Genomic DNA, 56584 nt, shown 5'->3' with positions numbered 1-56584 from the left:
GTTGCGCCGATCAGCACGATGTGGCCGGCGACCAGAGTCGGATCGAAATCGCCGGCGAGCACGGCGGCGGCGGACAGGAAGCGCTCGCGCCGCGGGCCGGTGGACCACAGCCAGACCGCCGACGCCGGGTCGGTATCCACTTCGGCCGCGCCGATCTTGACGGCGGCCACGCCGCTGTCGGCGCCAAGGCTCTCGACGCCGCTTGCGCCCGCCGACTTGACCACATAGGTCCCTGCGCCCTGTGCGACGCGCAGCGCCTCGGCAGCCAGCGCGGGCACGATGCGGTCGCCCAGGCGGAACAGCAGCGGCAGGCGGCGGACGACGCCGTCGCTGTCCGGAACGGCGTTCATCGCGCCTTCGCCGCTGGCCGACGCCTGTAGCGCGCCCAGTGCGGTGACGGCTCCGGCGAAGCCGTGCAGCCGGGGCGTCGGGTCGCTGCCGGCAAAGGCGAAGGACCAGCGCTCTGGCAACGTCGCCGCCGACGGACCGCGGCCCAGCGCGAAGCCCAGCACCACCGGCACCGCGCCGATCGCCTCGGCGAAGCGCCGGTCGTGGTCCGGCAGCACGGCGGCGGCCAGGGCCGGGTGCAGCGTTTCCGGCAGCGCCTGCGCGATCTCGTCGGCCATCAGCGCCGGCGATGTGCGGTCGGGTTCGGCGAACACCATGTCGAAGACGACCGTCGCGGCGCCGGCTTGCGCCAGCGTCTCGACCAGCACAGCGAGCCGGTCGCGCGGCCACGGCCACTGGCCCTCGGCGGCCAGGCTGGCATCGTCGATCGCCACGATGCGAACCGGCGCCGCCGTGTAGGGCCGCGGTCGCAGCCGCTGGTAACCGTCGAACACCGCCAGCCGCAGGCTGGCCAGCGGCCCGGGGTCCAGGGCCTTCAACGCCAGCACCCCGACCAGTAGCGCGAGCGGGATCAGCAGGGCGGCGCGTGCGGCGCCGCGTCGGCGCCGCCCGCCTGGGTCGGCCGACGCCGGGCGCGGCATCGGCTACTCGCCGCCGTCCCCGCCGTCGCCGCCGCCATCATCGCCGCCGCCGGAATCGTCGCCGGAATCGTCGTCGCCGGAATCGTCGTCGTCATCGTCGTCGTCGTCGTCATCCTCGGCGTCGTCGTCCTCGGCGTCGAGCGCATCGTCGTCGGCGTCCGAAGGCGTGTCGGTCCCGAACCGCTCGCCGGCTTCCGCCACGAATTCGTCGGTGGTGAACCAGTCGGCCAGCGCTGCCTCGTCGTCGGGACCGAACGGGGCCTGCAGGGCTTCGACCGACTCCGTCGACTCGTCGACGATGGCCAGGAAACCCGGGCCGATGTCGGCGCCGGCGCCGCCGTTGCGCGGGGTCACCCTGACCAGTCCGTCGACGGTGCCGACGACGGTCGCGCCGTCGCGGCGCACGCTGACGATCAGGTCGGTGCCGCGGATGCCGATCGTCGCCGTCGGCGTCTCGATGCTGAGGTTGGAATCCTGGCCGACCGTGCCGGAAATGAACCGCATCGTCCCGGCGCCGAGCGCGAGCACGCCGCCGCTGGCGCCGTTCGGGTCGTAGACGAAGCGGTCGAGGGCGACGCGCGCCCCGCTGCCGAGGCTGAGCTCGGAGGCGTCGGCGAAACGCAGGCGCAGCCCGCCGCCGTCTACCGTCTCGACCAGCTGGTCGGCGAAGACGTCGTCGGCCGAGCGCAATTGGGTGCGGTCGCGGTTCGGGATCTGCCCGTAGGCATCGACCTGCACCTCGACCACGCCGCCGATCTGGGTCTGGGCCCAGGCTGCCTCCGCCGCCATTGCAAAGACGGCCGCAACGACCGCCACGCGCGCCGCATGCCTGCCGCGCCTCCCCAGTGCCGACACCACGACCGCTTCCCTCCGCCGCCCGTCGCCACCGCGAGGTGCGGTGGGCGGCGGCGACTGTAGCAGAACGCCTATTCCGCCGCTTGCGCCGTTTGCGGCTCCGGCTGCCAGCGCAGCACCGGCTTGCGGGCGGCGGCGGTCTCGTCCAGCCGGCGGCGCGGCGCCCGGCGCGGGGCCGCATGGAACGAGGCGGCGTCGCCGGCCTTCGCCCGCTCCGCCAGGCCGCGTGCCGCCTTGATGAAGCGGTCCAGCGCGGCCTTGGTCTCGGTCTCGGTCGGCTCAACCAGCAGCGCGCCGTGCACCACCAGCGGGAAGTAGATGGTCGGCGGGTGGAAGCCCTCGTCGATCAGCGCCTTGGCGAAGTCCAGCGTCGAGACGTCGGTGCCCTTCAGGAAGCTGTCGTCGAACAGCGCCTCGTGCATGCAGGGGCCCTCGAACGACGGGCTCATCACGTCCTTCAGCCGCGCCATCACGTAGTTGGCGTTGAGTACCGCATCCGCCGAGGCCTGGGCCAGCCCGTCGCGGCCGTGGCTGAGCATGTAGGCGAGCGCGCGCACGAACATGCCCATCTGGCCGTGGAATGCCTTCAGCCGGCCCAGCGGCTGCGCGTCGCCTGCGTCGCCGGCCTGCTCGACCACGTCGAAGCCGTCGGCGCCGTGGGTCACCCACGGCACCGGCGCGAATGGCGCCAGCGCGGCCGACAGCGTCACCGGGCCGGCGCCCGGCCCGCCGCCGCCGTGCGGGGTGGAGAAGGTCTTGTGCAGGTTGATGTGCATGGCGTCGATGCCGAGATCGCCCGGCCGGACCCGGCCGACGATGGCGTTGAAATTGGCGCCGTCGCAGTAGAAATAGCCGCCGACGCCATGCACCGCCTCGGCGATCTCGATGATCTCGTTCTCGAACAGCCCGCAGGTGTTCGGGTTGGTGATCATGCAGCCGGCGACGTCGTCGCCCAGCCTGGCCTTGAAGGCGGCGAGGTCGACGCGGCCGCGGGCGTCGGCCGGCACGGCGTCCACCTCGTAGCCGCAGGCGACGGCGGTCGCCGGGTTGGTGCCGTGCGCCGATTCCGGCACCAGCACGCGGCGGCGCGGGTTGCCCCGGGCCTCGTGCGCGGCGCGGATCGCCATCAGCCCGCACAGCTCGCCATGGGCGCCGGCGGCCGGCGACAGCGCCACCGCCGGCATGCCGGTCAGCGTCTTCAGCCAGTGGGCGAGCTGGTCGATCAGCTCGAGCGCGCCCTGCACGGTGGAGACCGGCTGCAGCGGGTGCAGGTCGGCGAAGCCCGGCAGGCGGGCCACCCGCTCGTTCAGCCGCGGATTGTGCTTCATGGTGCACGAGCCGAGCGGGAAGAAGCCGGTGTCGATGCCGAAATTCCACTGGCTGAGGCGGGTGTAGTGGCGCACCACCTGCGGTTCCGACAGGCCGGGCAGGCCGACCGGCCCCTGGCGGCCGAGGCCGCCGAGCCGGTCGCCGGCGAGCGCCGGCTCGGGCCAGTCGACCGCGGTGCGGCCGGGCGCGTCCTGCTCGAAGATCAGCGGCTCGTCCTGGCGCAGGCCGTCGTGGCCGCTGAAGGTGGCGGGCAGCGGCGGTTCGCCTGGCGCGTCGTCCCTGGTCGTGCGGCCCTGGGAGCGGTCCATCACAGCACCTCCTTCAGCGCCGCGGCATAGGCGGCGATGTCCTCGTCGGCATTGGTCTCGGTGGCGGCGACCAGCAGCAGATCGGCCAGGTCGTCGCGGCCCGGCAGCAGGCGCGACACCGGCACGCCGCCGATCACGCCCTTGGCCGCCAGGTCCTCGACCACGGCGGCGGCGGGACGCGGCAGCGACACCGTGAACTCGTTGAAGAAGCTGTCGTTCAGCACCGCGACGCCGGGCACCGCCGCCAGCGCCTCGGCCAGGCGCATGGCGACGGCGTGGTTGGTCAGCGCCAGCCGGCGCAACCCGTCCTCGCCCAGCAGCGACATGTGGATGGTGAAGGCCAGCGCGCACAGCCCGGCATTGGTGCAGATGTTCGACGTCGCCTTCTCGCGGCGGATGTGCTGCTCGCGGGTCGACAGCGTCAGCACGAAGCCGCGGCGGCCGTCGGCGTCGACGGTCTGGCCGCACAGGCGGCCGGGCATGTGGCGGACGTATTTGTCGCGCGTGGCGAACAGGCCGACATAGGGCCCGCCGAAATTGAGCCCGTTGCCGATCGACTGGCCCTCGGCGACGACGATGTCGGCGCCCATCGCGCCGGGCGCCGTGACTGCGCCCAGCGACAGCGCCTCGGTGACCACGGCGACCAGCAGCGCGCCCTTGGCGTGGCAGGCCTCGGCCAGGGCGGCGAGGTCGTGCAGCCGCCCGAACAGGTCCGGCGTCTGCACCACCACGCAAGAGGTGGCGTCGTCGATCCGCGCCGCCAGGTCCTCGCTGCCGCGCGGGTCGGCGGCGACCGGGTCGAGCGCGAAGCCGTCGAAGCGGGCATAGGTCTCGACGATGGCGCGATAGTGCGGATGCAGGCCGCCGCTGAGCACCGCCTTGCCACGGCGGGTGACGCGGTTGGCCATCATCACCGCCTCGGCGCAGGCGGTCGAGCCGTCGTACATCGAGGCGTTGGCCACATCCATCGCGGTCAGCAGCGCGACCTGGCTCTGGAACTCGAACAGGTACTGCAGCGTGCCCTGGGCGATTTCCGGCTGGTAGGGCGTATAGGCGGTCAGGAACTCGCCGCGCTGGATCAGGTAGTCCACGGTCGCCGGCACATGGTGGCGATAGGCGCCGGCGCCGACGAAGAACGGTCCGGCCCCGGCGGCGCGGTTCTTTGCCGCCAGCCGCGACAGGTGGCGCTCGACCGCCAGCTCGGACTGGTGGTCGGGCAGGTCGAGCGGGGCCTTGAGCCGGCCGGCCCGGGGCACGTCGCGGAACAGTGCGTCGACATCGGCGACGCCGATCGCGGCCAGCATCTCGGCCCGGTCGGCATCGGTCAGCGGCAGGTAGCGCATCATTCGCCGTCCGCGACGAAGGCGTCGTAGGCGGCGCGGTCCATCAGCGCGTCGGCCTGCGCCGGCGCGCTCGGCGCGAGTTTCACGAACCAGCCGCCGGCCTCGGCGGATTCGTTGACCAGGCCCGGGTTGTCGGCGAGCGCGTCGTTGACCGCGACGACCTTGCCGTCGATCGGGGCATAGACCTCGCTGGCGGCCTTGACCGACTCGACCACCGCGAGCTCGTCGCCCTGGGCGACGACCTTGCCGACGTCCGGCAGCTCGACGAACACCACGTCGCCCAGTTGCTCCTGGGCGTGGCCGCTGATGCCGACGGTGGCGACGCCGTCGGCGATGGAAACCCACTCGTGATCCTTGGTGAAGCGCATGGCGCGATGCTCCTAGCCTCTGAAATAGCGATGGGGCGTGAACGGAAGGGCGACGACGGCGGCCGGCTGCGGCTTGTCGCGCACGACAAGCTCGACCGCGGTACCGGGTACGGCGTGGGCGGCGGCGACATAGCCCATGGCGACCGGTCCGCCGACCGTGGGGCCGAAGCCGCCGCTGGTGACCTCGCCGATGGCCGGCCCGCCGGGCAGGCGGATCTCGGTGTGCGCGCGGGCCGGCGCGCGGCCCTCCGGCTTGATGCCGACCCGCTTGCGCGGCGGGCCGTCGCGCAGCTGGGCCTGGATCACCGGGGCGCCGGGGAAGCCGCCCTCGGCACGGCGGCGCTTGGTGATCGCCCACACCAGGTCGGCCTCGACCGGCGTGGTGGTCTCGTCGATGTCTGAGCCGTGCAGGCACAGTCCCGCCTCGAGCCGCAGCGAATCGCGCGCGCCGAGGCCGGCCAGCCCGGCCTCGTCCTGCGACAGCAGCGCCTCGCAGAAGGCGACGGCCGTCGCGGCGGGCACCGAGATCTCGAAGCCGTCCTCGCCGGTATAGCCGCTGCGTGTGGCCAGGCAGGGGACGCCGGCGATGTCGACCGCCCGGAACGACATGAAGGTCATCGCCTCGATCCCGGGCGCCAGCCGTGCCAGCACGCTTGCCGCCTTCGGCCCCTGCAGCGCGACCAGGGCGCGGTCGTCGTGCATGGTGGCGCTGCCGACGCCGGCCAGCGCCTGCTGCAGGATGGCGAGATCGGCATGCTTGTTGGCGGCGTTGACCACCGCAAAGAAGCCGGCGTCGCGCCGGGTGATCATCAGGTCGTCGCGGATGCCGCCCTGTGCGTTGGTGAGCAGGGCATAGCGGGTGCGCCCGTCGGCCAGCGCCTGCAGGTCGGCGGTCATCACCCGCTCCAGCGCGGCGATCAGCGCGCCGCTGTCGGGCCCGGCGATGCTGACCTGGCCCATGTGCGAGACATCGAACAGCCCCGCGCTCTCGCGTACCTGGGCGTGTTCCCTGATGATCCCGCCGGCATATTGGATCGGCATCGCATAGCCGGCGAACGGCCCGATGCGGGCGCCGTGGGCGACGTGCAGATCGTGGAGCGGTGTGCGGTTCAGCGCATCGTCGGCCATCGGGTCCTCGCGTGGTCGAACAACGCACCGGGATGGTGCGTCGTCCCCGCTCTGTCCCGAAGACCTGAGAGATTGCCCCGTCGTGCGGCCGGCGGACCGGCCATCGCGTCGGGGTTACCCCGTCGGTGGAGCCGTAACCGGCCCGCTTTCCAGAGTCGCCTCAGCTTGCGGTCCTGGTGCCTGAGAGTTTCCCGGGTGGTTGCTCCTTCGGCGCCGGCCTCGCACGGGGATCCCGCACGGACCGGACTCTCCCGCAAGCCTCATCGGCTGCTGCGACGACCGTAGCCGAGCCGATGGCAAAGTCAATCGGCACGTGCCGCGCCGCGCTGGCGGTGCTGCGCCGGTATGAACCTGGCGCTGCGTTGCCGCGACCCAACGGTGGGGACGGCAACGCAAGGAGCCTGACAATGAGCAGACTGCTGACTTCCCTGGCCCTGGGCGCTGCGGCGCTGGCGGCCTCCGCGGCGGCGCACGCGGAAACGATCGTGCTGCGCGACATCACCACGCCGATCGTGCCGACCCAGGTCCTGGCCGGCGACCGCGAATTCGGCGGCAACGGCCCGCGCATGACCGTCGGCGTCGAGCTGAGCATCGGCCGCGGCGGGCGGGCGATCTTCGCCAACGTCCATTTCACCGCGACCGAGATGGGCGGCGACGGCAGCCGCACCGCGATCGACCCGGCGCCGATCCTGGTCTGGCGATTCGAGGACGACAGCTGCCGGCGGACGGTGGTGGCGATCGAGAGCCAGAGCTTCTCGCTGCTCAGCCACGACAGCGCGCCCGGCTGCGGCCCGTTCGGCTGCGGCCTGATCGCCGGGCCGGGCCAGTCGATCGAGGACGGCGGCCTGGTGCTGCCTGTCGTACCGCAGAATCCTGGCCCGGTCGCGACCGTCACCCTGCTGGGCGACACCACCGGCGACGACATCTCGACCGACTCCAACCCGAGTGGCGACACCTCGATCCGCGCGATCCGGTTCAACCCGATCGACGTCAGCTTCGCGCCGGGTCTCGGCTGCGGCTGAGGGGGCGACCCGGCCCGGGCGGGCCGCGCGGACCCGGCCTCGTGCCGGCCGCGCGGCCTGTCGGCCTATTCCCAGACCGTCAGGCGGTCGGCGGCTGGCACGAAGGACGCGGCATATTGCCTGGCCCGCGCCTCCAGCAGCCGCCGGCGGCCGTCGCGACCGCGGGTGGAGAGCACCGTGCAGACGCCGACCCGCCGCCGCCAACCCTTCGCGAACGCCTCGGTCGCGGCATCGCTGGCCGCGATCTCGGCCGGGACCGCATGGAAGTCGCGGCGCCGCGTCGGCCACAGCCGCGCATGCCGCACCAGGATCCGGCGCGGATTGCGCAGCGGGTCGAGCAGTTCGGCCAAGGCGTCGACGAAGGCCGCCTCGTCGTGGCGGGTACCGCCGTCGACCCGGCAGATCCGGCGCCGGCCGTCGGCGCCGACGACGACCGCGAGCCGTTCGCGCGGCGTGTGCAGGACGCCGGCAGCGGCCAGGCCGTCGAGCACGGCCTCGCCGATCTGGCGCAGGTGCCGGCCCGGCGAGCCGGCGGTGACCAGGCGGCCGATGCGCCGGCCGTTCCAGGCGATGCCGCCGGCGACGCAGACCAGTCCGAACAGTACCGCGTTGGTCTCGCCGACGATGTCGGCGACGTCCGGCGTGAACTGGACCACGTAGAGCAGCCATAGCAGCAGCGGCGCGAACAGCGCGGCGATCCCCTGGTTCCAGACCAGGCGCGGGCCGGTCGGCGGCCGCGTGCGCAGCGCCTCGGCCGGCCGCTGCATCCGCATCGCGCCGCCGACCGACTGGCGCCAGGCCGCGGCGATCGCCGGCCGGTCGGCCGCGCGGGCGAGCATCAGCCGGTTGACCCTGGCCACCGCCGCCGCATCCCACACGGTCTCGTCGATGCCGAGCCTGGCGATGCCGTTGCTGACCGCGAACGGCGGGGCGTGGCCGACGGCGGAGAACACCTTGAAGCGCTGCGCGATCGTCTGCGCATCGCGGCCCAGCCTGGAGGGCGCGGCGGCCAGCACGCCCTCGGCCTCGATCTCCTCGTGCGGGGTCTCGAAGCGGTCCCAGGCGCTGTCGGCGGTCCGCGCCAGGAGCAGGTCGGGCGGGATGATCGTCGCCAGATGCCAGATCGCGGCGGTCTTGTCGGGATTGCCCGGCTGGCGGCGGATCGCACGGCCGCGCATCTGGTTCGACAGCATGGAGCTGCGGACCGAGGTCGCCAGCACCAGGCTGTTGATCGACGGCGCGTCCCAGCCCTCGCCGAGCAGCGCGGCGGTGCCGACCAGGCAGCGCAGCGTGCCGGCCTCGAGCAGCCGGGTCATCGTCGCCAGCCGCGCGCCGCGGCGCCCGTCCTCGACCTCGACGCTCAGCCAGTCGGGCAGGGCGGGCAGCGGACGCAGCGCGATCTCGTCCGGGCGCATGCCGGCCCGCGCCGCCGCGGCCAGGACGGCGTCCGCGACCGCGGCACGGACCACGACCAGGCTGCCGGTGACCAGCGCCGTCTCGACCTTGTCGGTCAGCTCGGTCGCGATCATGCGGCGCAGGATCGGACCGGCGCCGATTCCGTCCGCGCTCTCGGCGTCCGGCCGGCGCAGCGCGTCGGCGCGGATCGAGTCGGTCAGTACGACCATGCGCAGCGCCGGGCCCAGCGCGTCATACTCCTCGTGCGCGATCTCGACCGTCGCCTCGATGCGGGCGGTGCTGCGGGTCAGCGCGCGCGCCAGCGGCTCGTCCCTGTTCAGCCGCACCTTGCGCCGCGACAGCCCGCCGATGGCGCGCAGATCCGCCGCCAGCGCCTTGTCGAGGCCGTCGGGCAGCGGCACGCCGAGGTCGCCGTCGAGCACCGCCTGCAGCAACGCCGTCAGGTTGCGCGGCGCGGGCGGCGGCACCGCGGCGGCATCGGCGCCGAGCAGGTCGGCGACGCCCGGCGGCACCGCCTGTCCGTTCGCCTGTGCGGCAATCGCGAGTGCACCCAGCAGTTCCGGCCGGCTCAGGGCGTCGTCCGCGACATCCTTCGCGGCGGAGAGCCACGGGTGGCCGGCGACCGCGGCGGCCAGCTCCGGCCGGGTCGCCCAGCGTTCGACCAGGGCCTGGCTTTCGCGGGCAAAGGTCTCGAAAGCGCCGATCTCGACCGGCTTCGGGAAGCTGAACCAGACGAAGTCCTGGTGCGGGCACAGGTCGCCCTGGCGAACCAGCTCCGGGATCGAGATCTCGGCGTCGATCGGCCCGCAGACCGCCTCGTAGCGCTCCCACTCGGCCGCGTCGACGTCGTAGGGCGGCGTCGCGGTCAGGCTGACGATGTGGAAGTCCTTGCGCGTCTTGCGCAGGTGGCGGACCAGCACCTGCAGGCTGTCCCACCAGGCCTTGCGCAGGTGATGCGCCTCGTCCAGCACCAGCGTGGCGACGCCTGCCCGGCTCAGCGCCCGCAGCAGCCCGCCGTCCACCGGTCCATCGCCGGCGCCGTCATCGCCGGCTTCCTCCGGTGCGGTCGCGAGTTCGCCGTCGTCTTCGTCCTCGGTCTCGTCAGCCTCTGCCGCCTCGTCCGTCTCCGCGACGGCGACGCCGGACAGGGCGGCGTGAACGGACTGGTAGGTGGACGAGGTCAGCCAGCCCGGCGCGGCGAGGTCGTGACCGACGCCGGCGAGCCAGTCTTCCCGCTCCGACCGGAACATGCCGGCCAGCCGCTGCAGCCACTGGTCGCGGATTGCCAGCGACGGCGACAGCACCAGCGCCGGCCGCTCAAGCCGGCGCACCACCTCCAGCCCGATCAGGGTCTTGCCGGCACCGGGCGCGGCGACCACGTGCAGCCGGCGGTCGTCCATGTGGCCGGCCAGCTCGTCGATCAGCCGTTGCTGGTAGCCGCGCCAGATGCCGCGGAAGCCGAATTCGGGGATCGCCGGCTTCGCCTTGTCCCCGTTCGCGGAGATGTCCGCGCCGTCGCTGTCGGCCGCGGTCTCGGTCAACGACGCTATTTCTTCAGCTTCGGGTCGAGTGCGTCGCGCAGGCCGTCGCCCAGCAGGTTGAAGGCCAGCACGGTGATCAGGATGGCGACGCCGGGGAAGGTGACGATCCACCAGTCGCCGGACAGTACGAATTCGCGCGCGTCGGCCAGCATCGCGCCCCATTCCGGCGTCGGCTTCTGCGCGCCGAGGCCGAGGAAGCCCAGCGCCGCGGCATCGAGGATGGCGGTGGAGAAGCCCAGCGTCGCCTGCACGATCAGCGGCGGCGCGCAGTTGGGCAGCAGCGTCACCAGCATCTGGCGCAGGTCGCCGGCGCCGGCGATGCGCGAGGCGGTGACGTAATCCTTCGACTTCTCGGTGATCACCGCGGCGCGGGTCAGGCGCACATAGTGGGGCAGCACGACGATGGCGACCGCGACGACGGCGTTGAACAGGCCCGGACCGAGGATGGCGACGATGGCGATCGCCAGCAGCAGCGACGGCAGTGCCAGCATGATGTCCATCAGCCGCATGATCGCGACGTCGGTGATGCCGCGGTAGTAGCCGGCGACCAGGCCGAGCACGATGCCGACCGTGGCCGACAGCCCGACCACGACGAAGCCGATCAGCAGCGAATAGCGCGCGCCGTGGATGACGCGCGAGAGGATGTCGCGCCCGGTGGCGTCGGCGCCGAGCAGGAACCGGCTGTCGCCGCCCTCCAGCCAGACCGGCGGCGCCTTGGCGAAATCGCGGAACTGGGTGTCGTAGTCGAACGGCGCGATCAGGTCGGCGAACACCGCGGCGAAGGCGACCAGCCCGATCACGATCAAGGCGCCGACCGCACCCTTGTTGCGGCTGAAGTCGTGCCAGAAGGCGCGCAGCGGGTGCGGCGGCGCCGAAGGCCCCCGGGCCGGGACCGCCGCTGGATCCGTGATGGTGGGCTCGCTCACCGCCATCGCGGCAACAGGCCACGCCCGGCGCAGAGCGTCAATCCTCAAGTCGGGTGGCACGAAGGCGGGTGGCGGAAATCCGGGCGGGTTTCCGGCTCACATCGCCGGCGGCGCGATCCTCCGCGCGCGGCAGGCGGCGGTGACGGTGTTGCGCAGCAGGCAGGCGATGGTCATCGGGCCGACCCCGCCGGGCACCGGCGTGATCGCGCCGGCCACCTCGGCTGCCTCGTCATAGGCGACGTCGCCGACCAGTCGGGTCTTGCCCTCGCCCTTGTCGGGCGCCGGCACCCGGTTGATGCCGACGTCGATCACGGTGGCGCCGGGCTTGATCCAGTCGCCGCGGATCATCTGCGGCCGGCCGACGGCGGCGACCAGGATGTCGGCGTTGCGGCATTCGCCGGGCAGGTCGACCGTCTTCGAGTGCGCGACGGTGACGGTGCAGCTTTCGCCCAGCAGCAGGGCCGCCATCGGCTTGCCGACGATGTTGGAGCGGCCGACGATCACCGCGCGCTTGCCGGCCATGGCGCCCAGCCGGTCGCGCAGCAGCAGCAGGCAGCCCAGCGGCGTGCACGGCACCAGCGCGTCGGCGCCGGACCACAGCCGGCCGGTGTTGATGGCGTGGAAGCCGTCGACGTCCTTGGCCGGGTCGATGGCGTCGAGCACCGCCTGGGCGTCGATCTGCTTCGGCAGCGGCAGCTGGACCAGGATGCCATGCACCGCCGGGTCGGCGTTGAGCTGGCGGACCAGCGCCAGCAGCGCGTCCTGGCCGGTGCTCTCGGGCAGCCGGTGCTCGAACGAGTGCATGCCGACCTCGACGGTCTGCTTCGCCTTGCTGCCGACATAGACCTGGCTGGCCGGGTCGTCGCCGACCAGCACGACGGCCAGTCCGGGGGTCAGTCCGTGATCGTCGCGCAGCCGGTCGACCGCGCCGGCGACCCGGGTGCGCAGGCCGGCCGCGAAGGCCTTGCCGTCGATTATCGCTGCGGTCATCGGTCCTCCCCCTCGGCGCGCCAGCGCGCGATCCGTTCCATCAGCTCGGCCGGGTCGCCGCGCACCAGCACCAGCTTGTTGCGGTCGTGCGCGCCGCCAACGATCTCCAGCGCCGACTTCGGCAACCGCCACGTCTTGGCCAGCAGCGCCAGCAGGGCGGCGTTGGCCGCACCCTCGACCGGCGGCGCGGCGACGCTCGCCTTCAGCGCCGGCCCGGACGGACCGTCGACGATCGCGCGGTGGATTGCCTGTGTTTTCGCCCGCGGCGTCAAGCGGACGGCGACAGTGACGCCGTCCTTGGCTGGTCCAATCGGGCCGGATCGGCCCATCGGATCGGCCGGCCGCGCGAACTCAGGTGACCCAGTCGATGTAGTTGTTGGCGATCAGCCGCTGGACCAAATAGAGGATCAGCACCAGCACCAGCGGCGACAGGTCGATGGCGCCCATATTGGGCAGGATCCTGCGGATCGGCCGCAGCACCGGCTCGGTCAGCGCATAGAGCGAGCGATAGACCGTCGCCACGAACTGGTTGCGCATGTTGACCACGCCGAAGGCGACCAGCCAGCTCAGCACCACCCAGACCAGCAGGATGATCCAGATCACGTTGATGGCGAACAGGACGACGTCGAGGATGGTCTTCATCGGGCGGTTTCGGCTCCGGGCACGCGGTGCTGCTGCAGGCGTGCCCCGCACCCGGAATGCGCCGGGCGGCACGCGGCACGAACCCTAGCGTCGCCCCGGTGACGGCGCAAGCGCCGCCGCCCGCCCCGGGTGTCGCGGTCCCACGGCCGGCGGTTGCCGGCCACATACGCTTGACAGCCAACCCCGCTTGCCCCATCTATCCGCCGCCGGACGTGCCCCACGGGCGCCTCCGCCGGTTGGGGCCGTAGCTCAGTTGGGAGAGCGCTACGTTCGCAATGTAGAGGTCAGGGGTTCGACTCCCCTCGGCTCCACCAATCAGATCAAGCACGTGTCGTCGGCGTAGCGGGCCCATCTGCGGCTCAGCAATCGAATGAGAGTCGCTGTCGCGCCGCGGATCGCGGTCATGGTCGTGTCGTGGCGGCCCCGGTGTTGCGCACCGCGTGCACGGCCGGCGGCCACATGCGAAGCGCCGATGCCGGGCTCGCCATCGGGAACGGATGCAACGGACGGCGTGGCCCGGGCTCCCGCCGGCCGTGCTAGCCGGGAAACAGGGTGATCCCGCCGTCGACGCGCAGGACCTGGCCGTTGATGAACCGGGCGCCGGGGCCGGCGAGGAAGGCGACGGCATCGGCGATCTCGTCCGGTTCGGCATAGCGGACCAGGGACTTGCCGACCTTCATCTTCTCGGGATCGACGGTGCGGGTGGCTTGGAACCGGGCCGACTTGGTCGGCCCCGGGCTGACCGCGTTGATCCGCACCCCCTCGGTCAACAGTTCCTTGGCCAGGCAGCGGGTGTAGTGGACGACGGCGGCCTTCAGCGTCGAGTACACCACCTCGGGCGAGCAGCCGAGGTGGGCGGCGGCCGAGGCGATGTTGATCACGCAACCGCGGCCGGCGGCGACCATCGGCGGGATGAAGGCCTGGCAGACCAACATGGTGCCGATCAGGTTGTTCTCGGTCAGCACCTTGATGTCCTCGAAGGCGATCCCGAGGCCGGTGTTGGGGTCGGGCTTGCCGCCCTTGGCGCCGATGTCGCCGCCGGCGCAGTTGACCAGGATCTCGACCTGACCGAGCGCGGCTTCGATCTCGGCCTTCATCCGCGCCACCGCCGCGGGGTCGCCGATGTTGCCGGTGACTGCGGTCGAGCGCACGCCCAGGGTCGCGAAGCGCGCGGCGACCTCGTCGAGGTCGCGGGCCTCGCCGTACTTGGCGGGCGCCAGCGGGTCGATGTCGTGCAGGGCGACGTCGGCGCCATGCTCGGCGAGCCGGCGGGCCATGACGTTGCCCAGGCCGCGGCCGGACCCGGTGACGAAGGCGATCTTGCCGGCAAGCGGCTTTGTCATGCGGCGTTCTCCATTGGCATCAGGCCGAGCGCGCGCATGTTGGCGGCACTGCGGCGGATCATGGCGAGCTCGTAGTCGACCAGGGCGCTATCCTCGCCCCGCTCCCACGGGGTGCGATAGTCGGCATCCTCGGGCAGCCGGTTGTGCCGGGCGGCGGCGAGACAGGCCGCGAGCGCGCGCGCATCCTTCGCCGGATAGCCGTTCCACCAGTCGGCGGTGAACAGGCGGACGTGGCGGGCCTCCAGTGCGCCCGGCTCCAACGCGGCGGGCAGCTCGTCGTGATGCGCGCCGAGGATGGCGACCATCTCGCCATACGGCACCGCGCCGTCGCCGATCGCACAGCGGATCAGGCGGAACCCCTGGTCGGTGAACTGGACCCGATAGTCCTTCAGGTGGCAGTAGCGCACCCACGGCGCCACCGCGCGGGTGAAGTCGATGGGCGCCTCGGCGACCGGGAAGGTGTTGCCCATGTCGAAGCACAGTCCGACGCTCGGGCCGGCCTCGGCACAGAAGGCGACCAGCTCGGCGCTGGTGAAGTCCTGGTGATTCTCGATCGCCAGGGTGATCCCGGCGTCGGCCGCCACCGGCGCCCAGCGGGCGAGACCGGCGCGGACGTCGGCGACGATCGCCGGCCATTTGTCGCCCTGGGCGTTGCGGTCGCCGCACAGGACGCGGCTCAGCGCGAAGCGCATCAGCGTGGCGTCGAGCAGGCGCGCCGCGCGGAACGCGTGCTCGACCGACCCCATGGTGAGGCCGGAGCTGACGATCGGACGGATGCCGAGACCGGCGAGCTCGTCGCGCAGCGCCCGCAGCTCGTCGTCGGTGAGTGCCGTCAGCCAGGGCTCGAAGATCTCGAGCACCTCGGCCTTCAGTTCGCGGGCGATGGCGATGAAGCCGCGCAGCCCGCGTCCGTCCGGGTTGGCCCGCGGCGTGCCGTGGCCCTGCAGGCCGAGATGATAGGTGAGCCCGTAGGGGTTCAGTCCGACGTGGAGGCGCATGGGCGAAGGTCCTTGGTCTTTCGTATCCGGGCCGCGGGACGGCGGTGCATCAGCGGATGCCGGCGTCGACGACGATCGACTGCTTGGTGATCATCCGGCTGTCGTCGGCAGCCAGGAACAGGGCGGCGCGGGCGATCTCGTCGCCGAGCAGCGTGCGCTTCAGGCACTGGCGGGCGACCATGGCGGCGACCGACTCCTCGGTCGGGTACCACAGCCGGCGCTGGCGCTCGGTCATCACCGCGCCGGGTTCGATGGCGTTGACCCGGATGTTGTCGTCGCCGAAGGCGCGCGCCAGGCTGCGGGTCAGCCCCAGCACAGCCGCCTTGGCAGTGGCGTAGGCCACCATCTCGTCGGCGCCGTGGCGCCAGGCGATCGACGACAGGTTCACGATCGAGCCGTAGCCGAGGCGGCGCATCTGGGCGTGCACTGCCTGGGCAGCGAAGAACTGCGGCCGCAGGTTCACGGCCATCGAGGCATCCCAGTAGTCGGGCGAGACCGCGTCGGCCTTGTGGCGCTCGTCGTTCGCGGCGTTGTTGATCAGGACCGAGATCGGGCCGAGGTCGGCGCCCGTCGTCTCGATGGTGCGCTGCAGCGCCGCGATGTCGGTGATGTCGCATGCGCGGAAGCAAGGCCGGTGGGCGGCGTCGGCGAGCGCGTCCGCCAGCGCCTGCCCGGCCTCGACCTGGATGTCGAGGAAGACGACGCGGGCCGCGTTGGCGGCGAAGGCGCGCACGATGTCGGCGCCGATGCCGCTGGCGCCGCCGGTGACCAGCACGACCCGGCCGGCGAGACTGGGATATCGGGCGAAGGTCATTGCGGCGGCCTCAGATCAATTGCCGCGTGTCGGGGTCGAAAAGGCAGGCATGGGCCATGTCGACGGCCAGCGCCACCGTCTCGCCCGTGGCCGGCGCATCGTCGGGCGGGAAGCGGCCGACGATCTCGCGGTCGGCGAGCCGCATCACGGCGATGGTCTCCGAGCCGGTGGGCTCGACCACTTCCACCGGCGCGTCGAGACGCGCCATGCCGGGCTTGCGCGCGCGGCCCTCGGCGTCGAAGCGGCTGAGGTGCTCGGGGCGGACGCCGAGAATCACCCGGCGCCCCGGCGCGATGTCGGCGCGCCGGTGCAGCGGCAACGCGATCCGCGTGCCGCCGGGGCCGGGGAAGGCGGCCGCGGCCACGCCGTCGGCGCCCTCGATCTCGGCCTCGATGAAGTTCATCGACGGCGAGCCCATGAAACCGGCGACGAACATGTTGGCCGGCCGGTTGTAGACGGCCTGGGGCACGTCGAACTGCTGCAGGCTGCCCTGATGCATCACCGCGATGCGCGACGCCAGCGTCATCGCCTCGACCTGGTCGTGGGTGACATAGATCGTGGTCTTGCCGATGCGCTGGTGCAGTTTCTTGATCTCGGTGCGCATCTCGACGCGCAGCTTGGCATCGAGGTTCGAAAGCGGCTCGTCGAACAGGAACAGCAGCGGGTCGCGGACCAGGGCGCGCCCCATGGCGACGCGCTGGCGCTGGCCGCCGGACAGCTGGCCCGGCTTGCGGCCGAGCAGCGCCTCGATCTGCAGAAGCTGGGCGACGCGGGCCAGCGCCGCCTGCTGCTCCGCCTTGCCGACGCCGCGGCACTGCATGCCGAACAGCATGTTCTCGCGCACGGTCATCGTCGGATAGAGCGCGTAGGACTGGAATACCATGGCGATGTCGCGGTCCTTCGGCGGCACCGAGTTGACCAGGCGGTCGCCGATCCGGATCTCGCCTGAGGTCACGCTCTCCAGGCCGGCGATCATGGCGAGCAGGGTCGACTTGCCGCAGCCCGACGGGCCGACCAGCGCGATGAACTCGCCGGTTTCGGCCTCAAGGTCGATGCCCTTCAGCACTTCGACCTGGCCGAAGCGCTTGCGCAACGCATGGACGGTCAGCGAGGACATGTCGCGCGCTCCGCGCCGGCGGTCGGTCCCGCCGCCGGTCCGGCGATACCCAGCCGCACAATTGCCATGGAGGGCAGCGCCGCGATGCTGCGCGCGGCGACGGCAGGGTGTGAGCCCGTCACTTGATCGCTCCCTGGGTCAGGCCGCGGACGAAATACTTGCCGCCGAAGAAGTAGATCAGCAGCGGCGGCAGCGCGCCGATCAGCACGGCGCCGCTCATCACATCGTAGTCGCGGACGTTGGTTCCGTTGGTCGACAGCGCGACCAGGGCGGCCGTGATCGGCTGCTCGGCGCCGGAGGTGAAGACGACGGCGTAGAGGAACTCGTTCCAGATGCCGGTGAACTGCCAGATCACGGTGACGATCAGGATCGGCGGCGACAGCGGCAGCACGATCCTGCGCAGGATGCGCCAGAAGCCGGCGCCGTCGATGCGCGCCGCCTTGATCAGGTCGTCCGGGATCGACAGGTAGTAGTTGCGGCAGAACAGCGTGGTGAACGAGATGCCCTGTACCACGTGGACCAGGATCAGCCCGTAGGTGGTGTTCGACAGCCCGAGGTTGCCCAGGATGAAGGCCCACGGCATCAGCGCGATCTGGCCGGGCATGAACACGCCGAGCAGCATGCAGGTGAACAGGATCTCCGAGCCGCGGAACCGCCACTTGCTGAGGATGTAGCCGTTGATCGCGCCGACCGCGGTCGAAAGCAGCGTCGCCGGCACGGTCATCTTCAGCGAGTTCCAGAAGTTGGCCTGCATGCCCTCGCACCGGCCGCCGATGCAGTAGCTCGACCACGCCCGGCCCCAGGCGTCGAAGTTGAAGCTGCGCGGCCAGGCGATCAGGCCGTTCGCGGCGATCTCGTCGAGGTCGCGGAACGAGTTGAGGACCACCACGACCAGCGGCAACAGGTAGTAGACGGCGAAGACGCCGAGGATGCCGTAGATGACGATGCGGGTGACCAGCCTGCGGCGTCGGGCGGCCGCAGCGTCCGGATCCCATTCGTCGGCCAGGGCGGCGTCGATGGTCGCGTCAGCCATGGCCGCTGTCCCGCCGGCGTCGCCAGACCAGCCAGATCGAATACGGCACCAGCACCACGGCCAGCGCGAGCAGGATCATGATCGCGGCGGCGGCGCCCTCGGCGATCTGGCCGCGCTGGAACATCAGGTCGTAGACGTAGATCGCCGGGAAGGTGGTGGCGATGCCGGGGCCGCCGCCGGTCAGCGCGACGACCAGGTCGAAGGTCTTGATCGCGAACTGCAGCAGCACCACGACGACGGCCAGGAAGATCGGGCCGATGCCCGGCAGGATGACCTTGCGGTAGAGCCGCCACGAACTGGCGCCGTCGATCCGCGCCGCCTTGACGATGTCGGGGTCGACCGCGCGCAGCCCGGCCAGGAACAAGGCCATCGCGAAGCCCGAGGCCTGCCACATGCCGGTGACCACGATGACGTAGAGCGCCCAGTCGCGGTCGGTGGCCGGCGCGAACTCGAACTCGGACCACCCCAGCGCGCGGACCAGGAACTGGATGCCGCTGTCCGGCGCGTAGAGCCAGCTCCACACCGTGCCGGTGACCACGAACGATACCGCCAGCGGATAGAGATAGATGGTGCGCCAGAAGGATTCGGCGCGGATGCGCTGGTCGATCAGGATGGCCAGCAGCAGGCCCAGCGCCAGCGACAGGATCACGTAGAAGCCGGAGAAGACGAACAGGTTGGTGTAGGCGATGTTCCAGCGCCGGTTCGCCCACAGCGACTCATAGTGCTCGAACCCGACCAGGTCGTAGGTCGGCAACAGCGACGAGTTGGACAGCGAGATGTAGGCGGTCCAGCCGGTGAAGCCGAAGACGTAGACGAAGCTCGCGACCAGCGACGGCGCCAGCACGAGGAACGGCACCCAGCCTGCCATGCGCGCGCCCAGCGCAGGCCGCGCGCCCGGCGTGCGGGCGCCGATGTCCGGAGCCGTTGCCGATACCGCCATGCCGCCGATCCCGCAGACGCGCCGTCCGCGCACGATGGTGCGCGGACGGCAGTCCCTCGGCGGATCCTACATCTGCGCCTCGACCGAGTCGGCCATGAGGTTGGCCGCTTCCTCGGCCGACATGTCGGTGTTCACGAACTCGGTGATCACCTCCATCATCGCGCCGCGGAATTTCTGCAGCACCGTCATGTTGTGCGCCATCGAGCGGACCAGGGTGCCGGCTTCGATCGAGCCCTGCAGTTCCTGCTGCGACAGCTGCTGGCACGGGTTGAAGCCCTCGGACAGGTCGACATCGAGCCGGGCCGGGATCGAACCCTTGGCCTGGTTGAAGATGGTCTGGAATTCCGGCGACAGGATGGTGCTGGCGAGCAGGCGCTGGCCCTCGACATAGTCGGGGTCCGACTGCTGGAAGAACACCACCGAATCCGAATTCAGGATGAAGCCGGCGCCGTCCCAGTCGGTCGGGGCCTGGGCGCAGGTGTAGTCGGTGCCGTACTCGAAGCCGGCGGCGGTCAGCACGCCGACCTCCCAGTCGCCCATGATGAAGAACACCGCGTCGCCGTTGCCCATCATGTTCGATGCGGTGTCGTAGTCGCGGCCGGCGATGCCCGGGTCCATGTACTCGGTGACCATCTTCCGCCACTGCTCGAACGCGGCGATCATGGCGTCGGAGCGCATGGCGTCGACGTCGGCCTCGACGAAGGCGGCGCGATAGAGATCGATGTCCATGCCGTAGACCACCACCTCGAAGCTGGTGGCGTCGGTCCAGTCCTCGCTGAGATGGGCCAGGCAGGTGATGCCGGCGGCGACCGCCTTGTCGCAGGCGGCGTTGAAATCGGCCCACGTCTGCGGCATCGCCTCGATGCCGGCGCGCTCCATCGCGCCGACGTTGGCCCACAGCCAGTTGATGCGGTGGATGTTCATCGGGGCGGCGACCCAGTGCCCGTCGGGCTTCATCACCGGGAACAACTCGGGCGCAACCACGTCCTCCCAATGCTCCGCGGCGGCGAGGTCGTCGAGATTGGCGGTCATGCCGGTCTCGTTCCACTCGGCGATCTCGGGGCCCTTGAGCTGGACCGCGGCCGGCGCGTTGCCGGCGATGACGTCGGCGCGCAGCTTGGCGAGCGTGTTGGCGGTGTGGCCGGCGATGGCGGTCTGTTCCCAGATGCCGCCCGCGGCCTCGAACATCTCGCCGAGCTTGGCGATGGCGGCGGCATCGGAACCGGTCGCCCACTGGTGCAGCATCAGCACCCGCGGCTCGGCATTGGCGGTGGCGGCGAGCAGGACGGCGGTCGCACAGCCCAGGCTGGCTGTCGGCAGAAGTCGCATGGGTTTCCCTCCCTCCATGGCCCGGATCCCGACCGTCGATCGACGGCCCGCGGCCCTGTTCTTGCTTGCCGCGCACATGTTGGGTTGGAACCCGGTTGGAATTTGTTCTATTATGAACTTATTCCCCTGTCAATTGCACCATGTCGGCCGATGAGCGTTCATGAATGAACTAAGTGGCTTGCTGACCGGCCGCGACGGCGACGGCCCGCCGGCGCGGATCGTGCGCGCGCTGAGCGAACGCGGCGCGCTGAGCGCCGGCCAGATCGTGCGCATCACCGGGCTGGCCAAATCGACCGTGTCGGTGGCGCTGGCCGAGCTGCGCCGGCAGGGCGTGATCGTCGACGCCGCCGCCAGGGGTGGCGGCCGCAGCCAGGTCGGACGGCCGGCAACCCGGGTCGTCCTCAATCCGGAGGCGGGCACCTGCATCGGCGTGCAGGTCGGCCTGGACTTCATCCAGGCCATCGTCGCCGATGTCAGCCATGCGATCCTGGCCAACGAGAAGATGTCGCTGCCGCACGACTTCACCACCGCCCAGGCGGTGGCGGCGACGGAGGCGCTGTGCGCGCGCGCCTATGCCGCCGCCGGCCTCGGCAGCCCATTGACGCAGGCGAACCTGCTGGGCGTCGGGGTCGCCGTCGCCGGTCCGATCGACCCGCGCAGCGGCCGGGTCTATCGGTCGAGCATGGTGCCGACCTGGGCCGGCATCGACATCCCCGCCCTGTTCGCGCCGATCTTCGGCCGGCCCGTGCTGACCGACAACGAGAGCAACTGCGCGGCGATCGCGGAGATGATGTGGGGCGCAGCCTCCGGCCACGACGACTTCGTCTTCTTCAAGATGGAGAACGAGGGCATCGGCGGGGCGGTGGTCAACGGCGGGCGCATCGTCTCCGGCGTTGCCGGCGCCGGCGGCGAGTTCGGCCACATCTGCATCGAGCCCGACGGCGACCTGTGCCGCTGCGGCAACCGTGGCTGCCTGGAGCTCTATGCCGGTTTCGGCCGGGTGTTGCGGCTGGCCGAGACCCGGTTCGGAAGGCATGCGCGCATCGACGAGGTGATCGCGATGGCGCGCCAGGGCGACGTCGGCTGCCGCCGCCTGATCGCGGACACGGCAGCCGTCGCCGGGCGCGGCCTCGGCATCATCGGCACCGTGGTCAACCCCGGCCTGATCGTGGTCGGCGGCCGGCTGGCCAAGGCCGGCGACCTGCTGCTCGACCCGCTGACCGAGAGCTACGACCGCCACACCCTGATCAAGCGCGACGCGGTCCCGCCGGCGGCACAGACCCGCATCGTCTGCGGCGCATTGATCGACAACGACTCCTGCCTCGGCGCCGTCGGCATGGTGCTCAGGCACAACGGCAGGCTGGCCTGACGCCGCCGGGGCGCGTGGCGGAACGGCCCCGACCGGCCCGCGCCGTTTCCAAAATCGCTTTGCGCTGGTCCGGTCAGGCCGCATTGTTGCGGCTGGGCACGACAAGGATAAGGGGATGCCCGCCCCACAGGATGGAGGAGGAAACGCCGTGCAGCGAACAACCGCACTGTGCGTTGCTGCCGCAGCCATGGCGATCGCGCCGGGCGCAGCGACTGCCCAGGAAGTCATCGAGCTCTGGCATCCGTTCACGCTCGAGACCGACATGATCTATCCCGGTGTCGAACAGTTCAACGCCTCCCAGAGCGAATACGTGGTCGAGGCGCGCATCGTGCCCGGCCCCGACATCGCGACCGAACTGGTCAAGGCGATCGCCACGGGCTCGGTGCCCGACCTGGTCACCATCGACAATCCGCTGGTGCCCAGCTTCTCCGCCGAAGGCACGCTGGAGGACCTGACCGACCTGATCGCCGCCTCCGACGCCATCGACCCCGCGGTGTTCTTTCCCGGCCCGATGAACTCGGTCACCTGGGACGGCCGCTACTACGGCGTGCCGCGCGACGCCAACACACTGGCGCTTTACTACAATGTCGACATGTTCCGTGCGGCCGGCCTCGATCCCGACAACCCGCCGGCCACATGGGACGAACTCAAGCAGGCCGCGCGAGCGCTGAACGATCCGGACCACAACGTCTACGGTCTCGCCTACAGCGCCTACAACAGCGAGGAAGGGCCGTTCCAGTGGCTGCCGTTCCTCTACCAGAACGGCGGCTCGATCACCGACCTGGCCTCGCCGGAGGCGGTCGAGGCGCTCGAATTCTGGAAGAGCTTCATCGACGAGGGCCTGACCTCGCCCGACGTCATCAACATGCGCCAGTACGAGGCGACCAACACCTGGAAGGCGCAGAACGCGGCAATGGTCGTCGGCGGGCCCTGGGAGCTGCCGAAGATCGACCAGGAAGCCCAGTTCGAGTGGCGGGTGGCGCTGCTGCCGGTGCGCGGCGACGGCAAGGACATCCACGCCTCCTCGCTCGGCGGCTTCGACTATGTCATTCCGGCCGGCGCCGACCATGTCGAGGGCGCGTTCCAGTTCATCGAGTTCATGTCGGTGCCGAAATTCCTCGACATCGCCTGGCCGTCCGGCCGTCTGGCGCCGATGACCACGATCACGGTTGCCGACCCGCAATGGCCGCAGGCCTATGCGGTGTTCCGCGAGCAGCTGGCCAGCGCGCGGGCGCGCGGGCCGCATCCGCGCTGGCCGGAGATCTCGCGGCCGCTGGCGATCGCGCTGCAGGAAGCGCTGACCGGCACCAAGACCGCGGCCGAGGCGCTGCAGGGCGCGCAGGACGCGATCGCGCCGATCCTGGCCGAGCAGCCGCTGCCGGATACGGTGCAGTAGCACGGCCGCAAGGGCGGGAGGCAGGCGCGCCGCGCGCAGGCCTCCATCCCGCGCCGGACCGGGCGGGACGACCCGCGATCCGTCCGCTGCGCCTGTCGCGACAGCCGGCACCGCCCAACGTCACACGACCGCTTGATTGCCGAGGCCGATGGCGCACAAACGCTCGCCCCTGCTTTACCTGTTCCTGGCGCTGCCGGTGGGCTACCTGGTGGTGCTGGTCGGCTTTCCCATCATCTACAACCTGATGATGAGCGTGCAGGACGTGAAGCTCGGCAACATCGCCTCGCTGTCGCGTCCGTTCGTCGGCATCGACAACTACCTGACCGCCGTCGACGACCCGATCTTCCGCGGCGTGTTCCTCAACTCGATCATTTTCGTCAGCGCCAATGTCGTCGCCCAAGTCGGCATCGGCCTGATGGTCGCGCTGTTCTTCGCCCAGCGCTTTCCCGGCGCCCCGGTGATGCGCGGGCTGCTGCTCGCCGGCTGGATGTTGCCGGCGCTGGTGGTCGGCGCGCTGTGGAAATGGCTGTTCGCCGGCGACTTCGGCGTGATCAACTACTTCCTGTCCGCAATCCCGCTGATCGGCGGCAGCGTGCACTGGCTGTCCGACCCGTCCTTTTCGCTGCTGTCGGTGACGCTGGCCAACATCTGGTTCGGCATGCCGTTCAGCATGATCCTGATCGCGGCGGCGCTGACCGGCATCCCGAAGGAGCATTACGAGGCGGCGGCGCTGGACGGCGCCGGCGTGTTCGCGCGGTTCCGCTTCATCACCCTGCCGGCGCTGAAGGCCTCGCTGCTGGCGGTGACCTGCCTGGTGATCATCTACACGATGCGTGCCTTCGACCTGATCTTCGCCATGACCGAAGGCGGGCCGATCGACAGCTCCAACGTGCTGCCGCTCTATGCCTACCAGAAGTCGTTCAAGGAGTTCCGCTTCGGTCTCGGCGCGGCGATGGGTACCTTTGCCTTCTTCATCGTCTTCGCCGTGGCGCTGATCTATGTGCGCACGGTCGGCAAGGAGCGCGAGACGTGAGGCGCTACAGCCGCGGCTCCTTCGACGATCCCATGGTCCACCCCTGGATCCTGACCGGCATCGGGGTGGTCGGCGTCGTCGCCTATCTGTTTCCGATCTATTGGATGTTCGTCTCCGGCTTCAAGACCTCGGGCGAGATCTTCGCCAATCCGCCCACGCTGATCCCGGATCGGCCGACGCTGGACTCGTTCGACTACGTGCTGGGGCGCGAAAACGTGCTGCGCTATGTGCGCAACAGCCTGATCATCGCGGTGCCGACCACCGCGCTGACGCTGATCCTCGGCGCCATGGGCGCCTATGCGATGAGCCGCATCCGCACGCGCCTGGTCGACGTGGCGCTGATCACCGTGCTGCTGCTGCAGGTGTTTCCCGAGGCGTTGCTGGCCACGCCGGTGTTCATCATCTTCCGCACGCTGGACATGCTGAACACCTTCGGCGCGGTGGTGCTGGCCACCACCGCGAAGACGCTGGCCTTCGCCTTGGTGATCCTGCGGCCGATGTTCCGCCAGGTGCCGATCGAGCTGGAGGAAGCGTCGCTGGTCGACGGCTGCACCCTGTTCAAGACCTTCTACCTGATCGTGCTGCCGCTGATGCGCATTCCGCTGATCGTGGTCGGCGCGATCGTGTTCGTGCAGGCCTACGGCCAGTTCGTCTACCCGCTGACCATGCTGACCGAGCAGAAGCTGCAGCCGGCCACGGTCGGCATCTACAGCTTCGTCGGCGCCGAGATCGCCGACTGGAACATGATCATGGCGTTCTCGTCGATCTTCGTCGTGCCGATCCTGGCGCTGTTCCTGCTGCTGCAGAAACGCATCGTCGCCGGGCTCACCGCCGGTGCGCTGAAATGAGGCGCCCGCTGCGCCTCACCCATGGGCGGCGATGTAGTCGCTGAGACGGATCACCCGGCCGGTGCGCGCGCTCTCGATGCCGGCGAAGATCAGCGCCGAGGCCTGGATGTTGGCCTCGACGTTGGTCTCCATCTCCGGGCCGCCGTCGAGCCAGGCGCAGAATTTCTCGATCAGCCAGGTGTTGAGCCACTTCGGCTGGGTGATCAGCTGGATCCTGTGGCCCTGTCCCTCGCGCGCCCGCTGGCGCACCAGCTGCTCGCGGGTGAACACCTCGATCTCGCGGCTGTTGAGGATCGCGGTGCCGAGCTCGCAGTCGACCCGGACATATTCCCTGGTCCAGTCGTTCAGGCCGACGGCGGCGCTCGACGTGCCCTCATAGACGCCGCGCACGCCGTTGGCGAAGGTCATCATGACCATGCCGTCGGTGTCGCCGGCATAGGCGGCCCAGTCGGGCTTCCAGGTGCTGGCGTAGAGAGTCTCGCAGGGCGCGCCGGCGAAGTCGGCGACCAGGTCGAGATGGTGCACCGCGCCCTCGATCATCAGCGGGTCGGCCATGGTGTGGCGGAACAGGGCGCCCCAGGCCATGTGTTCGCGCAGGTCGGCGGCATAGCGGCAGCTCACGGTATTGACCTTGCCGAGACGGCCGGAGCGGATGATCGCGCGCAGCGTCGTCTTGTCCTGGTCGAACCGGTGGCTCATGGTCACCGCCATCTTGCGGCCGGCGGCCTTCACCTTGCGGGCGATCGAGATCGAGCCGGCCATCGTGTCGGCGATCGGCTTCTCGCACAGGATGTCGACGCCGTGGGCGATGGCGAGGTCGACGATCTGCTCGTGATGGTTCGGCGGCACCACGATGGTGCAGAAGTCGGCCTTGTGCCTGGCGAAGGCCTCGGCCGGGTCGGTGTAGCAGACCGACCTGTCGAGGCCGAGCAGGCTGCGCCCCAGCTCGAGGTTCGCCGGCGCCACGTCGGCCAGGGCGACCACCTCTATGGTCCCGTCGGCGATATTGGTCGCGAGGAATTCCGAGCACCAGCGCTTGCCGAACACGCCGACGCCGACATGGATCACTTTCTTGGCCATGGACTTACACGCGCTCCGCCACGGGCGCGGGCGCTCCGTGGGTATGGGTCCAGAGGTGGCCGACCCGCCGCTCGCCTTGCAGCGTGGTCTCGAAGAACACGGCCTTCACCGGCGCGTCGACCAGGGGAAAGTCGTGATGATGGCCCATGCCGATCGCAACGCAATCGCCTGGGCCCACCGCGATGTCGCGGGCGCCGATCCGCACGGAGCCGCTGCCCTCCAGCACGATCCAGTATTCGTCGCAGTCGTGGTAGTGATTGTCGACCGAGGTCGCCTTCGGGTAGGCGACGGGATCGCCGATGTTGGTCGGCTGGTCCTGCCGCGCGACGCGGAAGATGCCGCAGCCGCCGACATCGCGGCCCCAGTCGCCGGAGAGCTGCACCGCCTGCGCCTGCGGCGCGCAGCCGCGCAGGCGCCAGGCGTCGACATCGGGCAGATCGAAGAACTGGTTCTCTTTCAGGATCACCGTGGCGTCGGGCAGCACAAGCTGGACGGTGCCGAGGGTGATCAGCAACCGCTCTTTCGGTGCGCGCCGGCGCAACGCCTTCGTCTCGCCGTCCCGGAGTTCGACGATGTCGTAGTGACGCAGCTCGCACCAGGCTGCGAGGGTCCGGTCGCTGGCGGTCATTTGGCGCAATGCCCCTCCCGTCGTTCAGGGTCGTTCGTCGGCGGCAGAATGGGCCTGCCGGCCCGGCGGACGCAAGGACGGACCGCTCCGCCCGGCCGCTGCGCCCCGGGATGCTGGAGATGGCGGGCGCGATGGCGCGAGGGCGGCGAGGCTGCTAGCCTTTCCTCGTCAGCGGGGAGGGACGGTCGATGGCAAGCGGCGATCTTGCGGACGTGCGGTGGGACTGCATCGTTGTCGGCGCGGGGTCGGCCGGGGCCGCGCTGGCCGGCCGCCTGTCCGAGGACAGCGAACGGCGCGTGCTGGTGCTGGAGGCCGGCCGCAACTATCGCGCGGCCGAGACGCCGGCGGAGATCCGCAGCATCAACCCATTCGCGGTGCTGCTGCCCGAGGCGATGCAGCGCGCCTACCAATATCCCGATCTGACGGCGCGGCGCACGCGGCGGCAGGACCGGCGCATGTACTGGCGCGGCAAGGGAGTCGGCGGCAGTTCCGCGGTGAACGGCCTGTTCGCCATCCGCGGCACGCCGGAAGCCTTCGACGAGTGGCACGAGATGGGCTGCGCCGGCTGGAGCTGGGCCGACGTCGCGCCCTGGTTCAGGGCGATCGAGGACGATCCGCTGGCGGACACCGACCCGCATCACCATGGCCGCGGCGGCCCGATCCCGATCACCCGCGCGCCGGAGACACGCTGGGGCGCCGTCGATTTCGCCATGCGGGCGGCCGCGCGGGATCTGGGTTACCCGTTCCGCGACGACCACAACGCGCCCGACGCCGACGGAATCAGCACCTATTGCAGCAACAGCCGCGACCTGGCCCGGGTCACCACCAACGACGCCTATCTGGAACCGGCGCGCGCCCGGCCCAACTTCGCGATCGCCGGCGACGCCCTGGTCGAACGGCTGCTGTTCGAGGACCGGCGCTGTGTCGGGGTCCGCGTCCGGTTGCAGGGCCGGTCGACCGAGCTGCGCGCCGACGCGGTGGTGCTCGCCGCCGGCGCGATCCACTCGCCGGCGATCCTGCTCCGCTCCGGCGTCGGCCCGGCGGACGAACTGCGCGCGCTGGGCATCGACGTGGTCCACGACCTGCGCGGCGTCGGCCGCAACCTGTTCGAGCACCCGGTCGCCCGCCTGTCGCTGGCGCTGACCGACGAGGCCCGGGTCTGGGACGAGACGATCCGCCATTCGAACACCTGCCTGCGCTACAGCTCGGGCCTGCACGGCGGCGGCGCCGGCGACATGTTCCTGATCGGCATGAACCACGGCGGCTTCAACTTCGTCGACGCGGCGCAGTGGTCCGAAGCCGGGCTGTACATGATGCTCTACCAGGCGTTTTCCCGCGGGGCGCTGACCCTGGCGTCGCCCGACCCGACCGTGCAGCCGGCGGTCGATTTCGACATGCTGTCGGACCCGCGCGACATGGCGCGGCTGCGCGACGGCGTGCGCCGGGTGGCGGCCTTCGGCAGGCACCCGGCGTTTCAGCGCATCGTCGCGCGCTTCACCTGGGGCGTGACCGACCTGCCGCTGGACGCCTTCGACCGTGCGGACGATGCGGTCATCGACCGGTGGCTGCTGGAGGACTGCGGCGACGGGCAGCATGCCGCCGGCAGCTGCCGGATGGGCGCCTACGAGGACCCGCGCGCGGTGGTCGACCCGGATTGCCGGGTGCGCGGGCTCGACGGCCTGCGCGTCGCCGACTGCTCCATCATGCCGGCCGACTGCCGCGCCAACACCCACCTGACCGCGGTGATGATCGGCGAGCGCGTCGCGGCGCGCATGCGCGAGGAGGGGAGGTCGAGATGACTGTGACGCTGCCGGATCTGGCCGCGCTGGAGGCGGCCGCCGAGGTGGTCTATCGCCACATGCCGGCGACGCCGCAGCATCGCTGGCCCCTGCTGGCCGAGCGCTATGGCTGCGACGTCTGGGTCAAGCACGAGAACCACACGCCGATCGCCGCGTTCAAGCTGCGCGGCGGGCTGGTCTACATGGACCGGCTGAAGCGGGCGGAGCCGGACTGCCGCGGGGTCGTCACCGCCACCACCGGCAATCACGGCCAGAGCATCGCGCTGGCCGCGCGCAGCCTCGGCCTGCATCCGGTGCTGGTCTGTCCGACCTCGACCCGGATCGAGAAGAAGCGCGCGATGCGCGCCTTCGGCGGCGAGCTGGTCGAGCATGGCGAGTATTTCGAGGACGCACGCGCCCACGCCGTCGACCTCGCTGCGGCGCGCGGCCTGCACATGATGGAATCCTTCCACCCGTGGCTGTTCCTCGGCGTGGCTTCCTACGGGCTGGAGCTGCTGCGCGCGGCACCCGACCTGGAGGCCGTCTATGTTCCCGTCGGCCTCGGCTCCGGCCTGTGCGGCCTGATCTCCGCCCGCGACGCGCTGGGCCACCGCGCCCGGCTGATCGGCGTCGTGCCGGAGGGCGCCCCGACCTACAAGCTGTCGTTCGACGCCGGCCATGCCGTTCCGACCAACCGCGCCACCAAGTTCGTCGACTCCCTGATCAACAAGGTGCCCAACGAGACCGCGCTCGCCATCATCCTGAACGGCGCAGCGCGGTTCGTCACGGTGTCCGATGCCGACGTCCGCGCCGCGATGCGCCATTACTACACCGACACGCACAACGTGGCCGAGCCGGGCGGAGCGGCGGCACTGGCGGCCCTGGGCCGCGAGCGCGAGCGGATGGCCGGATGCGCCGTCGGTGTGATCCTGACGGGCGCGAATTGCGACTTGGCCGACTATGTCGCGATCCTGACCGGCGAGGACTGATCGGCGACTGTTTCGCATTGTGAGACTTCTGCCCGAACGGCGCGATCTGCCAGCATTCCGGCGCCTCCGCGAAAGAAGAAAAAGCCTGCACCGCCGGGCCGGGCCGGCTTGACCGAAACGTTACGACGTGCCTACGATCCCGCTTGCCGTCGCTGGCGCTGGCGTGGAGGGGAGACACGCTGCCGACCGAGACGGCGCGGTCAGGCGGGGACAGGAAGGCCACAGCAAGGCTTCGCCGAATTCGGACCGACAGGCTCTCTCCCGGACATTGCCGTGCCGGCGCGGAACCGCGCTGAGGCCACGCCCGCGTCCTGTTCGGGCGATGCAACACGGTGGCTGACGCGCCTGCACAGGGGAGGAGGCCACCATGCACGTCCGTTCGTTGCTGCTCGGCACCGCGTTGATTGCCGGTTCGACCGCTGTCGCCGCCCAGGATCTGGCGCCGATCAGCGATGAGACGATCTACTTCCGCGGCTGGCAGTACCGCACGGATATCGTCCAGGAGAATATCGACCGTTACAACAGCGAGATGGGCGGTCACATCGACTATGCCACGGTCACCGGCGACTACCCGTCGCTGATGGAGCAGAACTTCATCGCCGGCCGCGAGCTCGACATCCTCTACGCCAACCCGTCCCAGGCCGTGCGCTACTTCGAGGCGGGCTGGATCAAGCCGGCCGAGGACCTGCCGAACGCGGCCGACATCCGCGCCGACATGTATCCCAACATCCTCGACGCCTGGTCGCACCAGGGCAAGCTGCTGGGCCTGTCCTACTTCGTCTCGGTCCGCGGCATGGTCCACGTCAATCTCGAGGCCTATGAGGCGGCCGGCTATACCGCCGCCGACTATCCGGCGGACTGGGACGCGCTCTACGACATGGTGCTGGCGATGCACGACGCCCGCATCGCGCAGCCGCTGCTGCCGCACTGGTTCAGCGAGTGGTACGGGATCAGCTGGGCCTTCGCGTTCGAGGTGATGAACCGCGGCGGCCAGGTGGCCGACCCGGAGACCCATGCGCCGATGCTGACGGCGGACGGCCCGGCCGGCGACACGCTGCGCGCGTGGAAGCGGCTGTGGAATGCCGGCGTCATCCCCGAGGAGGTGCTGAGCTACAACGAGTCCGCCTATATCGAGGCCTATGGCTCGGGCCGCTATGTGTTCAGCCCGCAGCAGTCCTACGACCTGCGCTACTTCAACGATCCGGCCAACTCGCAGATCGCCGGCCACGACAGCTTCCTGCCCTATCAGGGCCAGAGCTGGGGCCTGATCGACAGCGCGATGTATCTGATGAGCGCGCGCGAGCGCAGCGACGACCATACCCATGACGTGATGGCTGCCGCCAACTGGTACGGCTACAAGGACCAGAACGGCGACGTCTATGTCGGCAATCGCTGGATGCAGGAATCGATGCTGTTCTCCGGCTACCGGTCCGTGATGGAGGGCGAGCTTGCCGAGAAGACGATGCTGGCCTCGCTGGTCCGGCCGGAGGATCGCGACGCCCTGCTCGAGGTCTATGCCGCGGCGCCGTATCCGAAAGGCATCTGGAACGTGGTCTGGTCCGAAGAGTTCAATTCCTGGATGAAGGAAGAGCTGCCGCAGTTCCTGCTCAACGACGGCGACGTCGACGAGCTGGTCGCGGCGATGAACGAGAAGATCGAGGAACTGAACGAAGAATACGGCATCTGAACGGCACGTCGCCGGCGCGGCGGGCCGACAGTGCCCGTCGCGCCGGCGACGCCGCCGGGCAACCGTACGATGGCTCGGGCGCAATCCTCCATCGACAGCGCCGGCCGCGGCCTGCGGGCGCGCACGCGCGAGCTGAGCGACCTGCAGTTCGCCCTGCTGCTGTCGCTGCCGGTGTTGCTGTTCCTGGTCGTAATCGTGGCCTATCCGCTGGTCTACGCGGTCTGGCTGAGCCTGAACCGGGTCAAGTTCTTCGGCGGCTATCGCGCCACCCTGGTCTGGTTCGACAACTATGTCGACGTGCTGTCCGACGGCGACTTCTGGTGGTCGGCGTGGGTGTCGGTCCGCTTCACCGTGGAAAGCGTCGTGCTGGCGATGCTGGTCGGCCTGGCGCTGGCGCTGGTGATGCGCCACAACCGGCGCTGGATCGGCCTGATCCGCACGCTGATCCTGCTGCCGTGGTCGGTGTCGCTGTACGGCACCGGCATCATGTTCTTCTACCTGGTCCGCGGCCAGACCGGGCTGGGCACCACCGTCGCGCACGTCTTCGGCGTCGACGAGCCGGTCAACCTGCTGAACCAGACCTGGGTGATCGAGGCGCTGGCGGTGGGCAACGCCTGGAACATGGCGCCGCTGGTCGCCTTCTTCCTCTATGCGAGCATGTCGACCATCCCGCGGCGGCTCTACGACCTGGCCGCAATCGACCAGATGAGCGGGGTGGAGACGTTCCGCAACGTCACGCTGCCACCGATCCGCTTCACCCTGTTCGTCTTCACCTGCATCACCACGGTGCTGTCGCTGAAGCTGTTCGACTACATCTTCGTGATGACCGGCGGCGGCCCCGGCACGTCCTCTGCCACGCTGACCTACCAGCTCTACAAGATCAGCTTCCGCGACTTGAAGCTGGGCGAGGGCGCGGCGATGTCCTTCCTGCTGCTGTTCATGATCGTCGGATCGACCTTCCTGCTCTACTTCGTGTGGGGCAAGCGCGAGGCCAGCCGGCCATGAGCGACCGCGGCGCTGCGCCCTGGCGTTGGCTGGCGCTGCTGGTGGCGCTGCTGTGGTCGGTGCTGCCGATCTACTGGTTCGTGAAGATGGCGTTCCAGACCACGGCGGAATTCTCGCTGTTCCCGCCGCCGCTGTTCCCGCCCGACCCGCAGCCGGGCGCGTTCTTCAACATCTTCGGCTACGACTACGTCACCGCCTCGGGCCTGGAGCTGCCGGCGTCGGGGCAGTCCAACCAGATCGTGGCCGGCCTGATCAACAGCCTGGTCGTGGCGGTGATCGTCACCGCGATCACCATGCTGGTGGTGACGCCGCTGGCCTATGTGTTCGCCCGGCTGCAGTTCCGCTTCAAGAACCAGCTGCTGTTCGCGATCCTGCTTTCGGTTGCGCTGCCGCCGGTATCCACGCTGATCCCGTTCTATGCGCTCTACGTCCAGCTCGATCTCGCCGGCACCCGGCTCGGCCTGATCATCGTGACCTTGACCATCACCATCCCGTTCGTCACCTGGATGCTGATCGGCTATTTCCGCAACATTCCGCCGGTCGAGCAGCTCGCCCGCATCGACGGCTTCGGCCGCGTCTACACGCTGATCCGCATCGTGATCCCGCTCAGCCGCAGCGGCCTGGCGGTCGGTGCGGTGATCGCATTCCTGTTCTCGTGGAACGAATATGTCTATGCCCAGGTGCTGGTCACCGGGTCCGACGCGGTCACGCTGCCGGCGGCGATGTCGGGATTTCTCAACCAGTTCCCGCAGCCGGCCCATCTGGCCGCCAGCCTGGCCCTGTCGCTGGTGCCGCCTGCGCTCGTGGTGTTCTTCCTGCAGCGCCACATCACCGAAATGAACCTCGTCGACCCGGTCCGCTGAGGCACAGGATGGCCAGCATTACGCTCGAGAAACTCACCAAGCAGTTCGGCGCGCAGACCGCGGTCGACAGCCTGGACATGGCGATCGCGGACGGCGAGCTGCTGGTACTGCTCGGCCCGTCGGGCTGCGGCAAGACCACGACGATGAACTGCATCGCCGGGCTGGAACGGCCGACCGGCGGGGTCGTTCGGTTCGACGGCAACGACATGACCGGCGAGCCGCCGCACGGCCGCAACGTGGCGATGGTGTTCCAGTCGTCGATGCTCTACCCCCATCTCAGCGCCCGCGAGAACATCGCCATGAGCCTGAAGCGCAGCGGGTTGCCGGCCGCGCAGATCCGGGACCGGGTGATGGCGGCGGCGGCGACGGTGCATGTCGCCCATCTGCTCGACAAGCTGCCGAGCCATCTGTCGGGCGGCGAGCGCCAGCGCGTCGCGACCGCGAAGGCGATCGTGCGCCAGCCGGCGGTGTTCCTGCTCGACGAGCCGCTGGCGGCGCTCGACGCCGCGCTGCGGCTGGAATTGCGCGCCGAACTGGTCAACCTGCAGAAACGGCTGTCGACGACGATGGTCTTCGTCACCCACGACCAGACCGAGGCGATGACGATGGGCGACCGCATCGCGGTGATGAACCTGGGCCGGCTGCAGCAGATCGGGTCGCCGGACGAGATCTACAACGCGCCGCGCAACATGTTCGTGGCCGGCTTCATCGGGTCGCCGCCGATGAACTTCCTCAACGGCACGGTCGAGCCGCGCGACGGCAAGCCGGTGTTCGTCAGCGACGGCTTCGCGGCGCCCTTGCCGGCGCGTCTCGGCGCTTCGTCGTCGCTCAGGCCCGGCAACGCCTATGCGCTCGGCGTGCGGCCGCAGCACATGACGGTGGCCGGCGCGACGCCGGGCACGCTGGCCGGGGCGGTGTTCGCGCTGGAGCATCTGGGCAAGGAATCGATCCTGATCGCGGAGCATCGCGAGGGCGAGCGTTTGCGCGCGATCGTCGCGCCGGAATTCCGGGCGCGGATCGGCGACCGGATTGCGCTGGAGCCGGACCTGGAGCGCGCGTTCCTGTTCGATCTGGGTGTGGCGGAACGGCCGGCCGTGAGCTGACGGCACGGAGCGGCAGCGGGGGAGGGAGACGATGGCGGATCGAAGGCTGCGGACCGGGGTGATCGGGCTGGGTTTCATCGGCGGGCTGCATGCGCGCATCCATCACGAGGCGCCGAACATCGACCTCGTCGCCGTCGCCGACCTGAACGAGGACCTGGGCCGGCCGATGGCGGAGAAGATGGGGGTGGCCTATCACCGCTCGGCCGACGAGCTGCTGGCACGCGCCGACATCGAGGCGGTCAGCGTGTGCGTGCCGGACCGGATGCACGTCGCGCCCGCCTGCGCCGCGGCCCGCGCCGGCAAGCACATGCTGCTGGAAAAGCCGCTGGCGCACACCGCGGCGGCGGCCGAGGAGATCGTCCGCGCGGTGGACGATGCCGGCGTGCGCATGATGGTCGCGCACGTGCTGCATTTCGATCCGCGCTATGCCCAGATGCGCGAGGCGGCGGCGCGCGGCGACTTCGGCGAGATCATCAACCTGCGCGCGAAGCGCAACACGATGCGGGCGCTGCCGCAGCGTCTCGGCGCGTCCAGCTCGATCATGTACTACCTCGGCGTGCACGACATCGACATGCTGCAATGGTGCGCCGGCGCCAACATCACCCGGGTCTACGCCCAACAGGTGCGCAAGCTCGGCAACGAGATCGAGGACGCGGTCTATGCCGTGGTCAACTTCGCCAACGGCGCCATCGGCAGCATCGACTATTGCTGGTCGTGGCCGGAGGGCCTGCCGTCCGGCTACACCGTCGGCTTCGACGTCGTCGGCAAGAAGAGCGCCGCGCATCTCGACGTCTACGACCAGGGCCTGCAGTTCATCGGCGCGGACGGGGTGACCCAGCCGGACACGCACCTTTGGCCGGAGGTCAACGGCCAGATCGTCGGCGCGCTGCGCGACGAGATCGTGCATTTCGCCGACGCGATCCTTACCGGCAGGCCGTTCGTCGAACCGGTCGAACGCTCGCTGCAGGCGGTGCGCGTGCTGGATGCGCTGTTCGCCTCGTTGAACAGTGGTGCGCCTGCCGACGTGGCCAACGCCTGACGCCGGCGATCCGCCGAGCGACGGAGGGAGACGAACGGAGGAAGGGGTATTGCGGCGCCGACGAAAGCGGCGCCGCGTCCGCCGGCAACGAGTGGAGTCGCAGATACCGGCGCAAGACGGCCAGTCAGGCCTGGGGTTTTCGCTAATCCAACCGGGAGGAGGAAAGGATGAATCGCGAACAACGCCTTCAGGACTACCTGCTGCGGCGGCGAGCCGTACTGAAAGGCGGCCTGGCCGCCGCCGGCGCCCTGGCGGCGCCGGGTCTGGCTGGCCGGGCGGCTGCCGCGCCGGCCGACCCGCTGCATTTCGTCGGCTGGCAATACAACCCGCAGATCGTCGAAGAGAATGTCGGCATCTTCCGCGACCTCTACGACGAGAACGTCAATTACGAGCTGGTGCCCGGCGAGTATCACGCCGTGGTTGAGACCAAGCTGATCGCCGGCCAGCACATCGACATGATGTACTCGGAAGAAGACCGCATCCTGCGCTGGAACCGCGCCGGCTGGACGCGCAGCCTGGACGGGCTGCCGGGCCTCGATGCGATCAAGGCCAACATGTATGACGTCAACGTACGCAACATGTCGCTGCCCGACGGCAGCCTCGGCGGGCTGCCCTACTACACCGGCTTCAACTCCTTCGTCTGCAACCAGAACCACCTGGATGCGGCGGGCCTGGAGCCGCCGGCCTCGTGGGAAGAGCTGATGGACCAGTGCCGCAAGCTGAAGAAGGACGGCATCGCGGAATATCCTTACATCAGCGCCTGGACCCGCCAGTGGCCGACGCTGTCGTGGAGCCTGTTCGCGATCTGGTACTCCGAGGGCGCCAAGGTGTTCGACGCCAACAACGACCCCGACTTCGGGCCGGAGTTCCGCGCGGTGCTGGAGATGCACCGCAAGATGTACGAGGAGGAACTGGTCGTCCCCGACATCATGACCCTGCAGGGCGAGGCGGTCCCGAACTTCGCCACCGGCCAGCACACCTACATGGTGGTGCACGAGTATGACCAGAAGGTGTTCAACACCCCCGACATGTCGCAGATCGCCGGCGCCTGCCGCAACGCGATCATGCCGGGCAAGACCCGCTCGACCTTCATCTGGACCGCCGTCTACCAGATGGGCGCCAACCCGATCGACGAACTGCGCGCCTGGGACCTGATGCAGTTCTTCGGCGGCAAGGCCAAGGACGGCAACTACTATGTCGCGCGCCGCTGGGCGCTGGAATTCGGCCTCGGCACGCCGCACAAGGAAGTGATCGAGAGCGCGGAGGTCCAGGAATCCTTCTCGCAGTGGAAGGACATGGCGGTGGCGACCCAGCAGCTCGAGACCGCGACCACCCGCGACGTGGCCAAGACCATGTGGTTCCCGGAGTGGGACTGGTACATGATGGGCGAGGTCCAGGACTACATCCGCGGCGAGCAGTCGACCGACGAACTGATCGACAAGCTGCACGCCAAGGCGGTTGAGGTGAAGAGCCTGTATCCCGAATAGGCGATGCGCCGATCCCGCGGCCGCCTCGGCGGCCGCGGCATCCCGTGGCCGGAATGCGGCCGGCCGTGCCGGCCGCATCCCCCGCCTGAAGCCCCGCTACCGGTGGAACAGGACCCATGACCGTCGAAACCGTGACGCCCTCGGCGATACCGGCGCGCCCCAGCCGCCGCCGGGACCGGCCGCGCCTGCTGATGCCGGTGCTGCTGACGGTGCCGGCGCTGCTGGTGGTGCTCGTCGTTTTCGGCCTGCCGCTGGTCTACTCGCTGGTACTGAGCCTGCACCGCATCAACCAGCTGACCCAGCAATGGGTGTTCGTCTGGTTCGACAACTACCTCGACATCCTGCCCAACGAGGAGTTCCTGTCCGCCCTGGGCCGCACCGCCTATTTCACCGCGGTGACCGTGATCGGCGGTCTGATCGTCGGCATGGGCATGGCGCTCGCGCTGAACTGCCGCTTCCCGGGACGCAACTTCCTGCGCAGCGCGATGCTGGTGCCCTGGGCGATGGCGCCGGTCGCGGTCGGCATCCTGTGGGGCTGGATGTTCAACGGCGAGTACGGCACGCTGAACGCGCTGCTGTTCGATCTCGGCCTGGTCGACGGCCCGGTGCACTGGCTGGCCGACGGCGACATGGCCTTCAACCTCGTCGCCTTCGTGCACATCTGGAACCAGGCGCCGCTGGCGGCGCTGCTGATCCTGGCCGGCCTGCAGTCGCTGCCCGACAACCTGCACCGCGCGGCGCGCATCGACGGCGCCGGCCCGATCGAGCGCTTCGTCAAGATCACGCTGCCCTGGCTGCGGCCGATGATGCTGCTGATCCTGATCCTGACCTCGATCAACTCGATCATGGCCTTCGACCTGTTCTGGATCATGACAAAGGGCGGGCCGGGCAGCGCCACCACCGTGTTCTCGTGGATGGGCTACGCCTACGCGTACCAGTTCTTCAAGTTCGGCGAGGGCGCCGCGATCCTGTTCGTGCTGACCATCGTCTGCCTGATCCTGGCCTGGGTCTATCTGAAGCTGTTCTTCCCCAAGCCGGCCCGCCGCGGCGAAGGCGCGACGGGCGCCGAGCGCGCCGCGCGGCTGGCCGACACGCTGGTGGTGCGGGTGGCCGACATCGGCACCGGCGCGGCGTCGCGGCTGGTGCGCCTGCCGGCACTGAACCGGACCGTGCTGTTCTCCGGCGCGACCCGGCGGGCGATCTGGCGGGTCTTCCTGGCGCTGGTGGCGGTGCTGATCTTCCTGTGGTCGTTCGGCCCATTCCTGTGGCTGGTGCTGATGAGCCTGTCGACCTCGGCCGACCTGGTGCGCAGCCCGCCGACCTCGATCCCCAGCTCGCTGACGCTGGAGAACTATCGCTTCGTGCTGTTCCCCGGCGGGGTCGAGGACGGGCAGTCCTCGATCCAGGCCACGCGCGTGCCGCGCTCGATCATGAACAGCTTCATCGTCGCGTCCTGCGTCACCGCGATCAACCTGCTGCTCGGCTCGATCGCAGCCTATGCCTATGCGCGCAACCAGCACAGCCGCACGATGAACACCACGCTGTGGGTGCTGATGATGACCCGGATGGCGCCCAGCCTGGCGCTGATCCTGCCGTTCTTCATGGTGTTCCGGGCGCTGGACCTGATCGACACCCGCACCGCGCTGGTCATCGCCTATTGCAGCCTGATCCTGCCGCTGTCGATCTGGATGATGAAGGGCTACTTCGAATCCATGCCGCCCAACCTGGAGAAGGCCGCGCTGGTCGACGGCTGCACCCGGTGGAAGGCGATCTGGAAGGTGGTGTTCCCGGTCGCGCGGCCGGGCATCGTGGCCACCGGCATCTTCTGTTTCCTGGTCAGCTGGAACGAGTTCATCTTCGCGCTGATCCTCACCGGCTCGCCCAATGCGCAGACCATTCCGGTGGTGATCGCCGGCTTCCTGGTGCAGCTGCGATTCTACGATTTCGGCCCGATGTTCGCGGCCAGTGTGCTTGCCGTCATTCCGCCGGTCGTGGTGGCGCTGCTGTTCCAGCGCTTCCTGGTCAGCGGGATGCTGTCCGGCTCGCTCAAGGGATGAGGAGGAGGGACGGATGGCGAGCGTGAGCCTGCGTCGGCTGACCAAGATGTTCGGCGACGTCACCGCGGTCGACGCGCTGGACATCGCCATCGCCGACGGCGAATTCCTGACCCTGCTCGGCCCGTCCGGCTGCGGCAAGAGCACCGCGCTGGCCTGCATTGCCGGCCTCGAGCTGCCGACCGACGGCGAGATCGTGTTCGACGACCGGCCGGTGACCGGCCTTGAGCCGCACCAGCGCAACGTGGCGATGGTGTTCCAGGACTATGCGCTCTATCCGCACATGAGCGTGCGCGAGAACATGAGCTTCGGCCTGCGCCAGCAGCGGGTGGCCGGGCCGGAGATCCGCAAGCAGGTCGAGACCGCGGCCGAGATGCTGGACCTGACCGCCCTGCTCAACCGCCGGCCGGCGGAGCTGTCCGGCGGCCAGCGCCAGCGGGTCGCGGTCGGCCGCGCGGTGGTGCGCAATCCGTCGGTGTTCCTGATGGACGAGCCGCTGTCCAACCTCGATGCCGGGCTGCGGATCAAGACCCGCACCCAGATCAAGAGCCTGCAGCGCACCCTGGCCGTCACCTCCGTCTTCGTCACCCACGACCAGGAAGAGGCGATGGTGCTGTCGGACCGGATCGCGGTGATGCGCGCCGGCCGCCTGCAGCAGATCGGCCCGCCGATGGACGTCTACCGCGACCCCGACAACCTGTTCGTCGCCTCGTTCATCGGCAGCCCGGCGATGAATTTCGTCGATGCCGACGTGGAGGCCGCCGGCGGGGCGCTGGTCTGCGGCTTCGCCGGACAGACGGTGCGCCTGCCGGCGTCGATCCTGCGCAACGCACAGCCCGGCGCGCTGCCGCGACAGGTCGTGCTCGGCATCCGGCCCACCGACATGCAGGTGGGCGGCACCGGCGAGTCCGTGCACGGTGAGGTGTTCCTGGTCGAGCCGGTCGGGCCGGTTTCCTATGTCGACGTCAAGATCGGCGCGTTCGCCGTCAAGGCCACCTGTGCGCCGGACGCCGCGCCGCGGATCGGCGAGACCGTGGCGCTGGCGTTTCCGCCGGAGCGCGCACGCCTGTTCGACGCCGACAGCGAAGCCCGGCTCTGAGGATGTGTTCACAGGGTCGAAACGCGACCCGGCAAGGGGAGGACGAGTGAGGATGGCGAAGGACAAGGTGAAGCTGGCGGTGGTCGGCGCCGGCATCTGGGGCGAGAACCATGCGATGGCCTATGCGCACTATCCGCTGGTCGACCTGGCGTGCATCTGCGACCTCGATGCCGGCCGGGCCAAGGCGCTGGCCGACAAGGTCGGCTGCGCCTGGACCACCGACATCGATTCGCTGGCCAACAGCGACATCGACGGCGCCAGCATCGCCACGCCGGACCATGCCCACAAGGCGCCGGCGCTGCGGCTGATCGAGGCCGGCAAGCACCTGCTGATCGAAAAGCCGTTCACCACCGACATCGGCGACGCCCGCGCGATCATCGCGGCGGCGGAGAAAAAGCGGACCAAGCTGATGGTGGATTTCCAGCTGCGCTGGCACCCGCAGTACATGGGCGCCAAGCACTATGTCGAGACCGGCGAGCTGGGCGAGGCGGTGATGGGTTACGCCCGGCTCAGCGACACCATCCACGTGCCGACCGAGATGCTGTCGTGGGGCTCCGCATCGGGCCCGGAATGGTTCCTGTTCCCGCATACGATGGACATCACCCGCTGGATCCTGAACGAGGAGCCGGTCGAGGTGTTCGCCCGCGGGTCGAAGCGGGTGCTGGCCGGCATGGGCATCGATGCCTATGACGCGGTCCAGGCCTCGGTGCAGTTCGAGCGCAGCTTCGTCACCTTCGAGACCTGCTGGATCATCCCGAACAGCTATCCGACCGTGGTCGACGCAAAGTTCACGCTGTACGGCAGCAAGGGCTGCATCGAGCTGGACAGCACGCCGGGCATCGCGATCTCGTCGGACCGCTACAAATACCCGTTCTCCAGCCATGCGATCACGCGCTATGGCAAGCCGTTCGCCCATTTCTACGAGTCGATCAAGTATTTCGCGGACTGCATCGCCACCGACACCGTGCCGGAGGCGACCGGCCATGACGGGCTGGTGGCCACCGCGATGATCCAGGCGACGGTCAAGTCGCTGCAGGAGGGCCGGGCGGTGAAGCTGGCCGAGCTGCTCGGCTGACGCGGCGATGGCCGACCGCGCAGACGCCGTGACGCCGGCCGCGGAGCTGGTCGCGCTGGTCGACGCGCTGGTGCCGGGCGACGGGGCATTCCCGCCGGCCAGCGCGGTCGGTGCCCAGGCCAGGCTGGTCGAGCGGCTCGACCGGCTGGTCGGGGACGGTGCGATCGGGCGCGTCGTCGAGGCCCTGGCCGCAGCGGGCGGTCCGCTGCACATGCTTTCCGGCCGGCAGCGCGCCGCGGTGCTGCAGGCCGTGCAGGCGGCGCAGCCGGACCTGTTCGCGGCGGTGCTGAAGGCGGTGTACCTCGGCTACTACGAAAGTCCGCTGGTCCACGCGGCGATCCGGGCGCTGGGTCATCCCTACAACACGCGGCTGCTGCCGGGGGGCTACGCGGTGGCGCCGTTCGACCCGGCCATCGACGCCCCGTCGCACCGCCGCGGCCGATGTCTGGCGACCGCAGACGTCGCGCGCGTCGATCTCGCCGGCCTCGCCCTTTCCGGCCGCGGAACGGCGAACGATGGCTGAGCAAAACGGCGACAGCGCCGATGTCGTGGTGGTCGGGGCCGGGGTTTCCGGCGCGATCACCAGCCTGATCCTGGCCGAGGCGGGGATCGACGTGGTCTGCCTGGAGCAGGGCGGGCGGGTGGCGCCGGGCGCGTTCCCGCACTTCGACGCGGACTGGGAGTGGCAGCGCTCGACGGCGTGGCATCCGGAGCCGAACACCCGCCGCGGCGAGGACGACTATCCGGTCGAGACCGACAGCGAGGCCACGCTGATGTGGAACGCCGTCGGCGGCTCCAGCGTGATCTACACCGCGCTGTGGCCGCGCTACCGGCCGTCCGACTTCCGCAAGGGCGACGAACACGGGCTCGCGCCGAACTGGCCGATCACCTACGAGGAACTGGCGCCGTTCTACGACGAGGCCGACCGGCTGCTCGGCGTCAGCGGGCTGGCGGGCGACCCGGGCGGGCCGGCGGTCGCCGCCTATCCGACACCGCCGCTGCCCATCGGCGCGGTCGGCCGCCGGCTGGCTGCCGGATTCGACCGGCTCGGCTGGCATTGGTGGCCGATGCCGGCGGCGGTGATCTCGCAGGACTATGACGGGCGGCCGGGCTGCAACGGCTGCGGCGGTTGCATCGCCGGCTGTCCGCGCGGATCGATGAGCAACGTCGCGCTCTCGGTCTGGCCCAAGGCCCTGCGCGCCGGGGCGCGCCTGCGCACCCGGGCGCGGGCGCTCAGTGTCGAGACCGACCGCGCCGGCCGCGCCACCGGCGTGGTCTATGCCGACCGCGAGGCCGGCTGCCGGCGGCGCGTGCGGGCGCAGGCCGTCGTGCTCGCCTGCAACGGCGTCGGCACGCCGCGGCTGCTGCTGGCCTCCGGCGACCTTGCCAACAGCTCGGGCCAGGTCGGCCGCAACCTGACCCATCACACGCTGGTCGGCACCGAGATGTGGGTCGATGCGCCGCTGGCGTCGCACACCGGCTCGCTGGGCGCGGTGATCAGCCAGCAATTCGCCGAGACCGACACCGGCCGCGGCTTCGTCAACGGCTTCAATTTCAACTGCGTCGGCATGGAAGGCGCCGGCCTGCAGTCGCTCGGTTTCCTGGCGCCCGGTGGCGCACCCTGGGGCGAGGGCCACCACGACTGGTTCCGCCGCCATTTCGGCCACGGCTTCGTTGCCTTCGCCATCGGCGACGACATCCCCCGGCCGGAGAATCGCGTGACCCTGTCGGCCGACGCGTGCGACGCCGACGGTCTGCCGGTTCCGCGCATCGAATACGCACCGCACGCGAACGACTGGGCGATGATGGCGTTCGCCAGGGAGCGGCTGCAGGACCTGGCCGGCGCCGTCGATTCGTTCGCGCACCGCACGGTCGACTATGTCGATCCGCTGACCGGCCGCTACCGGCCGCCGGCCTGGCACCTGCTCGGCACCTGCCGCATGGGCGACGACCGCGCGACCTCCGTGGTGGACCGGTGGAACCGCTGCTGGGACGTGCCGAACCTGCTGGTGGTCGACGGCAGCGCACTGGCCACCGCCGGGGCGGTCAACCCGACGCCGACCATCGCAGCCGTGGCGGTGCGTGCGGCGCGGCACCTGCGCGACAGCCGCGGCCGGGTCTAGCTGCGACCGCCGATCGCATGCAGGCAAGCGGTGCGTGGTGGCACCGGCGATGGCCGTGTATATTCGCCGTAATGAGCGAGGAAACGTATCGCCGCCGCCGGGTCTGCACGGTCACGGGCACGCGCGCCGACTATGGCTTGCTGCGTTGGGCGATGGCGGAGATCGACGCCGACCCGCGGCTGGAGCTTTGCGTGATCGCGACGGCGATGCACCTGCTGCCGGAGTTCGGCGGGTCGATCCGTGCGATCGAGGCGGACGGCTTCACCGTCGACGCCACCGTGGACATGCTGCTGGCCGGCGACAGCCCGCTGGCGATGGCGAAATCGACCGGGCTCGGCACGATCGGGCTGGCGGATGCGCTGGCGCGGCTGCAGCCCGACTGGGTGCTGGTGCCGGGCGACCGGATCGAGGCGCTGGCGGCGGCACAGGCTGCGATGCTGCTCGGCATTCCGGTCGCGCACCTGCATGGCGGCGAGATCAGCCTGGGCGCGGTCGACGACAGCATTCGCCATGCGATCACCAAGATGGCGGTGCTGCACCTGACGGCCGCCGAACCCTATCGGCGCCGCGTCGTGCAGCTGGGCGAGGCGCCCGAGCGGGTGATCGATGTCGGTGCGCCGGGGCTGGAGGCGCTGACCCGGCTGCCGCTGCTCGATCGTACGGAGCTGGAGCGATCGGTCGGCCATGCCCTGCCGGCGCCGCTGCTGCTGGTCACCTTCCATCCGGAGACGCGCGGCGGCGACGATGCGGCGGCGGCCGTCGCATGCGTGATCGACGCGGCGCTCCAGGTCGAAGGCACCCACCTGCTAGTCACGCGCGCCAATGCCGACGCCGGCGGGCGTGCGATCAACGCACGGCTGGATGCGATGGCCGCGCGCGAGCCCGCGCGGATCGCGCTGGTCGCGTCGCTCGGCCAGCAGCGCTATCTGAGCGCGCTGGCCCTCGCCGACGCCGTGGTCGGCAACTCGTCGAGCGGGCTGATCGAGGCACCGGCCGCCGGCACGCCGACCGTCAACATCGGCGGCCGCCAGGACGGCCGGCTGCGCGCGCCCAGCGTGATCGACTGCCCGCTGGAGTCCGCGGCCATCTCGGCGGCGATCCGGCGTGCGCTCGGGGCCGCGATGCAGGCCTGCGCCGCCCGCCGCGAGAATCCCTATGGCGCGCCCGGGCCGATCGGCCGCCGGATCGCCGAAGCGCTGGCCCGGGCCGAGCCGCCGCCGGGTGGCCGCAAGCCATTCCACGACATCGTCGTTCCCGACCTTCGCGACCCCTGCATACCCGGAAACCCATGAGCGCTGTCGAAGACACACCCGTATTCATCATTGCCGAGGCCGGCGTGAACCATAACGGCAGCCTGGCGATGGCGCGCGAGCTGGTGCACGCGGCCGCCGAGGCCGGCGCCGATGCGGTCAAGTTCCAGACCTTCGACACGGCCAAGCTGGTGCTGGCCAGCGCGGCCACGGCCGACTACCAGCGCCGCAACATGCGCGGCGCCGACAACCAGCATGCGATGCTGAAGGCGCTGGAACTGGACCGCGACGCGCATTTCGAACTGCGCGACCTGTGCCGGACGGTCGGTATCGAGTTCATGTCGTCCGGCTTCGACCCGGCCAGCGTCGCCTTCCTCGCCGAGGAAGTGGGCGTGGCGCGCCTCAAGATCCCGTCGGGCGAGATCGTCAACGGCCCGCTGCTGCTGCGCGCGGCGCGCACCGGGCTGCCGCTGATCGTCTCCACCGGCATGTGCACCCTCGACGAGGTGCTGGAATGCCTGAGCCTGATCGCGTGGGCGGCGCGGCACCCGCAGGGAACGCCGGCCGGTCGCGCCGCGCTCGCCGCCGTCCGCGCGGCCGCGGACTGGGCGGCGCCGCTGGCGGCCGGCACCTGGCTGCTGCACTGCGTCACCCAGTACCCGGCGCCGCCGGAGGCGACCAACCTGAGGGCAATGGCGACGCTTGGTCGGGCGACCGGCCTGCGCGTCGGCCTGTCGGACCACAGCGAGGGGCGGCATATCGCCGTTGCCGCGGTCGCGGCGGGCGCCACGGTGCTGGAGAAGCATTTCAGCCTGTCGCGCCGGTTGCCCGGACCGGACCATGTGGCCTCGCTGGAGCCCGACGAGCTGGCCGCGATGGTGCAGGAGGTGCGCGACGTCGAGAAGGCGCTGGGCAGCGGCGAGAAGGTGCCGCTCGACATGGAGCTGCGCAACCGCATCCCGGCGCGCGGCAGCCTGGTCGCGGCCCGGCCGATCCGCGCCGGCGAACCGTTCTCGCTCGACAATGTCACCACCAAGCGTCCGGGCAACGGCGTGTCGCCGCTGCTCTATTGGGACGTGGTCGGCGGCCAGCGCGCCACGCGCGACTACGCGGCCGACGAGCAGCTGGAGCCGGCGCCGGCTGCCGGCGGCGCCGGCACATGAACCTGCGTCCCGAGGCTGCCGGCCGCCTGCATGGGCCGGTCGCACGGTGAGCGGGCAGGCAAGGCCGCTGGCGATCGTCGGCGCATCCGGTCACGGACGGGTGGTGATCGATGCCGCGCGGCGCAGTGGTCAGTTTGACCTGGTCGGCCTTGTCGATGCATCGGTGCCGGCCGGCTCCATGGTGGCCGGCATCGCCGTCGTTGGACCCGACGATGCGCTCGTCGCGCTGGCCGACATGCATCCTGGCCTCGCCTGCATCGTCGCCATTGGCGACAACGCCGTGCGCGCGCGGGTGGCGGATGCGCTGGCGGCGCGCGGGCTCGGTTTCGCCGCCGTGGTTCATCCCGCCGGGGTGATCGCGGAGTCCGCCCATATCGCGCCGGGCGCCTTCGTCGCGGCCGGCGCCATCGTCAATCCCGACGCGCGGATCGGCGCGCACGCGATCGTCAACACCTGCGCGACCGTGGATCACGATGCGCAGGTGGGCGACTTCGCCTTCGTCGGGCCGAATGCGGCACTGGCCGGCGGCGTCGTGCTGGGACGCGGCGCCATGGTGGGGATCGGCGCCTGCGTCACCCCGGGCATTGTCATCGGCGACCGCGCGACGGTCGGTGCCGGCGCCGTGGTCATCCGCGATGTCGGTGCGGGCGAGCGGGTGGCCGGCAACCCGGCCCGGCGCCTGTCGGCAAATGCCGGGGCGAAGCGCCCGGCGTGACAGCGGCGTCCGCTATGCCTCGTTGCGGCGGACCGCGACCGTGTCGATCTGGACGAACCAGGTCAGCGCGCCGCCGATGGCCCCGCCGATCAGCGGCAGGTCGATGCTGCGATCGATCAGCCGCCTGAGGCTGCGCGCGCCCTCATAGGTCTCCAGCGTCCGCACTGTTTTCAGCCGGCTCAGGGTCAGGTCGGTGCACGGCCCGATCGCCCGCCGCACCATGCGCCGGTGGCGCCACGGCCAACGCAGGTACAGGTGCGACTCCAGCGTCGCAACGTCGCTGCGGAACAGCCGCAGCACGCCCATGAACAGCGGCCGCGGCAGATAGTGCAGCAGCCACGTCCGCGAGTGGGAATCATAGGGGGCCAGCCGGTGCGGCACCTGGTGATAGGCGATGCCGCCGGGGCGCAGCACGCGTGCCTCCTCGCTGTAATAGCGCTCGAACACGGCGGGGCGCACATGCTCCAGCACCTGCTGGCTGAGCACCACGTCGATGCAGGCGTCGGCAATCGGCAGGCGGTCGCCGTCGTAGATCTGGAAACGGTCGTCGGCATGGCCCAGCGCCGACCGGGCGATCCTGTTCAGCGTCGACGGGTCGCCACCGACGTCGACGCCCCGCACGTTGGTGTAGCCGAGCGCTGCCAATACCATCACGGTGACGCCCGACCCGCAGCCGTGGTCGAGGATCGCCACCTGCGCGCGGTCAATGCCGGCGAAACGCCGCTCGATCTCGGCAAGCAGCAGCGTCAGATGCTCCGGACAGGTCCCTGCGACCGCACGCGCCTCCGTGCCGAAGGCGGCCCAGGCGTCGGCGAGCGGCACGCCCCGGTCGGCGGCGTCTCGCAGGTCGCGATAGCGGGCGCGAAGGGCACTCCAGCCGGTCATCGATGGCCTTGTCTTGGCGGGTGGGCCGATCCCTTAGCATGGGTGCCGCGGCGATCCAACAGGCCCCATCGTTGCCGCCGGATCGTCCGGCGCCGTCAAAAAGGAAAAGGCGCCCAAGCGGGCACCCCCTGTCGACCCGGCACGGGTGCAAGCGGTCAGACCAGCGCGGCCAGCTCCGCCTGGTAGCTCGCGATCACGGTCGCGAGCGCGAAGCGGTCGGGCAGCAGGCTCGGCCGCATCTGCCCGTCGCCCGGCCGGCTCTGCGCGATTGCCGCGCGGAACGCCGCGCCGGCGGCGGCCAGTGTGACCGCGCCGGGCGGCGCGGCAGCGGCGACCTCGCCGATACCGCCGGCCTCAGGCGTCGCGATCACCGGCGTGCCGACCGCCAGCGCCTCCAGCGCCGCATTGGGCATCCCCTCCCACAGCGACGGCAACAGGAAGGCGTCGGCCCCGGCATAGTCCGCCCAGGGCGCCGCCGCGAAGCCGGGCAACACGACCCGGTCGCCGAGCCCCGCTGCCGCGATCTGCGCGGTCAGCGCCTCGCGCAGCGGGCCCTCGCCCAGGATGGTCAGGCGGGTGTCCGGCGGCAGGGCGGGCAGCAGCGCCACCAGGCGCTCGTACCCTTTCTGTTCCACCAACCGTCCTGCCGCCACCAGTCGCAAGCCGGTCCCGGCCAGCCGGCGCGGCGGTTCGGCCAGCGCCCGCAGCCGTCCGACGTCGACCGGGTTGGGAATGACGCGGACGCGCGACGGCGGCACACGGTACTGGGCGACGAGCTCGTCGGCGATGCGTGTCGCCGGGCACAGCACCCGGTCGGCGCGGCGGTAGAGCAGGCGCATGCCGAGCCCGAGCGCGCGCCGGACATGGCCGCCGGTGCCGCTGAGCGGCATGTTGGCCTCGCGCACCACCAGGCGGATGCGGCGCGGCAGCAGCGGCCGCAGCGCCAGCAGGCCGACATTGAGATAGCCCAGGGTGGCCAGCGCGATGTCGGTCGGCTCGTCGGCCAGCGCGCGCCGCAGGGCGGGCAGCGCGCGCCGCAGCCGGGGCTGGCCCAGCGCGGCGACAGGCACGTCGTCGGCCACCAGGCCGGCAAGCGGGCCGGCGCGGTCGAGCACGATCAGCCGCGGCGCGAAGGCGGTGCGGTCCAGCGCGTTCGCAACGGTGATCATCACCCGTTCGGCGCCCCCACCGGCGAAGGACGGCAGCACGAACGCGACACGGATCATGCGGTGGCCGCGTCCCTGACCGCGTCGATCACGCGCGCCGCGGCATCGGCGCTTAAATAGCCGTGCATCGGCAGGCTCAGCACGCGTGCGCACAACGCCTCGCTGACCGGCAGCGAACCGGGGCCGTCGCCGAAACGGCGATAGGCCGGCTGCAGGTGCGTCGGCCGCGGGTAGTAGACGGCGCTCGGAATGCCGGCCGCCTCCAGGTGCCGGCGCAACGCGTCGCGGCGGTCGGACAGAATGGTGTACTGCGCCCAGGCGCTGACGGCGCCTGCCCGGCGGGCCGGCGTGACGACCGCATCGGCGAGCCCGGCGTCGTAGCTGGCGGCGAGGCGCTCGCGCGCCGCCAGCTCGCCGGCGAAGGCCGGCAGCTTGGCCAGCAGCACGGCGGCCTGCAAGGTATCGAGGCGGGCGTTCAGGCCGAGGCGGTCGATGTCGTATTTGGCGGCGCCGCGGCCGTGCGCACGGATGCTGCGCAGCCTGTCGGCCAGTGCGGCATCGTCGGTGAACAACGCGCCGCCATCCCCGAAGCAGCCCAGCGGTTTGGCCGGAAAGAAGCTGGTGGCGGTGATGCCGGTCAGCGTGCCGACCCGCCGGCCGTCGACGCTGGCGCCGAAGCTCTGCGCGGCGTCGGCCAGCAGCGTCATGCCGGCGGCCTCGGCGACCGGCGCGAGCGCGTCGTAGTCGGCGGGCAGCCCGAACAGGTCGACCGCGATCACCATGCGTGGCCGCAGGCGACCGGCACGCCGTATCGCCTCCACCCGTGCGGCGAGGTCGGCCGGATCGATGGTGAACAGCTGCGGGTCGACATCGACGAACACCGGCGTGGCGCCCAGCAGCAGCGGCGCCTCAGCGGTCGCCGGGAAGGTGAAAGAGGGCAGGAACACGGCATCGCCCGCACCGACCGACAGCGCCATCATCGCGGCGACCAGCGCATCGGTGCCGCTCGAAAGCGCCACCGCCTGCCGCGCGCCGGCGAAGGCGGCCAATGCCGATTCCAGCTCGGCCACTTCCGGGCCCATGATGTACTGGCCGTGCCGCAGCACGGCATCCATCCGGGCGGCGATCGCCGGGCCGAGGGCGGCCTGCTGCGCCTTCAGGCCGGCGAATTCGATCGTCGGCTGGGGCGTCGGCTGTGGCGACGTCATCGGTTCACTCCGCAACGAGGCGGTCATTCGCTTCCAGCCGGTAGCGCTCGCCGGTGCGCGGGCAGACCAGGTCGGTGCCGAGCCGCTCGCCGGCACGGCTGACCCAGCCGATGCACCGGGCCGGGTTGCCGACCGCCAGCGCGTGGTCGGGCACGTCGCGGGTGACCACCGCGCCGGCCCCGACCATGGCATAGCGGCCGATGGCGACCCCGCACACCACGGTAGCGTTGGCGCCGATGGTGGCGCCGCGGCCGACGCGGGTCGGCGCGAACTCGGCCTTGCGCTCGATGAAGGCGCGCGGCGTCAGCACGTTGGTAAATACGCAGCTCGGCCCGCAGAACACCTCGTCCGCCAGCTCCACTCCCTGATAGATCGATACGTTGTTCTGGATCTTGCAGCCGGCACCGATGACGACGCCGGGGCCGACGAACACGTTCTGCCCAAGCACGCAGCGGGCACCGATACGGGCTCCCTGCGACACGTGGCAGAAGTGCCAGATGCGGGTGCCGTCGCCGATCTCGGCGCCGTCGTCGATGCAGGCGGTTTCGTGCACGAAGCGCGATGCGGCCGCCGGTGCCGTCACGGTCATCCGCCCGCCGCGTGCAGCCTGGGATGGACCTCGCCCGCGTGGGGCGTCAGGTCCATGAAGCGGATCGCGGAGGTGATCTCCACCGCCGCCCGCGCGTCCTCCAGCCCGAAGCCGCCGCCGTCGAGGATGGCGCGATAGCTCTGGGTGTGCAGGTCCTCGAATCCCGTAGAGAACTCGACCTCCTCGCCGTCGATGGCGATGGCGCGAAAGGTGCTCTTGCCCGGCGGCGTGTCGGCCGGCAGGTCGGCGCGGTCGACCGACAGGAACCAGCGCACGTCGGCCCGCTCCAGCTCCAGATAGCCGCCGGCGCGGCTCGCCTCGCGGCGATGCACCAGGTTGCGGCGTACCGGGCCGAACAGGTGGACCAGCATGTCGAAGAAGTGCACGCCGATATTCGCCGCGATCCCGCCCGACTTGCCCTCGTCGCCCTTCCACGACACGCCGTACCAGCGCCCGCGCGAGGCGATGTAGGTCAGGTCGACCTGGTGGCGGACGGTCGCGGCGGCCAACCGCTGGCGCAGCCGGACGATCGCCGGATGCAGCCGCAGTTGCAGGATGGCGTTGATCCGCCGGCCGCTCTCGCGCTCGATCTCGGCCAGGCCGTCGACGTTCCAGGGGGTCAGCACCAGCGGCTTCTCGCAGATGGCGTCGGCATGCGACCGCAGCGCAAAGCGGACGTGCGCATCGTGCAGGTAGTTCGGCGAGCAGATGCTGACGTAGTCGACCGGCGCGCCCTTGCGCCGCAGCTTGTCGATGAAGCGGTCGAAGCGCTCGAACTCGACGAAGAAGCTGGCGTCGGGGAAGTAGCGGTCGATGATCCCGACCGAATCGCGCGGGTCCAGCGCCGCGACCAGGTCGCCGCCGACGTCGCGGATCGCCTGCATGTGCCGCGGCGCGATATAGCCGGCCGCGCCGATCAGGGCGAAACCGGGCCGTGTTGCGCTGCTATCGACCAACCTGTCGCTCCCGCCAGCCGGTTTCGTGCGCCCTGCAGTTCTCGGCCAACGCGCGGTCCAGGGCATCGACACGCTCGGTCAGGATTCGGTCCAGCCGCTCGGCCGCCGTCGCACCCGGCGCCACCCACCAGACCGGATGGGTCAACAGCTGCAGGGCGCGCCGCGCGCGCACCGCGTCATGGGCCAGCGGGGGACCATGATACCAACCGCCGTTGGAGTCGCTGCAATAGCCGATCGCCTCGAAGAACCGCGGCTCGTAGGCGTGGCGGCGGCTGCCGATCGGCCGGTCGAGGCCGCGCAGGGCCGGGGCCGGGCGGTGAAAGCTGACCAGCCGGACCGGCTGGCCCAGGATGGCTTCCAGCTGCGCGCATTCGTCGGCGCAGGCACGATCGAGCGCGGCGATCTCGCCGGGATAGAGCGCGGCATCGAAATGCAGACCGATCTCGTGGCCCAACGCGCCGAGCTGCTGCAGGCCGTCCCGCGATGCGGGCGACCACGCGTTGTAGAGTTCGCTGCGCAACAACACGAAATAGCTGGCGGCAATTCCCTGTGCGGCCTCGGCCTCGCCCATCGCCACCGCGCAGTCGACGGACATGTCGATATCGTGGCGCAGGATCAGGTCCGGCCGGTCGGGCTCCGCGTCGAGGAAGCCGCAGGCGCGATAGCCCAGCCCGGCCAGCTCGGTCAGCAGCGCGACATAGTCGTCCAGGTTGCCCGGCACCGGCGGCGCGGCGGTCATTGCCGCCGCTCCGCCGCGCGCGCGTCGCGGATCTCGTTCCAGAGCGCGGCCAGCGCGCCCGCCTGGCGGGACGGATCGCACAGCGCGGCGACGCGGGCGCGGGCCTGCGCGCCGAGCCGCGCGCAGAGCGGCCGGTCGTGCGAAGCCGCGGTCAGGGCGGCCGCGGTCTGCCCGGCATCGAAGCCGTCGAACAACCAGCCGGTCGTGCCGGTCTCGACGAAGGTGGCATCGGTGCCGAACGACATCACCGGCACGCCGGCCGCCATCGCTTCGATGATGTCGCGTCCCCACGGGTTCGCCTCGCGCGTCGGCTTGATCAGCAGGTCGAGGCCGGCCAGCACGGCCTCCGGCGCATCGACATGGCCGAGAAACTGGAAACAGTCGGCCACCCCGGCCGCGCGCGCCTGGGCGGCGAGCGCGCCGCCGTCGGGCCCGCCCATGTCGCCGGCGACGACGAAGCGCACGCCGGCGCGGTCGCGCGCGTCCATCGCCGCCGCGATCGCGACCAGGCGGTCGAGTCCGCGACCGGGCGAGTAGTTGGCAAGCACACCGATGCGGAACCGCCCGTCGTCGCACAGCGCCGGGTGCGGCGCGGCGGGACTGTCGGCGATCGCGACCGGGTTCAGGATCACCGCGTGACGCGCCGGCAACGGCGCATGTGCGGCGAAGGTCGTCCGCTCGTTGGCGGTGATGAACACGGCGGCGTCGACCGCGCGCCGGACCACGCCGCACTGCCAGCGGGCGAAGGCGGAGCGATGGAGGTTGGTGCGGATGTGCATGGTCAGCGGCAGGTTCGGCCGGCGTCGCCGCAGCCAGCGTGCCAGCCAGAAGGTGGCCTCATGATTGAAATGGACCACGTCGGCAGCGTCGGCGGCTTCCAGCAGGTCGGTGCGGAAGCCGCGGCTGCGCGGCCAGTCGACGGCGAAAAAGCGGACGAATACCGCCAGGTTGCGCGAGAATCGCGGCAGGGCGCTGACTTTGGGCAGGTCGGGCCGGACGCGGCTGGCGATGCCCAGGCCGGCGTAATGCTGCTGCAGCCAGCTCGCGCGGCGCATCCACACGGTCGGCTCGACCCGGCTGCGATCGAGGTGGCCGAGCGCGATGGCAAGGCTGCGCGAGGAGCCGCCGTGGCCGCCCTCGATGTCAAGGCAGAGCACCGCCAGCGGCCCGCTCATTGCCCGCGGATCAGCCGCGCGGTTGCCGCGAACCCGATCCGGAACAGCGCGTCGACCACCGAAAGCCCGGGCACGAACGGAGCGCCGCCTTGGTCGTAGGCCGGGAACTGCGTGTCGTTATAGGCCAGCGCGATCCCGGACCGGGCGAAGGTGGTCTCGTCCTGATACTTGGCGCCGCCGCCGCCGGACAGATAGATGCGCCCGCCGGCCGCCGCGACCAAGGCGGCCAGTCGTGCATCGCCGGCGCCGTCCGCGCAGCCCATTTGCGAAGACAGTCGAAACTCCGGCGCAAGTCCCAGTCGGTCGGCGAGCGACCGGATCATGCCGATGTTCGCGTCGGCGATCGTATCGGCGGCCGCCGCATCGACGAGCGCGGCCAGCACCGGGAACACCGTGTCGAAATGCGGAGCGTCGCGATAGTAGGCGCGCAGCCGCTCGCGGTGGGCGCCGCGCCAGTCGCCCGGCGCGATCATCGTGCGGCAGATCGGCTGGCCCAGCGACGCCGAAACCGGCACCGTCAGCCAGCGCGCCCGCCCGCCGGCCAGCACCCTGACCCGGTTGATGTAGCTGCCCTTGGAGAATTGCGCATCGTCGAGAAATACGAACACGTCCGCCCGCGCGACCTTGCGGAAATAGCCGAGCCAGGGCAGGTGGTTCGGCTGATGAATGGCGACGGTGGGGGTGTCTTTCACCGTCGCAGATCGGCGATCATGCGCTGGACGTGGGTCGCAAACGGCGCCGGTGAATAGCCGATCTCGCGCTGCAGTCGTGTGCAGGAAAGAACCTCGTTGCGGCGATGTGACAGCGTTGCGGCGACCGCAATCTCACTTGCCGACCCGGCGATGCGGCGATGCGCTCGGCCATTTCGCGTAGCGTCATGGTCTCGGCGCCTGCCACATTGAATATGCCGCTGGGCGGCGGCTCTTTGTCGAGCAGCCCGACGATCGCGTCCGCGACATCGTCGACGAACGCGAACCGAAACCGACTTTCAGGCTCATTCACCGCGAGAGGGTCGCCGGCCAGCGCGGCGCGCAGCACTGGCGAACACCGCGCCGCTCGTCCGTCCGACGCCGTGCACGCCGGCGAGCCGCAGCACAGCGACGGCCATATCGCCGCGCGCGGCATGCGCAGCTTGCTCGCCTGCCAGCTTGCTCCAGCCATAGGGCGACCGGGTGTCGGCGTCGACGTCGCTTCGCACGCCGCGTCCTCCTTTCGGTCGGTTCCGTACACGGCGATCGACGAACAATAGATGAAGCGGCGGCAGCGTGCAGCGGCCGCCGCGGCTGCCAAATTTGCGGTTGCGCAGACGTTGTCACGTACCAGCGCGGGAACGATCCCTGGGTCTGTATCCGTGCTGATGCGCGTACGCGCATGGACCACGGCCTCGAACGGCTCGAACGCGAACAGGGAACGCACGAATTCGGGCTCGGCGAGGTCGCCTGCAACGTTGTTCCTGGCGTTCGCGATCCGCGGTGTTTCGCGCCCACCGACGGCGAGGACCTCGCATTCCGCGTGTGCAGCCAGGGTGTTCGCGAGGTGCGCCCCGACAAAGCCGGAGGCACCGGTGACCAGGACACGCTTCACTGCCGTGCGCGCAGCGCTTCGATCAGCGCAGCCGCGACCCGGTCGGCATCGTCGAGCGGCATGTCGGCGAACATGGGCAGGCAGAGCGATCGCGACAGCGTGGACTCGGTCATGCGCAGCCGTCCGTCATCGAGATGGCGGAACAGCGGTTCGTGGTGCAGGGGCCGATAGATGCGCTTGGTCGCGATGCCGTGCCGCTGCTGCAGCGTGCCAGCGATTGCGTCGTAGTCGACGCTCGGGTCGAGCAGCGTGACGTAGTGATAGAACGAGGGCCTGCAGTTCTCGGGGAGCGGCAGCACCCGGATTCCCGGTTGGTTCGCCAGCGCCGCGTCGTACCGCGCCGCGAGCGCGCGCCGGTGGGCGAGCTGCCGCGGCAGGTCCTGTAGGTGATGCCAGGTCACACATGCGCGAATTTCGTCCAGGAACCAGTCGTTGCCCAACTCGACGATGTCGCCGCTGGCCGGGTCTTTGCCGAACATCCGGACCCGCTCGGCAAACAGCTTCAAGGCCTCGTCGTCTGTGGTGAGCATCCCGCCGGTGCCGCCGGTGACCACCTTGGTCGGGTAGAAGCTGAACACGCCGACGTCGCCGAGAGAGCCGGCGGTGTGTCCGTCGATCTCGGCGCCGTGGGCGTGGGCGGCGTCCTCGATCAGAAACAAGCCGTTGTCGGTGGCGAATCTCCGGATCTCCCGCCAATTGCTGGCGATGACCCCGGCCAGGTGCACCCATATGATGCCGCGCGTGCGCGGCGTGAGCTTGCGTGCGAGATCGTCGAGATCGAGCGCCAGCGTCTCGGGGTCGATGTCGACGAGCACCGGGGTGGCGCCGGCCATCATCACCGCACCAACGTCGGTGACGAAGCTCCCGGCCGGAACCAGCACCTCGCCGCCGGCGGCCTTGAAATGCATCAGGCTGATCAGGATCGCGGTGGTGCAACTGTTGACCGACACCGCATGACGCGTTCCGCACAGCTCCGCGAAGCCCCGTTCCAGCCGATCCTTGTAGGGGCCCATCATCAGCGTGCCGCCGGCCAGGATCGCCTCGATGTCGGCCGTGATCCGACCGCGCACCGCCGCCGGGAAGCTCGGTCGATAGAAAGGGATGGCTGGTCGGGTCACGCTCTCAGGTTCCGCTCGGCAAACTCGGCCCTTTCGTTGCCCGGCGGATTGCGCAGCGGCTCCAATTCCTCGGGAAACAGCAGAATCGACGTTGCCGGAAGGCGGGCGAGCCATTGGGCGGCCTGCTCCTCGCGCCCGGCCTCGTCGCCCAGCAACACCACGACGGGCGTCTCGACGACGACATCGGGATCGCCCGCCACACCGACGACGTTCGCGCCCGGGTGCGATGCACGCCACCCAGCGGCGTCGTCAGGGCTGCCGGCCAGCGTCAGCGGCGTGTCGTCGACCGGGCGCGGCAGCATGAACCGGTGGGACGGATGATCGGGCGACAGCACCGCTTCGGCCAGCATCGCGTCCAGCTGGCGCTGCAGTTCATTTGCGATCGCCTGGTGGAAATGCCGCGAGAAGTGCCACTGGTCGATCAGGCAGCTGCTGGCTCCGCCATGCGACTGCATCAGCGCGTGCGTGTCGAACCATCGGGCGCCGAGAGCGTCCGAGATCGGTCTTACGGCCGCATTCACCGCGGCGAGGCAGTCGCCCCATTCCGGAATGCACTGGTAATGTCCGGCGTAGTGCAGTCCGTCGAGGTGCGTGGCTGGCGGCATCGGCAGCGCCATCCAGACGACGGCGCGCCGCCGCCGGCGGAAATACGAGATCAGCCGTTGCTGTCGGCCGGCATAACGCGCAGGCGAGACGGATAGGGCCCCGGCCTGGAACAGTGCGGCGAGCCGGCGCGAGCTGTAGGTCAGGTCCAGCTCCGTGCCGCTCTTGCTGCGATGGCGTCGGAGCTCGGCCTCGGCCCATTCCAGGAAATGGCGCTTGTTGACCAGGGTCTCCCAGATCCCGTCGAGAAAGACGCACGCGGCTGGGTCGGTCAACGCAATTCGCAGGCAATTGCTTTCGACGTTGCCGCCGCGGAAATGGTCCGGCACGTGCACCACGTCCCAGG

Annotated in this window: 52 protein-coding genes, 1 tRNA gene and 2 riboswitches (1 of these 55 cut by a window edge); of the genes, 22 read left to right on the top strand and 31 right to left on the bottom strand. The window is 70.3% G+C overall.

Annotated elements, in window-relative coordinates; translation table 11 throughout:
- From R3F55_08115 to gcvT, 6 genes are all read right to left on the bottom strand, one after another.
- Positions 1 to 989: the 5' portion of a CHASE2 domain-containing protein gene (locus R3F55_08115; GenBank protein MEZ5667384.1), read on the bottom strand. 169 nt of this gene lie to the left of the window's left edge; the window shows 989 of its 1158 coding nt (coding positions 1–989); its start codon is at positions 987 to 989; the stop codon falls past the left edge of the window.
- A 3-nt stretch (positions 990 to 992) separates the two neighbouring features.
- On the bottom strand, positions 993 to 1778 hold the full coding sequence (locus tag R3F55_08110; GenBank protein ID MEZ5667383.1) for a FecR domain-containing protein: 786 nt from the start codon (positions 1776 to 1778) through the stop codon (positions 993 to 995).
- A gap of 137 nt (positions 1779 to 1915) precedes the next feature.
- Positions 1916 to 3481 carry an aminomethyl-transferring glycine dehydrogenase subunit GcvPB gene (gene gcvPB / locus R3F55_08105; GenBank protein MEZ5667382.1) on the bottom strand — a complete coding sequence of 522 codons (1566 nt, stop codon included), beginning with the start codon at positions 3479 to 3481 and terminating at the stop codon, positions 1916 to 1918.
- On the bottom strand, positions 3481 to 4824 hold the full coding sequence (gene gcvPA / locus R3F55_08100) for an aminomethyl-transferring glycine dehydrogenase subunit GcvPA (GenBank protein ID MEZ5667381.1): 1344 nt from the start codon (positions 4822 to 4824) through the stop codon (positions 3481 to 3483). The genes gcvPB and gcvPA overlap by 1 nt, the downstream gene beginning before the upstream one ends.
- Positions 4824 to 5192 (bottom strand): glycine cleavage system protein GcvH, encoded by a 369-nt coding sequence (gene gcvH, locus R3F55_08095; GenBank protein ID MEZ5667380.1) that lies wholly within the window; start codon positions 5190 to 5192, stop codon positions 4824 to 4826. Before gcvH ends, gcvPA begins: the two co-directional genes overlap by 1 nt.
- 12 nt (positions 5193 to 5204) lie before the next feature.
- Positions 5205 to 6320, bottom strand: coding sequence for a glycine cleavage system aminomethyltransferase GcvT (gcvT, locus tag R3F55_08090; GenBank protein MEZ5667379.1), 1116 nt, complete (start codon positions 6318 to 6320; stop codon positions 5205 to 5207).
- Positions 6321 to 6369: 49 nt separating this feature from the next.
- Positions 6370 to 6475, bottom strand: a riboswitch (glycine riboswitch).
- Positions 6476 to 6478: 3 nt separating this feature from the next.
- A riboswitch (glycine riboswitch) is annotated at positions 6479 to 6584 on the bottom strand.
- A 143-nt stretch (positions 6585 to 6727) separates the two neighbouring features.
- On the opposite strand from gcvT, the gene R3F55_08085 reads away from it, so the two are divergent.
- Positions 6728 to 7342 carry a hypothetical protein gene (locus R3F55_08085; protein ID MEZ5667378.1) on the top strand — a complete coding sequence of 205 codons (615 nt, stop codon included), beginning with the start codon at positions 6728 to 6730 and terminating at the stop codon, positions 7340 to 7342.
- 65 nt (positions 7343 to 7407) lie between these two features.
- Here the strand turns inward: R3F55_08085 and R3F55_08080 are convergent, their stop codons facing one another.
- The 5 genes from R3F55_08080 to R3F55_08060 all read right to left on the bottom strand — a co-directional run bounded on the left by R3F55_08080 (position 7408) and on the right by R3F55_08060 (position 12857).
- Positions 7408 to 10299 (bottom strand): DEAD/DEAH box helicase family protein, encoded by a 2892-nt coding sequence (locus R3F55_08080; protein ID MEZ5667377.1) that lies wholly within the window; start codon positions 10297 to 10299, stop codon positions 7408 to 7410.
- Between the two features lie 5 nt (positions 10300 to 10304).
- Positions 10305 to 11231, bottom strand: coding sequence for an ABC transporter permease subunit (locus R3F55_08075; protein ID MEZ5667376.1), 927 nt, complete (start codon positions 11229 to 11231; stop codon positions 10305 to 10307).
- 90 nt (positions 11232 to 11321) lie between these two features.
- On the bottom strand, positions 11322 to 12215 hold the full coding sequence (gene folD / locus R3F55_08070; protein ID MEZ5667375.1) for a bifunctional methylenetetrahydrofolate dehydrogenase/methenyltetrahydrofolate cyclohydrolase FolD: 894 nt from the start codon (positions 12213 to 12215) through the stop codon (positions 11322 to 11324).
- Entirely contained in the window at positions 12212 to 12544 is a 333-nt protein-coding gene (locus R3F55_08065; GenBank protein ID MEZ5667374.1) for a DUF167 domain-containing protein, read from the bottom strand. The genes folD and R3F55_08065 overlap by 4 nt, the downstream gene beginning before the upstream one ends.
- A gap of 22 nt (positions 12545 to 12566) precedes the next feature.
- Entirely contained in the window at positions 12567 to 12857 is a 291-nt protein-coding gene (locus R3F55_08060; GenBank protein ID MEZ5667373.1) for a YggT family protein, read from the bottom strand.
- 238 nt (positions 12858 to 13095) lie between these two features.
- Between R3F55_08060 and R3F55_08055 the strand changes: the two genes are divergently transcribed.
- Positions 13096 to 13171, top strand: a tRNA-Ala gene (locus tag R3F55_08055).
- Between the two features lie 222 nt (positions 13172 to 13393).
- On the opposite strand, the gene R3F55_08050 is transcribed toward R3F55_08055, so the two are convergent.
- From R3F55_08050 to R3F55_08020, 7 genes are all read right to left on the bottom strand, one after another.
- Positions 13394 to 14200, bottom strand: coding sequence for an SDR family oxidoreductase (locus R3F55_08050; GenBank protein ID MEZ5667372.1), 807 nt, complete (start codon positions 14198 to 14200; stop codon positions 13394 to 13396).
- The gene (locus R3F55_08045) at positions 14197 to 15198 is read right to left on the bottom strand and encodes a sugar phosphate isomerase/epimerase (protein ID MEZ5667371.1); all 1002 of its coding nucleotides are present in this window, start codon (positions 15196 to 15198) and stop codon (positions 14197 to 14199) included. Before R3F55_08045 ends, R3F55_08050 begins: the two co-directional genes overlap by 4 nt.
- A 49-nt stretch (positions 15199 to 15247) precedes the next feature.
- On the bottom strand, positions 15248 to 16012 hold the full coding sequence (locus tag R3F55_08040; GenBank protein MEZ5667370.1) for an SDR family NAD(P)-dependent oxidoreductase: 765 nt from the start codon (positions 16010 to 16012) through the stop codon (positions 15248 to 15250).
- 10 nt (positions 16013 to 16022) lie between these two features.
- Positions 16023 to 17129, bottom strand: a complete 1107-nt coding sequence (locus tag R3F55_08035) for an ABC transporter ATP-binding protein (protein ID MEZ5667369.1) — start codon at positions 17127 to 17129, stop codon at positions 16023 to 16025.
- Positions 17130 to 17247: 118 nt separating this feature from the next.
- A complete protein-coding gene (locus R3F55_08030) occupies positions 17248 to 18162 on the bottom strand; it encodes a carbohydrate ABC transporter permease (protein MEZ5667368.1) in 915 nt (304 codons plus the stop codon).
- On the bottom strand, positions 18155 to 19102 hold the full coding sequence (locus R3F55_08025) for a sugar ABC transporter permease (protein MEZ5667367.1): 948 nt from the start codon (positions 19100 to 19102) through the stop codon (positions 18155 to 18157). The genes R3F55_08030 and R3F55_08025 overlap by 8 nt, the downstream gene beginning before the upstream one ends.
- Positions 19103 to 19168: 66 nt before the next feature.
- Positions 19169 to 20431, bottom strand: a complete 1263-nt coding sequence (locus R3F55_08020; GenBank protein MEZ5667366.1) for an ABC transporter substrate-binding protein — start codon at positions 20429 to 20431, stop codon at positions 19169 to 19171.
- Positions 20432 to 20591: 160 nt separating this feature from the next.
- On the opposite strand from R3F55_08020, the gene R3F55_08015 reads away from it, so the two are divergent.
- From R3F55_08015 to R3F55_08000, 4 genes are all read left to right on the top strand, one after another.
- Positions 20592 to 21800: an ROK family transcriptional regulator gene (locus tag R3F55_08015; GenBank protein ID MEZ5667365.1), complete on the top strand. Its 1209-nt coding sequence runs from the start codon at positions 20592 to 20594 to the stop codon at positions 21798 to 21800.
- A 148-nt stretch (positions 21801 to 21948) separates the two neighbouring features.
- Entirely contained in the window at positions 21949 to 23196 is a 1248-nt protein-coding gene (locus R3F55_08010) for an ABC transporter substrate-binding protein (protein MEZ5667364.1), read from the top strand.
- A gap of 148 nt (positions 23197 to 23344) precedes the next feature.
- On the top strand, positions 23345 to 24229 hold the full coding sequence (locus R3F55_08005; GenBank protein ID MEZ5667363.1) for a sugar ABC transporter permease: 885 nt from the start codon (positions 23345 to 23347) through the stop codon (positions 24227 to 24229).
- Positions 24226 to 25077, top strand: coding sequence for a carbohydrate ABC transporter permease (locus R3F55_08000; protein MEZ5667362.1), 852 nt, complete (start codon positions 24226 to 24228; stop codon positions 25075 to 25077). The genes R3F55_08005 and R3F55_08000 overlap by 4 nt, the downstream gene beginning before the upstream one ends.
- Before the next feature lie 15 nt (positions 25078 to 25092).
- Here the strand turns inward: R3F55_08000 and R3F55_07995 are convergent, their stop codons facing one another.
- Both R3F55_07995 and R3F55_07990 read right to left on the bottom strand, forming a co-directional pair.
- The gene (locus R3F55_07995) at positions 25093 to 26157 is read right to left on the bottom strand and encodes a Gfo/Idh/MocA family oxidoreductase (protein MEZ5667361.1); all 1065 of its coding nucleotides are present in this window, start codon (positions 26155 to 26157) and stop codon (positions 25093 to 25095) included.
- A gap of 4 nt (positions 26158 to 26161) precedes the next feature.
- Positions 26162 to 26785, bottom strand: coding sequence for a cupin domain-containing protein (locus R3F55_07990; GenBank protein MEZ5667360.1), 624 nt, complete (start codon positions 26783 to 26785; stop codon positions 26162 to 26164).
- Positions 26786 to 26973: 188 nt separating this feature from the next.
- On the opposite strand from R3F55_07990, the gene R3F55_07985 reads away from it, so the two are divergent.
- The 16 genes from R3F55_07985 (at position 26974) to R3F55_07910 (ending at position 46215) form a co-directional block, all read left to right on the top strand.
- On the top strand, positions 26974 to 28584 hold the full coding sequence (locus tag R3F55_07985) for a GMC family oxidoreductase (protein MEZ5667359.1): 1611 nt from the start codon (positions 26974 to 26976) through the stop codon (positions 28582 to 28584).
- Entirely contained in the window at positions 28581 to 29552 is a 972-nt protein-coding gene (locus R3F55_07980; protein ID MEZ5667358.1) for a threonine dehydratase, read from the top strand. The genes R3F55_07985 and R3F55_07980 overlap by 4 nt, the downstream gene beginning before the upstream one ends.
- 367 nt (positions 29553 to 29919) lie before the next feature.
- Complete coding sequence (locus R3F55_07975) at positions 29920 to 31239, top strand: extracellular solute-binding protein (protein MEZ5667357.1); 1320 nt, start codon at positions 29920 to 29922, stop codon at positions 31237 to 31239.
- Between the two features lie 69 nt (positions 31240 to 31308).
- On the top strand, positions 31309 to 32244 hold the full coding sequence (locus tag R3F55_07970) for a sugar ABC transporter permease (protein ID MEZ5667356.1): 936 nt from the start codon (positions 31309 to 31311) through the stop codon (positions 32242 to 32244).
- Positions 32241 to 33107 (top strand): carbohydrate ABC transporter permease, encoded by an 867-nt coding sequence (locus R3F55_07965; protein MEZ5667355.1) that lies wholly within the window; start codon positions 32241 to 32243, stop codon positions 33105 to 33107. Before R3F55_07970 ends, R3F55_07965 begins: the two co-directional genes overlap by 4 nt.
- A gap of 8 nt (positions 33108 to 33115) precedes the next feature.
- A complete protein-coding gene (locus tag R3F55_07960; protein MEZ5667354.1) occupies positions 33116 to 34210 on the top strand; it encodes an ABC transporter ATP-binding protein in 1095 nt (364 codons plus the stop codon).
- A 31-nt stretch (positions 34211 to 34241) separates the two neighbouring features.
- Entirely contained in the window at positions 34242 to 35249 is a 1008-nt protein-coding gene (locus R3F55_07955) for a Gfo/Idh/MocA family oxidoreductase (GenBank protein ID MEZ5667353.1), read from the top strand.
- Positions 35250 to 35416: 167 nt separating this feature from the next.
- A complete protein-coding gene (locus tag R3F55_07950; GenBank protein MEZ5667352.1) occupies positions 35417 to 36736 on the top strand; it encodes an extracellular solute-binding protein in 1320 nt (439 codons plus the stop codon).
- 116 nt (positions 36737 to 36852) lie between these two features.
- Entirely contained in the window at positions 36853 to 38793 is a 1941-nt protein-coding gene (locus R3F55_07945; GenBank protein MEZ5667351.1) for an ABC transporter permease subunit, read from the top strand.
- 13 nt (positions 38794 to 38806) lie between these two features.
- Positions 38807 to 39889 (top strand): ABC transporter ATP-binding protein, encoded by a 1083-nt coding sequence (locus R3F55_07940; protein MEZ5667350.1) that lies wholly within the window; start codon positions 38807 to 38809, stop codon positions 39887 to 39889.
- A gap of 52 nt (positions 39890 to 39941) precedes the next feature.
- Entirely contained in the window at positions 39942 to 40964 is a 1023-nt protein-coding gene (locus tag R3F55_07935) for a Gfo/Idh/MocA family oxidoreductase (protein ID MEZ5667349.1), read from the top strand.
- A 7-nt stretch (positions 40965 to 40971) separates the two neighbouring features.
- Positions 40972 to 41487 (top strand): hypothetical protein, encoded by a 516-nt coding sequence (locus R3F55_07930; GenBank protein ID MEZ5667348.1) that lies wholly within the window; start codon positions 40972 to 40974, stop codon positions 41485 to 41487.
- Positions 41480 to 43087, top strand: coding sequence for a GMC family oxidoreductase (locus tag R3F55_07925; GenBank protein MEZ5667347.1), 1608 nt, complete (start codon positions 41480 to 41482; stop codon positions 43085 to 43087). The genes R3F55_07930 and R3F55_07925 overlap by 8 nt, the downstream gene beginning before the upstream one ends.
- 71 nt (positions 43088 to 43158) lie before the next feature.
- Complete coding sequence (gene neuC, locus R3F55_07920; protein MEZ5667346.1) at positions 43159 to 44379, top strand: UDP-N-acetylglucosamine 2-epimerase; 1221 nt, start codon at positions 43159 to 43161, stop codon at positions 44377 to 44379.
- Positions 44376 to 45500 carry an N-acetylneuraminate synthase gene (neuB, locus tag R3F55_07915; GenBank protein MEZ5667345.1) on the top strand — a complete coding sequence of 375 codons (1125 nt, stop codon included), beginning with the start codon at positions 44376 to 44378 and terminating at the stop codon, positions 45498 to 45500. Before neuC ends, neuB begins: the two co-directional genes overlap by 4 nt.
- A 46-nt stretch (positions 45501 to 45546) precedes the next feature.
- Positions 45547 to 46215, top strand: a complete 669-nt coding sequence (locus R3F55_07910; protein MEZ5667344.1) for an acetyltransferase — start codon at positions 45547 to 45549, stop codon at positions 46213 to 46215.
- A 12-nt stretch (positions 46216 to 46227) separates the two neighbouring features.
- Here R3F55_07910 and R3F55_07905 read toward each other — a convergent pair whose 3' ends face one another.
- The 11 genes from R3F55_07905 to R3F55_07855 form a co-directional block, all read right to left on the bottom strand.
- On the bottom strand, positions 46228 to 47100 hold the full coding sequence (locus tag R3F55_07905) for a class I SAM-dependent methyltransferase (protein ID MEZ5667343.1): 873 nt from the start codon (positions 47098 to 47100) through the stop codon (positions 46228 to 46230).
- A 155-nt stretch (positions 47101 to 47255) separates the two neighbouring features.
- Positions 47256 to 48326, bottom strand: a complete 1071-nt coding sequence (locus R3F55_07900; GenBank protein MEZ5667342.1) for a glycosyltransferase — start codon at positions 48324 to 48326, stop codon at positions 47256 to 47258.
- Complete coding sequence (locus R3F55_07895; protein MEZ5667341.1) at positions 48323 to 49474, bottom strand: DegT/DnrJ/EryC1/StrS family aminotransferase; 1152 nt, start codon at positions 49472 to 49474, stop codon at positions 48323 to 48325. The genes R3F55_07900 and R3F55_07895 overlap by 4 nt, the downstream gene beginning before the upstream one ends.
- Before the next feature lie 4 nt (positions 49475 to 49478).
- Positions 49479 to 50063: an acyltransferase gene (locus tag R3F55_07890; GenBank protein ID MEZ5667340.1), complete on the bottom strand. Its 585-nt coding sequence runs from the start codon at positions 50061 to 50063 to the stop codon at positions 49479 to 49481.
- The gene (locus R3F55_07885) at positions 50060 to 51019 is read right to left on the bottom strand and encodes a Gfo/Idh/MocA family oxidoreductase (GenBank protein ID MEZ5667339.1); all 960 of its coding nucleotides are present in this window, start codon (positions 51017 to 51019) and stop codon (positions 50060 to 50062) included. The genes R3F55_07890 and R3F55_07885 overlap by 4 nt, the downstream gene beginning before the upstream one ends.
- A complete protein-coding gene (locus tag R3F55_07880) occupies positions 51009 to 51758 on the bottom strand; it encodes a hypothetical protein (GenBank protein ID MEZ5667338.1) in 750 nt (249 codons plus the stop codon). Before R3F55_07880 ends, R3F55_07885 begins: the two co-directional genes overlap by 11 nt.
- Positions 51755 to 52933 carry a glycosyltransferase family 4 protein gene (locus R3F55_07875; GenBank protein ID MEZ5667337.1) on the bottom strand — a complete coding sequence of 393 codons (1179 nt, stop codon included), beginning with the start codon at positions 52931 to 52933 and terminating at the stop codon, positions 51755 to 51757. Before R3F55_07875 ends, R3F55_07880 begins: the two co-directional genes overlap by 4 nt.
- Positions 52930 to 53625 carry a WbqC family protein gene (locus R3F55_07870; GenBank protein MEZ5667336.1) on the bottom strand — a complete coding sequence of 232 codons (696 nt, stop codon included), beginning with the start codon at positions 53623 to 53625 and terminating at the stop codon, positions 52930 to 52932. Before R3F55_07870 ends, R3F55_07875 begins: the two co-directional genes overlap by 4 nt.
- Before the next feature lie 16 nt (positions 53626 to 53641).
- Positions 53642 to 54517 carry an NAD(P)-dependent oxidoreductase gene (locus tag R3F55_07865; GenBank protein ID MEZ5667335.1) on the bottom strand — a complete coding sequence of 292 codons (876 nt, stop codon included), beginning with the start codon at positions 54515 to 54517 and terminating at the stop codon, positions 53642 to 53644.
- Positions 54514 to 55635: a DegT/DnrJ/EryC1/StrS family aminotransferase gene (locus R3F55_07860; protein ID MEZ5667334.1), complete on the bottom strand. Its 1122-nt coding sequence runs from the start codon at positions 55633 to 55635 to the stop codon at positions 54514 to 54516. Before R3F55_07860 ends, R3F55_07865 begins: the two co-directional genes overlap by 4 nt.
- On the bottom strand, positions 55632 to 56584 hold a 953-nt coding region (locus R3F55_07855), incomplete at its 5' end, for a hypothetical protein (GenBank protein ID MEZ5667333.1). The genes R3F55_07860 and R3F55_07855, both read right to left, overlap by 4 nt.

The sequence above is a fragment of the Alphaproteobacteria bacterium genome, assembly GCA_041396705.1.
GTDB lineage: Bacteria > Pseudomonadota > Alphaproteobacteria > CALKHQ01 > CALKHQ01 > CALKHQ01.
Note: the sequence above shows the minus strand (reverse complement) of the source record. Positions and strands in the feature narration are given on the sequence as shown.

Bases quoted from the DNA above. Each gene is read 5' to 3' on its own strand.
- R3F55_08110 (MEZ5667383.1), bottom strand. From the start codon at position 1,778: ATGGCGGCGGAGGCAGCCTGGGCCCAGACCCAGATCGGCGGCGTGGTC.
- gcvPB (MEZ5667382.1), bottom strand. From the start codon at position 3,481: ATGGACCGCTCCCAGGGCCGCACGACCAGGGACGACGCGCCAGGCGAA.
- gcvPA (MEZ5667381.1), bottom strand. From the start codon at position 4,824: ATGCGCTACCTGCCGCTGACCGATGCCGACCGGGCCGAGATGCTGGCC.
- gcvH (MEZ5667380.1), bottom strand. From the start codon at position 5,192: ATGCGCTTCACCAAGGATCACGAGTGGGTTTCCATCGCCGACGGCGTC.
- gcvT (MEZ5667379.1), bottom strand. From the start codon at position 6,320: ATGGCCGACGATGCGCTGAACCGCACACCGCTCCACGATCTGCACGTC.
- R3F55_08085 (MEZ5667378.1), top strand. From the start codon at position 6,728: ATGAGCAGACTGCTGACTTCCCTGGCCCTGGGCGCTGCGGCGCTGGCG.
- R3F55_08075 (MEZ5667376.1), bottom strand. From the start codon at position 11,231: ATGGCGGTGAGCGAGCCCACCATCACGGATCCAGCGGCGGTCCCGGCC.
- folD (MEZ5667375.1), bottom strand. From the start codon at position 12,215: ATGACCGCAGCGATAATCGACGGCAAGGCCTTCGCGGCCGGCCTGCGC.
- R3F55_08065 (MEZ5667374.1), bottom strand. From the start codon at position 12,544: ATGGGCCGATCCGGCCCGATTGGACCAGCCAAGGACGGCGTCACTGTC.
- R3F55_08060 (MEZ5667373.1), bottom strand. From the start codon at position 12,857: ATGAAGACCATCCTCGACGTCGTCCTGTTCGCCATCAACGTGATCTGG.
- R3F55_08050 (MEZ5667372.1), bottom strand. From the start codon at position 14,200: ATGACAAAGCCGCTTGCCGGCAAGATCGCCTTCGTCACCGGGTCCGGC.
- R3F55_08045 (MEZ5667371.1), bottom strand. From the start codon at position 15,198: ATGCGCCTCCACGTCGGACTGAACCCCTACGGGCTCACCTATCATCTC.
- R3F55_08040 (MEZ5667370.1), bottom strand. From the start codon at position 16,012: ATGACCTTCGCCCGATATCCCAGTCTCGCCGGCCGGGTCGTGCTGGTC.
- R3F55_08035 (MEZ5667369.1), bottom strand. From the start codon at position 17,129: ATGTCCTCGCTGACCGTCCATGCGTTGCGCAAGCGCTTCGGCCAGGTC.
- R3F55_08030 (MEZ5667368.1), bottom strand. From the start codon at position 18,162: ATGGCTGACGCGACCATCGACGCCGCCCTGGCCGACGAATGGGATCCG.
- R3F55_08025 (MEZ5667367.1), bottom strand. From the start codon at position 19,102: ATGGCGGTATCGGCAACGGCTCCGGACATCGGCGCCCGCACGCCGGGC.
- R3F55_08020 (MEZ5667366.1), bottom strand. From the start codon at position 20,431: ATGCGACTTCTGCCGACAGCCAGCCTGGGCTGTGCGACCGCCGTCCTG.
- R3F55_08015 (MEZ5667365.1), top strand. From the start codon at position 20,592: ATGAATGAACTAAGTGGCTTGCTGACCGGCCGCGACGGCGACGGCCCG.
- R3F55_08005 (MEZ5667363.1), top strand. From the start codon at position 23,345: ATGGCGCACAAACGCTCGCCCCTGCTTTACCTGTTCCTGGCGCTGCCG.
- R3F55_07995 (MEZ5667361.1), bottom strand. From the start codon at position 26,157: ATGGCCAAGAAAGTGATCCATGTCGGCGTCGGCGTGTTCGGCAAGCGC.
- R3F55_07990 (MEZ5667360.1), bottom strand. From the start codon at position 26,785: ATGACCGCCAGCGACCGGACCCTCGCAGCCTGGTGCGAGCTGCGTCAC.
- R3F55_07985 (MEZ5667359.1), top strand. From the start codon at position 26,974: ATGGCAAGCGGCGATCTTGCGGACGTGCGGTGGGACTGCATCGTTGTC.
- R3F55_07980 (MEZ5667358.1), top strand. From the start codon at position 28,581: ATGACTGTGACGCTGCCGGATCTGGCCGCGCTGGAGGCGGCCGCCGAG.
- R3F55_07975 (MEZ5667357.1), top strand. From the start codon at position 29,920: ATGCACGTCCGTTCGTTGCTGCTCGGCACCGCGTTGATTGCCGGTTCG.
- R3F55_07970 (MEZ5667356.1), top strand. From the start codon at position 31,309: ATGGCTCGGGCGCAATCCTCCATCGACAGCGCCGGCCGCGGCCTGCGG.
- R3F55_07965 (MEZ5667355.1), top strand. From the start codon at position 32,241: ATGAGCGACCGCGGCGCTGCGCCCTGGCGTTGGCTGGCGCTGCTGGTG.
- R3F55_07960 (MEZ5667354.1), top strand. From the start codon at position 33,116: ATGGCCAGCATTACGCTCGAGAAACTCACCAAGCAGTTCGGCGCGCAG.
- R3F55_07955 (MEZ5667353.1), top strand. From the start codon at position 34,242: ATGGCGGATCGAAGGCTGCGGACCGGGGTGATCGGGCTGGGTTTCATC.
- R3F55_07950 (MEZ5667352.1), top strand. From the start codon at position 35,417: ATGAATCGCGAACAACGCCTTCAGGACTACCTGCTGCGGCGGCGAGCC.
- R3F55_07945 (MEZ5667351.1), top strand. From the start codon at position 36,853: ATGACCGTCGAAACCGTGACGCCCTCGGCGATACCGGCGCGCCCCAGC.
- R3F55_07940 (MEZ5667350.1), top strand. From the start codon at position 38,807: ATGGCGAGCGTGAGCCTGCGTCGGCTGACCAAGATGTTCGGCGACGTC.
- R3F55_07935 (MEZ5667349.1), top strand. From the start codon at position 39,942: ATGGCGAAGGACAAGGTGAAGCTGGCGGTGGTCGGCGCCGGCATCTGG.
- R3F55_07930 (MEZ5667348.1), top strand. From the start codon at position 40,972: ATGGCCGACCGCGCAGACGCCGTGACGCCGGCCGCGGAGCTGGTCGCG.
- R3F55_07925 (MEZ5667347.1), top strand. From the start codon at position 41,480: ATGGCTGAGCAAAACGGCGACAGCGCCGATGTCGTGGTGGTCGGGGCC.
- neuC (MEZ5667346.1), top strand. From the start codon at position 43,159: ATGAGCGAGGAAACGTATCGCCGCCGCCGGGTCTGCACGGTCACGGGC.
- neuB (MEZ5667345.1), top strand. From the start codon at position 44,376: ATGAGCGCTGTCGAAGACACACCCGTATTCATCATTGCCGAGGCCGGC.
- R3F55_07905 (MEZ5667343.1), bottom strand. From the start codon at position 47,100: ATGACCGGCTGGAGTGCCCTTCGCGCCCGCTATCGCGACCTGCGAGAC.
- R3F55_07900 (MEZ5667342.1), bottom strand. From the start codon at position 48,326: ATGATCCGTGTCGCGTTCGTGCTGCCGTCCTTCGCCGGTGGGGGCGCC.
- R3F55_07895 (MEZ5667341.1), bottom strand. From the start codon at position 49,474: ATGACGTCGCCACAGCCGACGCCCCAGCCGACGATCGAATTCGCCGGC.
- R3F55_07890 (MEZ5667340.1), bottom strand. From the start codon at position 50,063: ATGACCGTGACGGCACCGGCGGCCGCATCGCGCTTCGTGCACGAAACC.
- R3F55_07880 (MEZ5667338.1), bottom strand. From the start codon at position 51,758: ATGACCGCCGCGCCGCCGGTGCCGGGCAACCTGGACGACTATGTCGCG.
- R3F55_07875 (MEZ5667337.1), bottom strand. From the start codon at position 52,933: ATGAGCGGGCCGCTGGCGGTGCTCTGCCTTGACATCGAGGGCGGCCAC.